At 72.1% G+C, this 57234-nt stretch carries 49 protein-coding genes (1 of these 49 only partly in view); 21 read left to right on the top strand and 28 right to left on the bottom strand.

All coding sequences use genetic code 11. The features are described 5' to 3' along the window. From DCW30_RS09430 to DCW30_RS09410, 5 genes are all read right to left on the bottom strand, one after another. On the bottom strand, nt 1-583 hold the 5' end (the start) of the coding sequence (locus tag DCW30_RS09430) for an SIS domain-containing protein (protein ID WP_076685834.1). It extends 611 nt beyond the left edge of the window; only the first 583 of its 1194 coding nucleotides appear in the window; the start codon lies at nt 581-583; its stop codon lies off the left edge, out of view. Between the two features lie 242 nt (nt 584-825). Continuing rightward, entirely contained in the window at nt 826-1002 is a 177-nt protein-coding gene (locus DCW30_RS09425; RefSeq protein ID WP_076685833.1) for a Trm112 family protein, read from the bottom strand. Between the two features lie 178 nt (nt 1003-1180). Next, entirely contained in the window at nt 1181-2545 is a 1365-nt protein-coding gene (locus DCW30_RS09420; protein ID WP_076685832.1) for a phosphomannomutase/phosphoglucomutase, read from the bottom strand. Between the two features lie 146 nt (nt 2546-2691). Then, the gene (locus tag DCW30_RS09415; RefSeq protein ID WP_076685831.1) at nt 2692-4308 is read right to left on the bottom strand and encodes an L-lactate permease; all 1617 of its coding nucleotides are present in this window, start codon (nt 4306-4308) and stop codon (nt 2692-2694) included. A 181-nt stretch (nt 4309-4489) separates the two neighbouring features. Then, the gene (locus DCW30_RS09410) at nt 4490-4861 is read right to left on the bottom strand and encodes a DUF3499 domain-containing protein (RefSeq protein ID WP_062778656.1); all 372 of its coding nucleotides are present in this window, start codon (nt 4859-4861) and stop codon (nt 4490-4492) included. Between the two features lie 310 nt (nt 4862-5171). Here DCW30_RS09410 and DCW30_RS09405 point away from each other — a divergent pair, with 310 nt between their 5' ends. Further along, nucleotides 5172-5633 carry a metallopeptidase family protein gene (locus DCW30_RS09405; RefSeq protein WP_076685830.1) on the top strand — a complete coding sequence of 154 codons (462 nt, stop codon included), beginning with the start codon at nt 5172-5174 and terminating at the stop codon, nt 5631-5633. Between the two features lie 52 nt (nt 5634-5685). Here the strand turns inward: DCW30_RS09405 and DCW30_RS09400 are convergent, their stop codons facing one another. The 3 genes from DCW30_RS09400 to DCW30_RS09390 form a co-directional block, all read right to left on the bottom strand. Continuing rightward, entirely contained in the window at nt 5686-7170 is a 1485-nt protein-coding gene (locus DCW30_RS09400; protein ID WP_076685829.1) for a DUF5719 family protein, read from the bottom strand. Further along, entirely contained in the window at nt 7167-10952 is a 3786-nt protein-coding gene (locus DCW30_RS09395) for a glycosyltransferase (RefSeq protein WP_076685828.1), read from the bottom strand. Before DCW30_RS09395 ends, DCW30_RS09400 begins: the two co-directional genes overlap by 4 nt. Nucleotides 10953-11165: 213 nt before the next feature. After that, nucleotides 11166-11429 carry a WhiB family transcriptional regulator gene (locus tag DCW30_RS09390; protein ID WP_016642094.1) on the bottom strand — a complete coding sequence of 88 codons (264 nt, stop codon included), beginning with the start codon at nt 11427-11429 and terminating at the stop codon, nt 11166-11168. A 658-nt stretch (nt 11430-12087) separates the two neighbouring features. On the opposite strand from DCW30_RS09390, the gene DCW30_RS09385 reads away from it, so the two are divergent. Genes DCW30_RS09385 through DCW30_RS09375 form a run of 3 tightly spaced genes read left to right on the top strand, consistent with a single transcriptional unit; the run spans nt 12088 to nt 14885 of the window. Beyond that, a complete protein-coding gene (locus DCW30_RS09385) occupies nt 12088-12600 on the top strand; it encodes a cysteine dioxygenase (RefSeq protein ID WP_076685827.1) in 513 nt (170 codons plus the stop codon). A 33-nt stretch (nt 12601-12633) separates the two neighbouring features. Next, nucleotides 12634-13590, top strand: coding sequence for a 2-phospho-L-lactate transferase (gene cofD / locus DCW30_RS09380; RefSeq protein WP_062778646.1), 957 nt, complete (start codon nt 12634-12636; stop codon nt 13588-13590). Beyond that, nucleotides 13587-14885, top strand: a complete 1299-nt coding sequence (locus tag DCW30_RS09375; protein WP_076685826.1) for a coenzyme F420-0:L-glutamate ligase — start codon at nt 13587-13589, stop codon at nt 14883-14885. The genes cofD and DCW30_RS09375 overlap by 4 nt, the downstream gene beginning before the upstream one ends. A 22-nt stretch (nt 14886-14907) precedes the next feature. Here the strand turns inward: DCW30_RS09375 and DCW30_RS09370 are convergent, their stop codons facing one another. The 3 genes from DCW30_RS09370 to DCW30_RS09360 all read right to left on the bottom strand — a co-directional run bounded on the left by DCW30_RS09370 (nt 14908) and on the right by DCW30_RS09360 (nt 18598). Further along, nucleotides 14908-15903, bottom strand: a complete 996-nt coding sequence (locus DCW30_RS09370) for a DNA-3-methyladenine glycosylase family protein (RefSeq protein WP_076685825.1) — start codon at nt 15901-15903, stop codon at nt 14908-14910. Nucleotides 15904-15967: 64 nt separating this feature from the next. Beyond that, complete coding sequence (manB, locus tag DCW30_RS09365; RefSeq protein WP_076685824.1) at nt 15968-17050, bottom strand: mannose-1-phosphate guanylyltransferase; 1083 nt, start codon at nt 17048-17050, stop codon at nt 15968-15970. Nucleotides 17051-17164: 114 nt separating this feature from the next. Beyond that, nucleotides 17165-18598 (bottom strand): peptidoglycan recognition protein family protein, encoded by a 1434-nt coding sequence (locus DCW30_RS09360; RefSeq protein ID WP_076685823.1) that lies wholly within the window; start codon nt 18596-18598, stop codon nt 17165-17167. A gap of 137 nt (nt 18599-18735) precedes the next feature. Between DCW30_RS09360 and DCW30_RS09355 the strand changes: the two genes are divergently transcribed. The 4 genes from DCW30_RS09355 (at nt 18736) to DCW30_RS09340 (ending at nt 24760) form a co-directional block, all read left to right on the top strand. After that, on the top strand, nt 18736-19488 hold the full coding sequence (locus tag DCW30_RS09355) for a TIGR03089 family protein (protein WP_076685822.1): 753 nt from the start codon (nt 18736-18738) through the stop codon (nt 19486-19488). 171 nt (nt 19489-19659) lie between these two features. Further along, nucleotides 19660-20904: an LCP family protein gene (locus DCW30_RS09350; RefSeq protein WP_062778685.1), complete on the top strand. Its 1245-nt coding sequence runs from the start codon at nt 19660-19662 to the stop codon at nt 20902-20904. A gap of 332 nt (nt 20905-21236) precedes the next feature. Beyond that, on the top strand, nt 21237-22910 hold the full coding sequence (locus DCW30_RS09345) for an LCP family protein (protein ID WP_079107518.1): 1674 nt from the start codon (nt 21237-21239) through the stop codon (nt 22908-22910). 86 nt (nt 22911-22996) lie between these two features. Continuing rightward, complete coding sequence (locus tag DCW30_RS09340; protein WP_076685821.1) at nt 22997-24760, top strand: LCP family protein; 1764 nt, start codon at nt 22997-22999, stop codon at nt 24758-24760. A 77-nt stretch (nt 24761-24837) separates the two neighbouring features. Here the strand turns inward: DCW30_RS09340 and DCW30_RS09335 are convergent, their stop codons facing one another. After that, nucleotides 24838-25884 (bottom strand): glycosyltransferase family 2 protein, encoded by a 1047-nt coding sequence (locus DCW30_RS09335; protein ID WP_076685820.1) that lies wholly within the window; start codon nt 25882-25884, stop codon nt 24838-24840. 151 nt (nt 25885-26035) lie between these two features. Here DCW30_RS09335 and DCW30_RS09330 point away from each other — a divergent pair, with 151 nt between their 5' ends. Then, nucleotides 26036-27535 (top strand): LCP family protein, encoded by a 1500-nt coding sequence (locus DCW30_RS09330; RefSeq protein WP_076685819.1) that lies wholly within the window; start codon nt 26036-26038, stop codon nt 27533-27535. A 12-nt stretch (nt 27536-27547) separates the two neighbouring features. Here the strand turns inward: DCW30_RS09330 and DCW30_RS09325 are convergent, their stop codons facing one another. Beyond that, the gene (locus DCW30_RS09325) at nt 27548-28129 is read right to left on the bottom strand and encodes an acyl-CoA thioesterase (RefSeq protein WP_076685818.1); all 582 of its coding nucleotides are present in this window, start codon (nt 28127-28129) and stop codon (nt 27548-27550) included. Nucleotides 28130-28258: 129 nt separating this feature from the next. On the opposite strand from DCW30_RS09325, the gene DCW30_RS09320 reads away from it, so the two are divergent. Together DCW30_RS09320 and DCW30_RS09315 are read left to right on the top strand one after the other, a co-directional pair. Continuing rightward, nucleotides 28259-29590 carry an LCP family protein gene (locus tag DCW30_RS09320; protein WP_076689246.1) on the top strand — a complete coding sequence of 444 codons (1332 nt, stop codon included), beginning with the start codon at nt 28259-28261 and terminating at the stop codon, nt 29588-29590. Between the two features lie 118 nt (nt 29591-29708). Beyond that, a complete protein-coding gene (locus DCW30_RS09315; protein WP_076685817.1) occupies nt 29709-30869 on the top strand; it encodes a dipeptidase in 1161 nt (386 codons plus the stop codon). Between the two features lie 24 nt (nt 30870-30893). Here the strand turns inward: DCW30_RS09315 and DCW30_RS09310 are convergent, their stop codons facing one another. Then, nucleotides 30894-31256: a VOC family protein gene (locus DCW30_RS09310; RefSeq protein ID WP_062778622.1), complete on the bottom strand. Its 363-nt coding sequence runs from the start codon at nt 31254-31256 to the stop codon at nt 30894-30896. 96 nt (nt 31257-31352) lie between these two features. On the opposite strand from DCW30_RS09310, the gene DCW30_RS09305 reads away from it, so the two are divergent. Then, entirely contained in the window at nt 31353-31877 is a 525-nt protein-coding gene (locus DCW30_RS09305; protein WP_076685816.1) for a CGNR zinc finger domain-containing protein, read from the top strand. 38 nt (nt 31878-31915) lie between these two features. On the opposite strand, the gene DCW30_RS09300 is transcribed toward DCW30_RS09305, so the two are convergent. Beyond that, nucleotides 31916-33259: a UDP-glucose dehydrogenase family protein gene (locus tag DCW30_RS09300; protein ID WP_062778617.1), complete on the bottom strand. Its 1344-nt coding sequence runs from the start codon at nt 33257-33259 to the stop codon at nt 31916-31918. A 199-nt stretch (nt 33260-33458) separates the two neighbouring features. Between DCW30_RS09300 and DCW30_RS09295 the strand changes: the two genes are divergently transcribed. Beyond that, a complete protein-coding gene (locus DCW30_RS09295) occupies nt 33459-34616 on the top strand; it encodes an acyl-CoA dehydrogenase (protein WP_062778615.1) in 1158 nt (385 codons plus the stop codon). Nucleotides 34617-36168: 1552 nt separating this feature from the next. On the opposite strand, the gene DCW30_RS09280 is transcribed toward DCW30_RS09295, so the two are convergent. The 3 genes from DCW30_RS09280 to DCW30_RS37390 form a co-directional block, all read right to left on the bottom strand. Continuing rightward, nucleotides 36169-36411, bottom strand: a complete 243-nt coding sequence (locus DCW30_RS09280; protein WP_076685815.1) for a hypothetical protein — start codon at nt 36409-36411, stop codon at nt 36169-36171. A 30-nt stretch (nt 36412-36441) separates the two neighbouring features. Further along, complete coding sequence (locus tag DCW30_RS09275; protein ID WP_076685814.1) at nt 36442-36930, bottom strand: glycine-rich domain-containing protein; 489 nt, start codon at nt 36928-36930, stop codon at nt 36442-36444. 322 nt (nt 36931-37252) lie between these two features. Then, nucleotides 37253-37447, bottom strand: a complete 195-nt coding sequence (locus DCW30_RS37390) for a hypothetical protein (protein ID WP_076685813.1) — start codon at nt 37445-37447, stop codon at nt 37253-37255. Nucleotides 37448-37700: 253 nt separating this feature from the next. Between DCW30_RS37390 and DCW30_RS09265 the strand changes: the two genes are divergently transcribed. The 3 genes from DCW30_RS09265 to DCW30_RS09255 are packed head-to-tail and all read left to right on the top strand — an operon-like array spanning nt 37701 to nt 39305. After that, complete coding sequence (locus tag DCW30_RS09265; protein ID WP_076685812.1) at nt 37701-37955, top strand: hypothetical protein; 255 nt, start codon at nt 37701-37703, stop codon at nt 37953-37955. After that, nucleotides 37927-38442, top strand: coding sequence for a DUF6879 family protein (locus DCW30_RS09260; protein WP_076685811.1), 516 nt, complete (start codon nt 37927-37929; stop codon nt 38440-38442). The genes DCW30_RS09265 and DCW30_RS09260 overlap by 29 nt, the downstream gene beginning before the upstream one ends. Nucleotides 38443-38456: 14 nt before the next feature. Continuing rightward, nucleotides 38457-39305, top strand: a complete 849-nt coding sequence (locus DCW30_RS09255) for a helix-turn-helix domain-containing protein (RefSeq protein WP_076685810.1) — start codon at nt 38457-38459, stop codon at nt 39303-39305. A gap of 146 nt (nt 39306-39451) precedes the next feature. Here DCW30_RS09255 and DCW30_RS09250 read toward each other — a convergent pair whose 3' ends face one another. From DCW30_RS09250 to DCW30_RS09240, 3 genes are read right to left on the bottom strand one after another with little or no spacing between them, the layout of a single operon-like run. Beyond that, nucleotides 39452-40636, bottom strand: a complete 1185-nt coding sequence (locus DCW30_RS09250; RefSeq protein ID WP_076685809.1) for a dipeptidase — start codon at nt 40634-40636, stop codon at nt 39452-39454. 4 nt (nt 40637-40640) lie between these two features. Continuing rightward, on the bottom strand, nt 40641-41204 hold the full coding sequence (gene purE / locus DCW30_RS09245) for a 5-(carboxyamino)imidazole ribonucleotide mutase (RefSeq protein WP_103557467.1): 564 nt from the start codon (nt 41202-41204) through the stop codon (nt 40641-40643). Beyond that, nucleotides 41201-42334 carry a 5-(carboxyamino)imidazole ribonucleotide synthase gene (locus DCW30_RS09240; protein ID WP_232627140.1) on the bottom strand — a complete coding sequence of 378 codons (1134 nt, stop codon included), beginning with the start codon at nt 42332-42334 and terminating at the stop codon, nt 41201-41203. Before DCW30_RS09240 ends, purE begins: the two co-directional genes overlap by 4 nt. Nucleotides 42335-42511: 177 nt before the next feature. Here DCW30_RS09240 and DCW30_RS09235 point away from each other — a divergent pair, with 177 nt between their 5' ends. Next, nucleotides 42512-43027: a GtrA family protein gene (locus tag DCW30_RS09235; RefSeq protein ID WP_076685808.1), complete on the top strand. Its 516-nt coding sequence runs from the start codon at nt 42512-42514 to the stop codon at nt 43025-43027. Between the two features lie 36 nt (nt 43028-43063). On the opposite strand, the gene DCW30_RS09230 is transcribed toward DCW30_RS09235, so the two are convergent. Both DCW30_RS09230 and DCW30_RS09225 read right to left on the bottom strand, forming a co-directional pair. Beyond that, nucleotides 43064-44332 carry an ATP-binding protein gene (locus tag DCW30_RS09230; RefSeq protein ID WP_076685807.1) on the bottom strand — a complete coding sequence of 423 codons (1269 nt, stop codon included), beginning with the start codon at nt 44330-44332 and terminating at the stop codon, nt 43064-43066. 278 nt (nt 44333-44610) lie between these two features. After that, the gene (locus tag DCW30_RS09225) at nt 44611-45288 is read right to left on the bottom strand and encodes a response regulator transcription factor (RefSeq protein ID WP_062778592.1); all 678 of its coding nucleotides are present in this window, start codon (nt 45286-45288) and stop codon (nt 44611-44613) included. A gap of 469 nt (nt 45289-45757) precedes the next feature. Here DCW30_RS09225 and DCW30_RS09220 point away from each other — a divergent pair, with 469 nt between their 5' ends. Further along, a complete protein-coding gene (locus DCW30_RS09220; RefSeq protein ID WP_076685806.1) occupies nt 45758-47254 on the top strand; it encodes a peptide MFS transporter in 1497 nt (498 codons plus the stop codon). 224 nt (nt 47255-47478) lie between these two features. Next, on the top strand, nt 47479-48324 hold the full coding sequence (locus DCW30_RS09215; RefSeq protein ID WP_076685805.1) for an alpha/beta hydrolase family protein: 846 nt from the start codon (nt 47479-47481) through the stop codon (nt 48322-48324). Nucleotides 48325-48350: 26 nt separating this feature from the next. On the opposite strand, the gene DCW30_RS09210 is transcribed toward DCW30_RS09215, so the two are convergent. The 4 genes from DCW30_RS09210 to DCW30_RS09195 all read right to left on the bottom strand — a co-directional run bounded on the left by DCW30_RS09210 (nt 48351) and on the right by DCW30_RS09195 (nt 51567). Continuing rightward, nucleotides 48351-49445 (bottom strand): hypothetical protein, encoded by a 1095-nt coding sequence (locus DCW30_RS09210; RefSeq protein ID WP_076685804.1) that lies wholly within the window; start codon nt 49443-49445, stop codon nt 48351-48353. A 50-nt stretch (nt 49446-49495) separates the two neighbouring features. Next, nucleotides 49496-50242: an LPXTG cell wall anchor domain-containing protein gene (locus DCW30_RS09205; protein WP_076685803.1), complete on the bottom strand. Its 747-nt coding sequence runs from the start codon at nt 50240-50242 to the stop codon at nt 49496-49498. A gap of 215 nt (nt 50243-50457) precedes the next feature. Continuing rightward, the gene (locus DCW30_RS09200; protein ID WP_076685802.1) at nt 50458-50967 is read right to left on the bottom strand and encodes an ATP-binding protein; all 510 of its coding nucleotides are present in this window, start codon (nt 50965-50967) and stop codon (nt 50458-50460) included. A gap of 231 nt (nt 50968-51198) precedes the next feature. Beyond that, nucleotides 51199-51567, bottom strand: coding sequence for an STAS domain-containing protein (locus DCW30_RS09195; RefSeq protein ID WP_062778581.1), 369 nt, complete (start codon nt 51565-51567; stop codon nt 51199-51201). Nucleotides 51568-51818: 251 nt separating this feature from the next. Here DCW30_RS09195 and DCW30_RS09190 point away from each other — a divergent pair, with 251 nt between their 5' ends. Both DCW30_RS09190 and DCW30_RS09185 read left to right on the top strand, forming a co-directional pair. Continuing rightward, entirely contained in the window at nt 51819-52748 is a 930-nt protein-coding gene (locus DCW30_RS09190; RefSeq protein ID WP_062778578.1) for an RNA polymerase sigma factor SigF, read from the top strand. Nucleotides 52749-52971: 223 nt separating this feature from the next. Beyond that, entirely contained in the window at nt 52972-56220 is a 3249-nt protein-coding gene (locus DCW30_RS09185) for an AAA family ATPase (protein WP_076685801.1), read from the top strand. Nucleotides 56221-56277: 57 nt separating this feature from the next. Here the strand turns inward: DCW30_RS09185 and DCW30_RS36635 are convergent. Further along, the coding region (locus DCW30_RS36635) for a PLL family lectin (RefSeq protein WP_479683387.1) at nt 56278-57234 on the bottom strand (957 nt) is incomplete at its 5' end.

Genomic DNA, 57234 nt, shown 5'->3' with positions numbered 1-57234 from the left:
CGGGGGCGGCTTCGTCCTCGACGCGGCGTGCCTCGTACGAGACGGCGGCGCGCGCGGCCTCGTCGTGCCCGCCCTCGTAGGAGCCGTAGGGCGAGGCCGCCATGGGGACGGTGAGGCCGTGGCTGCCCTCCACGCTCTCGGCGATCGGGGTGCGGGCGGGGGCGACCGCGACGACCGTGCAGCCGCGGCGGTAGGCCTGCTCGGCGAGGAGCGAGAGGCCCGGTTCGGAACCGTCCGGGGTCGCGATGAGCAGCAGGTCCACCGGGCCGACCCAGCCGGGCAGCGCCCAGCGCAGGGCGCCCGCGGCGGGGGCGACGCCGGTCGGGGCGAGGCGGATGACGGGGCAGGCGGCGCTGACCAGGCCGTCGAGGACGTTGGCCACGCAGGCGGCGGCGGTGCCGGGGCCCGCGATCAGGATGGCGCGGGGGCGGCCGTCCGGCTTGAGTTCCGTGAGCCCGGCCTCGGTGGCGTGGCGGATCGCGGTGCGCACGCGGGCGCCCGCCTCCGCGGCGCCGCGCAGCAGTCCGCGGCGGTCGGCGCGGGCCAGCGCCTCCGGGTCTTCCAGCAGCGACTCGTCGAGCATGGGTCAGGCCTCCGATCGCCGTGCGCGGCTTCCTGCACGGCGTTGTCGTGCGGGGCGCATCGCCGGTCCGTCCAGCGGCCGGCGCTTCCTGCGCGGTGCGGTGTCACGCGGCACGTGCGCCGTTCCCTTCGGGCGGGCGCTCCCCGGACCGGCGTGCGCCGCCGCGCGGGGCGCTCGCGCCGTGCGTGGGTCGTGCCGTGCGCGAGAGGGGTTCCCTGCCGTGAGGCAGGGCTCCCGTGCCGTTACGCGGGGCGGCGGGCCTCGTCGACCAGGAGGACGGGGATGCCGTCGCGGACCGGGTAGGCGAGGCCGCACTCCTTGGCGTCCGCCGTGCAGACCAGCTCGGTCTCCGTCTCGTTGAGGGGAGCGTGGCAGGCCGGGCAGGCGAGGATCTCCAGGAGGCCGGCTTCGAGCGCCATGGGGGTGGGTCCCTTCGAGCTGATGTGGTGGGTTTCCGCGGTCCCGCGGCACCGGTGGTGCGGGGCAGGACGCGGCCCGGTCAGCCTACCTCCGTGCGGGGCGCGGCGTGGGGACGGACCGAAGCCCGCCCCCACGGGACCGAAGCCCCCGCCCTCGGGCACTCTGCCCCTTGTCCGCTCAGCCGCGGATGATCGCCAGCGCCTCGTCGCGGACCTTCGCCATCGTGGCCTCGTCGCGGGCCTCGACGTTGAGCCGCAGCAGGGGCTCGGTGTTGGAGGCGCGGACGTTGAACCACCAGTCGGCCGCGGTCACCGTGAGGCCGTCCAGCTCGTCCAGGGTGACGCCGTCCCGGCCCTCGTACGCCGTCTTGATCGCGGCGAGGCGGGCGGTCTGGTCGTCGACCGTGGAGTTGATCTCCCCGGAGCCCGCGTACCGGTCGTACTGCTGGACGAGGGCGGAGAGCGTGCCCTGCTGGCCGCCGAGGGCCGCGAGGACGTGGAGGGCGGCGAGCATGCCCGTGTCCGCGTTCCAGAAGTCCTTGAAGTAGTAGTGCGCGGAGTGCTCGCCGCCGAAGATCGCGCCGGTCTTGGCCATCTCCTCCTTGATGAAGGAGTGGCCCACGCGCGTGCGCACGGGCGTGCCGCCGCTCTCCTTGACGACCTCCGGGACGGACCAGGAGGTGATCAGGTTGTGGATGACCGTGCCCTTGCCGCCGTGGCGGGCCAGCTCGCGGGAGGCGACCAGGGCGGTGATGGCCGAAGGGGAGACCGGGGCGCCGTTCTCGTCGACCACGAAGCAGCGGTCCGCGTCGCCGTCGAAGGCGATGCCGAGGTCGGCGCCCTCGGCGCGGACACGCTCCTGGAGGTCCACGATGTTCGCCGGGTCCAGGGGGTTCGCCTCGTGGTTGGGGAAGGTGCCGTCCAGCTCGAAGTACATCGGGACGAGGTCGAGCGGCAGGCCCTCGAAGACGGTGGGGACGGTGTGCCCGCCCATGCCGTTGCCCGCGTCGACCACGACCTTCAGGGGGCGGATGGCGGTCAGGTCGACGAGGCCGCGCAGGTGCGCCGCGTAGTCCGTCAACGTCTCGCGCCGCGTGAGAGTGCCCGCGTCCGCCGCGTCCTCGGGGGCGCCGGACTCCAGCCAGCCCTCCACCAGGGCGCGGATCTCGCCGAGGCCGGTGTCCTGGCCGACCGGGGCGGCGCCCGCGCGGCACATCTTGATGCCGTTGTACCGGGCGGGGTTGTGCGAGGCCGTGAACATCGCGCCCGGCAGGTTCAGCGCGCCCGAGGCGTAGTAGAGCTGGTCGGTGGAGCAGAGGCCGATCTCCGTGACGTCCACGCCGCGGGCCGCGGCGCCGCGCGCGAAGGCCCGCGAGAGGCCGGGCGAGGAGGGCCGCATGTCGTGGCCGACCACGATCGCGTCGGCGGACGTGACCTGTGCGAAAGCCGCCCCGAACAGCTCGGCCATCGACTCGTCCCACTGATCCGGGACCACCCCGCGGACGTCGTACGCCTTCACGATCTGGGACAGATCAGCAGTCACGGCCAACCCTCTCTGGAGATTCTGTGAGCTCAGTGGTCCCCGGGCCCTCGTCGGCCCCCGGGAGTCGCGTCAATCCTTCCCCACGTCGGTCACCCCACGTCGGGCACTCCAAACTACCCGCAACGGCCGACGGTGAACGGCGCCACTCACGGCAGCGTCCAGCCGAGCACCGCCGTGCTCTGGCCGACCACGACCAGGCACATCACCAGGAGCAGTCCGAGGCTCCACGGCAGGACCTTGCGGAGCAGGTCGCCCTCCCTGCCCGCGAGTCCGACGGCGGCGCAGGCGATCGTCAGGTTCTGCGGGGAGATCATCTTGCCGAGGACGCCGCCGGAGCTGTTGGCGGCGGCGAGCAGTTCCGGCGAGAGGCCCGCCTCCTTGGCCGCCGTCACCTGGAGCGCGCCGAAGAGGGCGTTGGCGGAGGTGTCGGAGCCCGTCACGGCCACGCCGAACCAGCCGAGCACCGGCGAGAGGAAGGCGAGGCCCGCGCCCGCGGCGGCCACGTAGTGCCCGATCGTGGCCGCCTGGCCCGAGAGGTTCATGACGTACGCGAGGGCGAGCACGGATGTCACGGTGAGGATCGCGAAGCGCAGTTCGTGGACGGTGGCCGCCCACTCCCGTGCCGCCACGCGCGCGTGGACGCCGATCACGGCCGCCGTGGCCGCGCCCGCGAGCAGCACGAGCGTGCCGCCGGTCGACACCAGGGGCAGTGAGAAGACGTTGCCGCCGACCGGGTGGCCCGAGGGGTCGGCGACGTCGAGGAAGGGCCAGTCGAAGGTCCGCGTCGCCCTGGCGAGAAGGTCCTTCACGGCGGGGATCTGGGCGAGCGAGAAGACGGCGACGATGAGGGCGTACGGGGCGTAGGCGCGCAGCACCTCGGGGCGCGGGTCGTCGTGGTCGAGGTCCTCGCTGCGTACGCCGGTGAGGACCGTCGCGCGGACCGGCTCGGCGGCGGGCCTGCGCGCATGCGGCACGGCCACCAGGGCGCCCGCGCCGACCAGGGCCGCCCCGATGTCGGCCAGCTGGGCGGAGACGTAGTTGGAGGCGGCGAACTGGGCGGCGGCGAACGCGAAGCCGCAGGCCAGGGCGGGCACCCAGGTCTCGCGGAGCCCGCGCCGCCCGTCCACGAGCCAGACCAGGAGCAGCGGTACGACCAGGGCGAGCAGCGGGGTCTGGCGGCCGACGACCGTGGCGACGGTGTCCAGCGGGAGGCCCGTCACCTGGGCCAGCGTCACCACGGGGGTGCCCATGGCGCCGAAGGCCACGGGCGCGGTGTTCGCGACGAGGGCGACGACGGCGGCGCGCACCGGGTCGAAGCCGAGGGCGACGAGCATGACGGCACAGATCGCGACGGGCGCCCCGAAGCCGGCGAGGGCCTCCAGGAGCGCCCCGAAGCAGAAGGCGACGACGAGCGCCTGGACGCGGGGGTCGTCGGAGAGGCGGCCGAAGGAGCGGCGCAGGATGTCGAAGTGCCGGGTGCGGACCGTCATGCGGTGGACCCACAGGGCGTTCACCACGATCCACAGGATGGGGAAGAGGCCGAAGAGGACGCCCTGGGCGGCGCTGGAGGCGGTCTGGCCGAGTGGCATCCCGTAGCCGAGCCAGGCGACGAGGACGGCGACCGCGAGCCCGATGAGTCCCGCGCGGTGGGCCTTCATGCGGACGGCGCCGAGCAGGACGAGGACGGTCAGGAGGGGCAGGGTCGCGACGAGGGCGGACAGGCCGAGCGAGTCGGCGACGGGCTCCAGTTGCTGCACGAACAAGGGACGCCTCCCGGGCTGTGGGTGGCGAAATCGTCGTGGCGGCGGTGAACGGGCGTCAACGAGCGGGACGGAGTGGATCTCGTGAAGGCCGCCCCTGGCAGGGAGCTTCGGCGGCGTCAGGAACGCGGGGCGTCAGGAGCCCGAGGCGTCAGGGTGTCCGGGACGTCAGATGCCCGAGGCGTCAGGAGTCCGGTGATCGCAGCACCCTGAGATGGCCCCTGCGGGCGACCTCCATGGGGTCCGCGGCGCGCGGCGCGCCGCCCTCGGCGGCCCGGTCCTGCGGGCGCGCGGCCTCACGCACGGCGTTGGCGAGCGCTTCGAGGTCGTCGCCGGAGGGGCGCGCCGGGCCGGAGGCGTGGGCGAGCCTGACGACCTCCCAGCCGCGGGGCGCGGTCAGGCGCTCGGAGTGCTCGGCGCACAGGTCGTAGCAATGGGGTTCGGCGTAGGTGGCGAGGGGGCCGAGGACCGCGGTCGAGTCGGCGTAGACGTACGTCAGCGTCGCGACGGCGGGACGGCCGCAAGCGGTGCGCGAACAGCGACGTACAGGGCTCACAGCGTTGGACGGTACCGCACTCTTGAGCGGGCCGCGACGACTCTCGACGACGTCACCCCACCGTGTCGCGTCGTGCCCCTGCGCCGGGAGTGACCCTGGCGCACCTCGTTGACCTGCGGTGACGCCGGTGACTACCGGGGCTGGTGGTGTTGAATCCGGTCACCACATGGCGCGAATCGAGTCATTTCGCACGGCCAGGACGGTCGCGGAGAGATACGTAATCGAGTCCAACCCGGGCATGAGCGGTCAGGAAGCGACATGCCGCGCTCCGTACGGAAAGGGCGATCTAGAGGACTACGCTGCGTCAGTGATGGACGACCCCGTAAAGCCCCCCTCCGGAGAACCGAGGCCCCGCCGTCGCGACCGCCACGGCAGGGGCATGCGCGGCCCCGTGGCGCCGCCGCAGGTACCGCTCTCGGCGAGCCGCGCCGAGGTCTTCTCGGACCTCGTGCACGACTCCGTGGAGCGTCTCGAACGGCGCTGGCCGCAGCTCGCGGACATCGACTTCCTCGTCCTGGAGGTGCCGCCCCTCGGTGGCGCCGGCGGCCAGGACGGGGAGTGGCGCGACGAGGTGGTGCCGCTCGGCGGCGCCATCACGGCGGCCGAGGGGCAGCCCGCCCGCGTGGTGATCTACCGCCGCCCGGTGGAGATCCGCACCAAGGGACGCGACGAACGCGCGGCCCTGGTGCACGAGGTCGTCGTCGAGCAGGTGGCCGACCTGCTCGGCCTCTCCCCCGAGTCGGTCGACCCGCGCTACGGCGACGAGGACTGAGAGCCCGTCTCCCGCCCCCGGCAGGCCCCGGCCGGCCGCGCCCCGCACCGGGCTACTTCTGCAGCACCCTCAGATCCCGCTCCGCCTCGGGCACCGAGACGGTCCCCCGGTCGTCCGGCAGCGTCTGGACGGTGAACATCGGGATGCCTCCCTCGGGCAGGGCCAGCATCCGCGAGCCGTGGACCGGCCCGCCGGAGACGGTCTCCACCGTGAGGGCGTACGTGCCCTTCAGGCCCTGCGGCTTCGGCGGGTCGACCGCCAGGGTCGTGCCGCCCTTGACCGTGTACGTCTTCGTGGCGGGCGAGCCGCCCTCGGTGCCCGGTGAGGCCGTCACCCTCACCTCCGCCGACTTCTCCGGCGCCACGAGGGAGAGCGTCGATCCCTTGGCGCGGTTGTCGGCGACCGTCGACCGCGCGGCGACCGGCGCGGTCGCCGGGATGAACGCCGTCTCCTGACTGCCGCCCTTCCCGCGGGTGACGCGCAGGGCGGCCACCACGGGCACCGCCTTGTCGGTCGGCGAGAGCAGCAGCGAACCGGCCTCTCCCTTGGTGAGGTCATCGAGGTCGACGGCGGCCGTCATCCCGCCCTTGACGTGCAGGGACTCATGTCCCGCCGGGGTGATCGCGCCGGTCGGCGAGGCGAGCTGGATCTTCAGGTCCGCGTCCTCGGAACCCGGCGCGAAGGCCACGAGCCGCACCGAGGTGGCGTCCTTCGGGATGCCGGGCAGGACCGCGCTGCTCGCCGGGTCCGCCGCGGCGGCCAGCCAGTCGCCGCCCAGCTTCTCGTCGGAGGACTGCACGGCCGCCGCGACCCGGCCGGTGCGCGCGGTCACGTGCATCGTGAGGTTCGGGTACGCCTTGTCGGCGAGCGTGGAGAGCAGCACGGGGACGCTGGAGTGCGGCTGGACCTGGATGTTCTCGCCGACCTCGGAGGTGACCTCGCCGTCCGGGCCGAACAGCTCGACGTCGACGACGGCCGCGGAGTCGTCCGGGTTCGTCAGGTGGATGTAGTCGCTGCGCTCCTTGGCGGAGCTGGCGCCGGGGAACCAGAAGTCGGTGTCGGGCGCGGTGCAGTTGACGCCCTGGGCGCCGCGTCCGCTGCCCGCGGCGTACGTGGTGGTCTGCTGGACGGTCCAGCCGGGGGCGAGCGGGCCGTCGGCGGTGCCGATGAGCGCGGGCGCCTCGGCTCCCGACTGCTCGCCGCCGACCGCCTCGCCCTGCTTCCGCTGGGTCAGGAAGGGCTTGGCGTCCTTGCCCTGCTTCTCGGGGGCGTCCGTGAGCTGCTTGTGGACCGGCACCATCTCCGCCTTGCCCTCGCCCTCGGCGCCGCTCGACTTCGGGGTGTACGCGGTGTACGTCGTCTCCGCGAGGTCGGAGCCGCTGGGCACCGGGCAGAGCAGGCTGGTGCGCTCGACGGGCAGCCGCGCGGCGGCCTTCGCCTCGCCGTCGTCCACGCCGCCGCCGGTCGACGCGGCGTACCCGGTGACGGCGCCGAGGGCGACGACCACGGCGATGAGGGACTGGGTGGTGCGGTTCACTGCTGGCTCCCGTCGGGGCGCTCACTGTCGGTGCCGTGGGGCGGCTGCGGCGGCGGGGGCGGCATCGGGGGCCGCCGCCGCTCGTAGGGGTCCTCGTAGGCGCCGCCGTACTGCTGCTCGCCTCCGTAGGCGCCGCTCGCCCCGCCGTAGGAGGCGTAGGGGTCGTACTGCCCGCTCTCGTGGGCCCCTTGGCCGCCTTGCTGGGCGCCCGGCAGATAGGCATCCGCCTGGTACGCGTCCGGCTGGTAGGCGCCCGGCTGGTAGGGCTGCTGTTCGTACGTCCCCGACGGGTACGGGCCGCTCTGGTAGTGCCCCGCGCCGTCGTGGCCGTCGTGCGCTCCCTGGTCGACGCCCACGGGGGCCGGCGCGTCCCAGCCCTGCTGGGGCGTGCCTTCATAGGCCTCGTTTCCGTGGGCCTCGCTCCCGTAGGGCTCTTCTCCGTAGGACCGCGTCTGCTGGTGCGGGACCGCGGCCGGGGGCGCGGGCGGTGCCTCCTGGTCCGCCTCCTGCGCCGCCTGCTCGCTCTGGGCCCGCAGCCTGCGCGCCCTGCGGCCCTCGCCCTCGGCCGCCCGGTCCGCGACGACGGGCTCCTCGGGCAGGTCGTCGTCGACGTCACGGCGGCGTCCCGGCAGGGCGAGGACGACGAGGACGACGGCGAGCGCGCCCTGCGCCCACAGCCAGGCGGTGCGGCCGATCGGCGCGTCGTAGGTGACGTCGAGGCGACCGCCCGCGGTGGGCAGCTCGAAGCCCTGGGCCCAGCCGTCCAGGGTGGTCCTGGGGAGCGGGCGGCCGTCGAGGGTCGCCGTCCAGCCGGGGGCCGCCGTGTCGGCGAGCCGCAGCACACGGCCCGACTCGCCCGAGGGGATCTTCGTGTGCAGTTCGACGGGGCCCGCGGCGACCGGCTCGGGGTCGCCCCCCTTCGGGACGATGGCGGCGCGCGACACCTGCCGGTCCACGCGCCACAGGGCGCTGCCGTCCTCCTGGCTGAGCCGGGTCAGGCCGGGCGTCGCGTCCAGGGTGCGGCTCATCTGCCGGGGCGCGCCCTCGCGTACGAGGACGTAGCGCACGGCGAAGCCGCCGAGCTGGTCGGCCTGGTCGGCGCCGGACCCCGCGACGAGGCGGGCGACGATCCTGTCGAGCCTGCCGTCGGCGCCGGCCGCCTCGGCCAGTTCGGCGTCGCCGAGCCGGGCGCCCGAGCCGCGGGCCAGCGTGTACGAGACCTGGGCGGCCGAATCGCTGTCGAGCACGAGGGTGCGGGCCTGGTCCTGGGTGCCGCTCTCCTCCGCGACGAACGCGGGCACCTGCACCGGGTCGCGCCGCTCCAGCGGTCCCTCGGCGCCGCGGATCATCCACCCGGCGGCGACGAGCAGTGGCCCGGCCGCCGCGGCGAACGCGATGAGCGCGGCCACCGGCTGGCGCCAGCCGAAGCTCTGCTCCGCGACACGCGCGCGTGCCCCGTCGGCGCCGAGCGCGGCGGCGGCGAGGAGCGCGATGCCGTAGGCCAGGGTGGCGGGTCCGGCCCACGCCGAGCCGTTCGACAGGGCGGCGAAGACCAGCGAGACCAGGGCCGCGCACCAGGCGGTGCGGACCGCGCGCTGCCGCTCGGTGCGGAGCAGGGCGCCGAGCGCGGCGAGGACGATGCCGACGAGCAGCAGTCCGTGCACGGTGCCGGGGCCGCCGGGGCTGGCGCCGAGCAGGTCGAGCGCGCTCGCGGAACCGGCGCCGAACTCCAGGCCGGCCTCGGTGAAGAAGCCGAAGGGCAGCAGCGTGAGCGACCAGGGCGCGAGGACGAGCAGCGGGGTGCCGAGTGCGGCGAGGAAGCGCGGTCCGTAGGCCGTGAGGTCGCGGCGGCGCACCACGAGGAGCGCGAGGCCGAGCACCAGGGCGATCGGCCAGACCACCGGGGTGAAGGCCGTGGCCAGGGTCAGGAGCAGGGTGTACGCCCAGGTGGCGCGCCAGGTGCCGCGCGCGTCGCCGGACGCGGCGAGGCCGCTCGCCGCGATGCCCGCGCGCGCGATGAGCGGCAGCAGGACGGCGAGGACCGCGGTGCCGATCCGCCCGCCCGCGAGCGCGCCCGTGGTGGCGGGCAGGAAGGCGTAGGCGATGGAGGCCCAGGCGCGCAGCAGCCGCGAGGTGACGAGCGGGCGCGAGGCGAAGTACGCGGCGAAGCCCGCGAGCGGCACGGAGGCGACGAGCAGCACGGTGACGGCGAGCCCGGTGGAGCCGAAGAGCAGCGAGGAGAGGGCGGCGACGAGTGCCACGTACGGCGGGGCGGACGCGGTGCCGCCCGTGCCGACGGGGTGCCAGCCGTCCAGATAGCGCGCCCACAGCTCCGCGGAGTCGGCGGGCGCGGGCAGCAGGGCGCCGCCGGCGAGGGCGCCGCCGCCGAGCAGGGCGCGGCAGGCGATGAGCGAGACGAAGAGCAGGACGACGAAGAGCACCGGGCCCGGTTTGCGGGCGACGCGCTTGAGGCGGGCGAACTGCTCGATCTCCAGGAAGTCGGCGTCGTCGCCGCCGGGTCCCGACTCGACGGCGCCGTGCCGTCCGGCGCCCGCCGGGGCCTCGGCGTCCGCGCTGCCGAAGAGGCTGCCCGCGGTCTGTTCGACCGTGGCCCGCACGGTCGCGCCCGGGGGCGGGAACAGGGCCCGCAGCTCACCGGCGTCCAGGGCCGACTTGCCGCGCTGTTTGCGGGCGGCCAGGATCCGTCCCGGCCGCAGGACCGCGGTCAGCAGGCCCGCGATCTCGTCGAGGGCCTGCCCGGGGGCCTTGCCGACGAGGTACACGAACGTGCGCAGGAGCGTGCCGAAGACGATTCTGACGAGCACCCAGGGCAGCACGGCCGACCGGGCGTTGACGAGCAGGGTGTAGACGGCGCCCGCCTTGTCCACGCGGTGCGGTGAGGTGGCGGTGCGGCCGACGCAGTCGACGGTGCGGCGCTCGCGCGAGGAGGCCTCGGCGTGCCGTACGACGGCGTCCGGGGCGACCAGGACGCGGTGGCCGGCGGCGTGGGCGCGCCAGCAGAGGTCGACGTCGTCGCGCATCAGCGGCAGGCCGCGGTCGAAGCCGCCGAGCTGTTCGTACACGTCCCTGCGGATGAGCATGCCCGCGGTGGAGACGGAGAGGACGGGCCGGACGTGGTCGTGCTGGCCCTGGTCCTGCTCGCGGCGGTCGAGGCCGGTCCAGCGGCGGCCGCTGTTGGCGATGGAGACGCCGACCTCCAGGAGCTGCCTGCGGTCGTACCAGCCGCGGAGTTTGGGGCCGACGATGGCGACGTCCTTGCCCAGCTCGCGTTCGTTCTCCACGGCGCGCAGCAGTTCGGCGAGGGCCTCGGGCTCGGGCGCGCAGTCGTCGTGCAGCAGCCAGAGCCACTGCACCGGCTCGCCGTGCGGCAGTTCGGGCAGGTCGTAGGCGTCGTCGCGCCAGGACCTGGTGGCGGGGTCCCAGCCGCTCGGCCGCTTCAGATACGGCAGCTCTTCGAGGGTCGGCACCCGGGCGGCGCGGACGGCTTCCTCGACGGCGGTGCCGAAACCGGAGCGCCGGGCGAGGTGCAGCACGTGGTCGGGGCCGAGGGCCTCGGCGACGAGGCGGGCGGAGTCGTCCGCGCTGCCGGTGTCGGCGGCCACGGCGTGCTGCACGGGCCGCTCCTGGCCGAGCAGCCCGGCCAGGGCGTCGGGCAGCCAGCGCGCGCCGTCGTGGGAGACCAGGACGGCGGTCACGACGTGCCGCGGGAACTCAGGGGCGGCAGCGTCGTGGTGGGCTGCCGGATGGCTGTGCACGGACATCGAGGTACGGGCCCCGGTTCGATGGACTGCGGTAAACGCCTGCGCCCTGCGGGGGCGTCGGGGCGTCTCGGACGGGGCCCCACACTAACGGCTGGCACCAGGACGGCCCGCCGCCTGTGGATAACCCACGGGTGACGGGCCGTTAGTCGCGGTCGGTGTGACGGTGATGTGTGCCGAATTGGTCGGCGGCACGGTCGTGTGTGTACGTTCGCGTCAGACCGCGGCCTTCTTCAGGCGGCGGCGTTCGCGCTCCGAGAGACCGCCCCAGATACCGAAGCGCTCGTCGTTGGCGAGCGCGTATTCGAGGCACTCGGAGCGGACCTCGCAGGCGAGACAGACTTTCTTGGCCTCGCGCGTGGAGCCGCCCTTCTCGGGGAAGAAGGACTCGGGGTCGGTCTGGGCGCACAGCGCGCGCTCCTGCCAGCCGAGTTCCTCGTCCGCGTCCTCGACCAGCAGTTCCTGAACCAGCTCGGTCATGTGCGCCCCTCGTCTGTCTGTGCGTCCCCGTGGTGCTGCCGCTACCGATTCCGGCTGAACGACACGAGTGAAATTACAAGTGTGCCGATCCGGGCCAGTCAAGCCGAGATCTGCTATTGGGCCCCTTATTCACTCTGCGGAACCAAGGCTATGCGGAAAGTGTTCAAATCGGCATAAACCATGACAGCCGTCAGGGACCCGCCGACACCCGCCGCGCTCATCCGGGAAGACGTGGATGTTTGAGTGCCGGTTGCTGCGCCATGTGTCCGGAGAGTCGGGTGCACAAACCTTTCACCTGACAGATGAACCGGATGAGGTGAAACATGTCTCACATAACGGACAGGAAGTTGACACCAGAGGTGTGAGCCGCTGTTCTGGTGGGCATGCTCGCGAGCCTGGCTCTTTCGACGAACCGCACCAGCGGCTCCGTCGACGCTGCCCACGCGCGCTGTTGCTGTTCCTGCTCCAGCTGTTGATCCCTTCCAGCTGTCGAGCCCTCCGCGCACAGGCCCCATAGGGCCTTTCCGCGCGGAGCCCCCTACCGGCGGGGCGTGCGAGCCCTTCGCCCGCAGAGCCGCTTCACCCGCTTCCCGTGATCCCGCGCTCCACCCATCCCCCGCGACACCCCAGCACTCTCACGTTGAGGAACCACCGCACGATGAACAGCGACAGCGACCTCCAGATCGCCGGCGACCTCCTTGAGGTCCCCCACCTCCTGCAGCCCGCCCGCGAGCACCCCGAGACCGTGGCCGAGTTCGTCGGCCTGGCCCGTGCCATCGCCGCCGACCGCTCTGACTGGGAGCATCTCGTCCGGTACGACGCCGTCACCCGCTGGTACCACCGCCTGCGGACCGGCCCCGGCTACGAGGTGTGGCTGCTCTCCTGGGTGCCCGGACAGGGCAGCGGCCCGCACGACCACGGACGCTCCTCCGGAGTGCTCACCGTCCTCGACGGGGAACTGACCGAGCGCACGCGGCGGGGCGCGAAGAAGCTCGCGGCAGGCGCGCAGCGCGTCTTCGCGCCGGGCTATGTCCACGAGGTCGTCAACGCCTCCCTCGAACCGGCCGTCAGCCTGCACGTCTACTCCCCCGGCCTGACCGAGATGCCGATGCACGCCGCGCGGTGCGCCGCCACCGCCGGGACCACCACCGCGACGGCCGTGACCGCCTGACGGACTGTCGTACCCGCCTGACATGCTGGACACATGCGCATTGTGGTTCTGGCCGGCGGCATCGGCGGCGCCCGTTTCCTCCGCGGGCTCAAGAAGGCCGCGCCCGACGCGGACATCACGGTCATCGGCAACACCGGTGACGACATCCATCTGTTCGGGCTGAAGGTCTGCCCCGACCTGGACACCGTGATGTACACGCTGGGCGGCGGCATCAACGAAGAACAGGGCTGGGGACGTACGGACGAGACGTTCAAGGTCAAGGAAGAGCTCGCGGCCTACGGCGTCGGGCCCGAGTGGTTCGGGCTCGGCGACCGCGACTTCGCCACCCACATCGTCCGTACGCAGATGCTGGGCGCCGGATATCCGCTCAGCGCCGTCACCCAGGCGCTCTGCGAGCGGTGGCGGCCCGGCGTGCGGCTCATCCCGATGTCCGACGACCGGGTCGAGACGCACGTGGCCGTCACGGTCGACGGTGAGCAGAAGGCCGTGCACTTCCAGGAGTACTGGGTGCGGATGCGCGCCTCCGTGGACGCGCACGCCGTGGTGCCCGTCGGCGCCGAGCAGGCGAAGCCCGCGCCCGGCGTCCTGGAGGCCATCGCCGAGGCCGACGTCGTGCTCTTCCCGCCGTCCAACCCCGTGGTGAGCGTCGGGACGATCCTCGCCGTGCCCGGCATCCGCGAGGCCATCGCCGACGCGGGCGTGCCAGTCGTCGGGCTCTCCCCCATCGTCGGCGACGCCCCCGTGCGGGGCATGGCCGACAAGGTCCTCGCCGCCGTCGGCGTGGAGACCAGCGCCGCCGCCGTCGCCGAGCACTACGGCAGCGGGCTGCTCGACGGCTGGCTCGTCGACACCGTGGACGCGGGCGTCGTGGAGCGGGTGGAGAGCGCCGGGATCCGCTGCCGCGCCATCCCGCTGATGATGACCGACGCCGACGCCACCGCGGAGATGGCCCGGCAGGCCCTCGCCCTCGCGTCGGAGGTGCGGGCGTGACACCGCCGTCCTACCGCGTCTGGGCCGTGCCGGGACTGCCCGAGGTGCGGCACGGCGACGACCTCGCCAAGATGATCGTCGCCGCCGAGCCCGGCCTCGCCGACGGGGACGTGCTCCTCGTCACCTCCAAGATCGTCAGCAAGGCCGAGGGGCGCGTCGTCGAGGCGGACGACCGCGAGGCGGCCATCGACGCGGAGACCGTACGGGTCGTGGCACGCCGCGGCCCCCTGCGGATCGTGGAGAACCGGCAGGGGCTCGTGATGGCCGCCGCCGGGGTCGACGCCTCGAACACACCGTCGGGGACGGTACTCCTGCTGCCGGCGGACCCCGACGCCTCGGCCCGCGCCGTGCGGGACGGGGTGCGGGACGCGCTCGGCGTGGACGTCGGGGTCGTCGTCACCGACACCTTCGGGCGGCCCTGGCGCGCCGGGCTCACCGACGTCGCCATCGGGGCGGCCGGGGTGCGGGTCCTGGACGACCTGCGGGGCGGGACCGACGCGCACGGCAATCCGCTGAGCGCCACCGTCGTCGCCACGGCCGACGAGCTGGCCGCCGCCGGTGACCTCGTCAAGGGCAAGGCCGCGGGCCTGCCCGTCGCGGTCGTACGGGGCCTGCCGCATGTCGTCGACCCCGCGGAGGCGGGGGCGCGGGCGCTGGTGCGCGACGCGCGGGACGACATGTTCCGGCTCGGGACGTCCGAAGCGGTGCGGGAGGCGGTGGCGCTCCGGCGGACCGTGCGGGAGTTCACCGACGAGCCGGTCGATCCCGGGGCCGTGCGGCGTGCCGTCGCCGCGGCGGTCACGGCGCCCGCGCCGCATCACACGACGCCGTGGCGGTTCGTGCTCCTGGAGTCCGCCGCCGCCCGGGTCGAGCTGCTCGACGCGATGCGGGACGCGTGGGTCGCGGACCTGCGGGGGGACGGCAAGTCGGAGGAGGCCATCGCCCGGCGGGTGCGGCGGGGCGACCTGCTGTGGAAGGCGCCCTGTCTGGTGGTGCCCTGCATGGTGACGGACGGCGCCCATGCGTACGGGGACGCCCGGCGCGACGCAGCCGAGCGGGAGATGTTCGTGGTCTCGGCCGGGGCCGGCGTGCAGAACCTCCTGGTCGCGCTGGCCGGCGAGCGGCTCGGCTCCGCCTGGGTCTCCTCGACGATGTTCTGCCGGGACGTCGTGCGGGAGGTGCTCGGGCTGCCCGCCTCCTGGGAGCCGATGGGGGCGGTGGCCGTGGGACACCCGGCGGCCTCGCCCCCGGCACGGGCGCCGCGGGACCCGGAGGACTTCATCACCGTCCGGTAGGCGACCCGGTCACCCCGCTCCGTCAGAGCAGCGCGATGTCCGTCCGCGGCATCTTCGGCTTCCTGCGGGCGGGGGTGCGGCCCGTCAGGAGGATCAGGCGGGCCGCCCGGTGGCGGTGGCCCTCGTAGGGGGCGAGGAGGCGGAGCATCTCCTCGTCGTCCGCGTCGCGGTCGTCCGCCAGGGCGTGGCCGATGATGCCCGGCAGGTGGAGGTCGCCGACCGTCACCGCGTCGGCGGCCCCGTTGGTGCGCTGGACGGTCTCCGAGGAGGTCCAGGGGCCGATGCCCGGGATCAGCTCCAGACGGGCGCGGGCCTGCGGCGGCTCCATCAGCGCCGCCTCCTCCAGCCGCCGCGCCACCCGTGCCGCACGCAGGATCGTCGAGGCCCGCTTGTCGTCCACGCCCGCCCTGTGCCACTCCCAGGAGGGGATCAGCGCCCAGGTGCGGGGGTCCGGCATCACGTACAGGTCGGGGTGGGGCCCGGGGGCGCGCTCCCCGTGGCCGCGGACCAGGAGGCGCCAGGCCCGGTAGGCCTCCTCCACCGTGATCTTCTGCTCCAGGACCGACGGGATCAGGGATTCGAGGACCAGGCCCGAGCGCACGAGCCGCAGGCCGGGGCGGCGGCGGGCCGAGGCCGCGACCAGGCGGTGGCGGGGCGCGAAGGACGCGGGGTCGTCCGCCTCGCCGAGGAGGGTGGGCAGCTGGGCCAGGAGCCAGTCGGCGCCCTCGCCCCAGGCCTCGGCCTCCACCGTGCCGGAGCGCATCGCCACCCGCAGCGTCCCCGGACCCTCGGGCGTGCGGCTCGCGCGCCACACCGAGCCGTCGGGGGCCGTGCGGAACGTGGGGTCGCCGGGGCCCCGCCGCAGCGGGCCCAGGGTCAGGCCGAGGTCCAGCGGGAAGGGCGGCTGCCAGGTGCGGACGCGGGACGGCATGGCCTGGCGCGGGACGCCCCCGGGAACGGCCGTCCCGCCACCGCGCACCGGGGTGCGAGGGGGGCGCGGGGCGAAACGGGACGACATTCCTTCGAGGGTAAGGGGTGGCCGCCGTTCACGGGGCGGGCACGGGGGGCGCGGATACGTTCTTTCACTGGTCCGAGGAGAAGCGGACCGCCCCCTGCGGCAGCCTGGCGTCGCACCAGACGCGGACGCCCTCGCGGAGTTCGTTGTCGGCGCCGACGGCCGCCGCGTCGCCGATGACCGCTCCCGAGAGCACCGAACGGGCGCCGATCCGCGCGCCCGCGCCGATCAGGGAGTCCGTGATCACGGCTCCCGGTTCGACGACCGCGCCCGCCAGGACCGTGCTGCCCGCGATCCGCACGCCCTCGCCGATCAGGGCGTCCGCGCCGATCACCGTGCCGCCGGTGAGCTTGGCGTCGGCGGCGACCGAGGCGCCGGGCAGGACCAGGTGCTCGCCGTGGCGGCCGGGGACCGCGGGGGACGGGGCGCGGCCGAGGACGAGGTCGGCGGAGCCGCGCACGAACGCCTGGGGCGTGCCCAGGTCGAGCCAGTACGTCGAGTCGACCATGCCCTGGAGGTGGGCGCCGGAGGAGAGCAGGTCGGGGAAGGTCTCGCGTTCGACCGAGACGGGGCGGCCCGCGGGGATCATGTCGATGACCGAGCGCCGGAAGACGTACGCGCCGGCGTTGATCTGGTCGGTGACGATCTCCTCCGGGGTCTGCGGCTTCTCCAGGAACGCCGTGACCCTGCCGGTCGGATCGGTGGGGACCAGGCCGTACGCCCTGGGGTCCGCGACCCGGGTCAGGTGGAGGGAGACGTCCGCGCCGGACGTCTCGTGGGCGCCGACGAGGGCGCGGATGTCCAGGCCCGTGAGGATGTCGCCGTTGAAGATCAGGACCGGTTCGTCGGGCCCCGAGCGCAGCCGCGACGCGACGTTGCGGATGGCGCCGCCCGTGCCGAGCGGTTCGGTCTCCGTCACGTACTCGATGTGGAGGCCGAGTGCCGAGCCGTCGCCGAAGTGGGGCTCGAAGACCTCGGCGAGGTAGGAGGTGGCGAGGACGATGTGTTCCACGCCCGCCGCGCGGGCCCGCGCGAGCTGGTGGGTGAGGAACGGGACGCCCGCCGCCGGAACCATCGGCTTGGGGGTGTGGACCGTGAGGGGTCGCAGCCGGGTTCCCTTGCCGCCGACCAGGAGGATCGCTTCTGTCACCTGTCGTCTCTGCTTCCTGCTGGGGCCGGCCGAACTTTGAGTTTCGGCCGGCCAGTGTATGCAGACGTCTGTGCAGATCGTGCAGATAGTGCGATGTGTGCCGTGCGGCCGGTCTCAGCGGCCCTGGAGGCGGGCCGAGGCCGACCGGGTCGTGCCGAGCTTCTTGTACAGACGGGACCCCGGACATGCCGTGGCGAACCCGTCCCGGTGCCCCGAGATCACGCGGAGCCGGACGTTCGCGCCCTTCTTGTACAGGTTGCCACCGCCCGACTTGAGGGTGGTAGTGCCACTCGGGTCGCGGCCGTGCAGCCCGAGCTTCCAGGCCGCGAGACGGGAGATGGCGCTCACCGCCGCCTTCGGGGGGTTGGCGGTGCTGTACGAGCCGATGACGGCGATCCCTGTGGTGTCGGTGTTGAAACCGAGAGTGTGGGCCCCGAGGACCGCCTTGGCCACACCTCCGGCACGGCCTTCGTAGATGTTTCCGCACTTGTCGATGGCGAAGTTGTAGCCGAGGTCGCGCCAGCCGCTGCTCTTGACGTGGTAGCGGTAGATGCTGCGGAGCACCGACGGCGCCTGCCGGCAGGAGTAGTTGTTGCCGGTCGCCGTGTGGTGGAGGAACGCGGCCTTCACGGTCTTGGTGTACGCGAAGTTCTTCTCGCGCAGCTTCTCGTCCGCGCCCCAGCCCTTGCGCGTGACGATGCGCGGACGCGGGCCGATGTAGGGCTTGGCCTTGCCCGCTTCCGGCTCGTCGGCCTGGGCCGTCAGGGCGGCCTCGGTCTGCTGCTTCGTCAGTTCGGGGATGACGGTGGCGCCGAGGGGGACGAGCTGTGAGTTCACGCTCGACGCGGCGGCGGCCTCGACGCTCAGACCGACGGCCTGCGACGCCTCGGACAGGGCGTTGAGCGGCAGGGTGCCCTGGATCGCGGTGCCGAGGGTCGTGGCGCCCTGGGGCTTGGCGCCCTGGGCGGAGCCTTCCGGTGGCGTCTCGTCCCCTGGGTCGACCAGTTCGAGACGCAGGCCCTCGGGCAGGTAGGCGGCCGTGGCACGGTCCGCGTCGGCCGGCTCCGGGCGGACGCGGATCTCCACGCCGTCGGAGTGACCGACCCACAGCGGCGCCGTCGAACCGCGGACCCGGCCCGCGGCACGCTCGGCGGCGTCCGGGTCGGCCGCGTGCTCGTGGTTGTGCGTCTCGACGTCCTGCCAGCCCGACCAGGCGGAGCCGCCGACCGGCCGGGTCCGGACCTGGACGGTCCCGTGCAGTTCGTCGTCCGGGTCGTCCCAGACGACGCCGACCAGGGAGTACGGGTGGACGTCGCGCCGGCTCAGGCCTTGTTCGCCGGCCTCCGCCGGGCCTGCCGAGCGCCGGTGGGTCAGCGGTCCGAGCGGAAGCGACTGGGTGGTGCCGGGTACCGCCTCCGCGGCGGGCCCGGCGGGCGGCTGCTGGGCGCCGGACGTCGCGGCCCGGGCGCCGGACGTGGGCAGGGTGAGGGGCAGGGCGAGGGCGGCCGCGCAGGTGACGCCGATTGAGGAAGCAAGGAATCCACGCATACAAGTGATGTTTGGCATAGCTGAACATATCTGTCCATTGGGGATTTGACGGGGCATCGGCCACACGTGGCCGCCGCGTGTTGCCCGCTCCCCCGCGACACCGCTCGACGCCGAGGGGCCCGCGTACCCTTGCGCCCGTGAACGCCAACGACCGCACCCCCGCCGACCTGCTGCGATCCGCGCTCGCCGCGGACCCGGGCCGCCCCCTGGTCACCTTCTACGACGACGCCACGGGCGAGCGCGTGGAATTGTCCGTGGCCACCTTCGCCAATTGGGTGGCCAAGACCGCCAATCTGCTCCAGGGCGACCTCGCCGCCGAACCCGGCGACCGGGTCGCGCTGCTGCTGCCCGCGCACTGGCAGACGGCCGTCTGGTTGCTCGCCTGTTCATCGGTGGGCGTGGTCGCGGACGTGGGCGGCGACCCGGCCGCGGCGGACCTCGTCGTCAGCGGCCCCGACACGCTGGACGTCGCGCGCGCCTGCTCGGGGGAGCGCGTCGCGCTCGCGCTGCGGCCACTCGGCGGGCGCTTCCCGCAGCCGCCCGAGGGCTTCGCCGACTACGCGGTCGAGGTGCCGGGGCAGGGCGACCAGTTCGTGCCCTTCGCCCCCGTCGACCCGGCCGGGCCCGCCCTCGCGGTCGCCGGGGAGGAGCTGACCGGCGCCGAGGTGGTGGAGCGGGCCCGCGCCGACGCCTCGGGGCAGGGGCTCGGCCCCGGGGCGCGCGTCCTGTCCGGCCTGCCGTACACCGACTGGCGCGGCCTGAGCGCCGGGCTCTACGCGGCGCTCGTGGCGGGCGGCTCCGTGGTGCTCTGCCGCCACCTCGACCGGCTCGCCCCGGAGAACCTCGCGAAGCGGGTCGAGGACGAGCGCGTGACGTCGACCGCGAGCTGACCCGCGGCGCCGGCGGGGCGGGCCCCCGCCGGCCCGGGCCCCGCGCACACCCCGCTCCGTCCCCCGTCCGGCCCACGCGGGCCCCGGGCCCAGAGGCCCCCCGTGCCGCGTCGGGTCATGGTCGTAGGTACGCACCACGCACCGACGCAGCCATGAGGGGTGGACGCACACGTGACCGACACCGCAGGCTCGCCCGCCGGGCCGGAGGGGGCGCCGGGCCACCGGGGCGCCCCACCGGAGCGGCGGGCGACCCAGGGTCCCGGCGCGGGCGCGACCCCCACCGGGGTGGGCCTGGGGCGGCGCAGACGCCGCTGGCTGCACTCCGCGGCGCTCGGCGTGTCCGTCCTGGTGCTCGCCACCGCCGGACTGGGCTGGGCCGCGTACAGGAAGCTCGACGGCAACATCACCAGGGACACCGACGCCGCCGCCGAGCTCGAACGGTACGAGAAGGAGCGCCCGACGCCCCTGGTGCACGACGCGCAGAACATCCTGGTGATCGGCTCCGACACGCGCGCGGGCGAGGGCAACCGGAAGTACGGCAAGGACCCCGGCACCCAGCGCTCGGACACCACGATCCTGCTGCACCTGGCCGCCGACCGGCGGAGCGCGACCGCCGTGTCGATCCCGCGGGACCTGATGGTGGACATCCCCGGCTGCCGCACGCCGGACGGCTCGCGGACGCGGCCCCGGTTCGCCCAGTTCAACTGGGCGTACGAGTTCGGCGGGACGGCCTGCACGATCCGTACCCTCGAGAAGCTGACGCGCATCCGCATCGACCACCACATGGTCGTGGACTTCGCGGGGTTCAAGGACATGGTCGACGCCGTGGACGGCGTCGAGGTCTGCCTCACGGCGCCGATCACCGACCCCGACGCCCAGGTGAACCTCGCCCCCGGCCTGCGGACCCTCGACGGGGAGCAGGCGCTCGGTTTCGTACGGGCCCGCAAGAGCGTCGGCGGCGGCAGCGACACCGACCGGATGGACCGTCAGCAGGAGTTCCTCGGGGCGCTCGTCAAGAAGGTCCGGAGCAACGACGTCCTGCTGAATCCGGGGAAGCTCTATCCCGTGCTCGACGCGGCCACTTCTTCCCTGACGACCGACCCGGCGCTGGCCAGCCTGCGGGGTCTGTACGAACTCGTCCGCGGCATGCGCGATATCCCCACGGAACGGGTGCAGTTCCTGACCGTTCCCAGGAAGTCGTACACCTACGACATGAACCGCGACGAGCTCGTCGAGCCCGCCGCGGAGAAACTCTTCACCCGGCTCCGCACCGACGGCCCCGTGGCGGTGGTCCCGAAGGAGACCGAGCGGCCGGCCTCGAATGTCGGCGACGACAGGCCCGACGACCCCACACCGGCGCCGTCGCCCGCACCGACATTCCAGGGCAACACGGCCGCCGAGCCGGCCTGTGAGTAAAACGATCTTCAAGGTGAGGCCGCTCCGCACAAAGAAATAGGGCGGATTGCCCAGTTGTAGGGGAGTGGAATTTGTCACCGGCGTCGTCCGGCGCTGAACTGGGCGGATAGTGTGAGCGATCCGGTGCGCCGGGCCTGTCGGCCGCGCACCGCTGAGACGAATGACCGAGCGCCTTCTTGAGGGGAAAAGGCGCCGCGTGGCCCCGACGGAGGACGCAGACAACCGTGGACGCGCAAGGCCGTGGGCCCAGCAGGGGAGAGCGCAGCGACTTCTCCGAAAGGGCGGCGACGGGAGACGGGCGGGCGGAGAACATCGACCCCGCGGACCAGTGGGTGCTCAACCCGGAAACCGGTGATTACGAATTGCGACTGAGCCCTTCCGCTGGGCAGTCGACCGTTCCCGGACCCCGTAGATCGACGTCCCGTCAGGGACGCCGCGGCCGTCCCGCGCCGAACGGCGACCGCCCGCGCGAGCGGGAGCGCGAGGAGCGCCGCGAGGTGCCGGGGCAGCGCAGGCGCCGGGTCAAGGAGCCGGAGACCGCGGGCGGCAGACGCAAGCAGAAGCCGAAGAAGTCCAAGGGCAGGAAAGTCCTGGTGTGGACCGGCGGCTCACTGGCGTTCCTGCTGGTCACAGGGTGTGTGGGCGGGTATCTCTACTACCAGCACCTCAACGACAACATCAATTCGCTCGCCGACGACGGCGCGGGCACCGGTGGCTTCAGCAAGGACCGGGCCATCAACATCCTGCTGGTGGGCACCGACAAGCGCAGCGGTGACGGCAACGAGGGCTACGGCGACGCGGGCAGCCTCGGGCACGCCGACACCACGATCCTGCTGCATGTCTCCAAGGACCGCTCCAACGCGACGGCGTTGAGTATCCCCCGCGACATGATCACCGACATCCCGGACTGCCCGACGACGCAGGAGGACGGCAGCACGAAGACCATCCCCGGCACGAAGAACGTCCGGTTCAACGAGAGCCTCGGCCAGCAGAACCGCACGCCGAGCTGCACCATGCGCACGGTCACCAAGATCACGGGGATCAAGCTCGACCACTTCATGGTGGCCGACTTCAACGCGGTCAAGACGCTCTCGTCCGCGGTCGACGGCGTGGACGTCTGCCTCGCCAAGGACATCGACGACCCCGACTCGCACCTCAAGCTGTCGGCGGGCAAGCACACCATCGAGGGCGAGGAGGCGCTGGCGTTCGTCCGCACCCGTCACTCGGTGGGCACCGGCGGCGACCTGAGCCGGATCGAGCTCCAGCAGCAGTTCCTCAGCTCGCTGATGCGCAAGCTGAAGTCGAACGACACGCTCACCAACCCGAAGAAGATGTTCAGCCTCGCCGAGGCCGGCACCAAGGCGCTCACCGTCGACTCCACGATCGCGGACATCATGAAGCTCCGCGACCTCGGCATGGAGCTCGGCAAGCTCGACGTGAAGAACCTGAGCTTCGCCACGACGCCGGTGGTCGACAACCCGGCCGAGAAGGTGCACACGACGGTCGTGCTCAACGAGGCCAAGGCCAAGCCGCTCTTCGCGATGATGCGCGCCGACCAGTCGCTGACCGAGGTGAAGAAGAAGGAGAAGGCCAAGGTGGCCGCCCGCCTCAAGGGCCCCAAGGCCGATCCTTCCGACGTCCGCGTGGACATCTACAACGGCAGCGGCAAGACCGGCGCCGCTCAGAAAACTCTCACGTGGCTGCAGAACAATGAGGGCGTGCTGAAGTCCAGTCAGTTGGGGAACGCCTCCGCCGTGATCAAGAAGACGACCCTCGAGTACGGCTCCGCCGAGGCGGACCAGGCCCGTCGGCTCGCCGACATCATGGGTCTGCCCGCCTCCGCCCTGAAGCCGGGCAAGAGCGAGAAGAACGCACAGGGGCTTCCCGCCATGAAGCTGACGCTGGGCAGCGACTTCAAGGAGGCGGGGGAGCCCATCTCCGCGCCGTCGAAGGCGCCGGAGGGGATCCAGAAGGTCGAAGCCGACAAGACTGTGTGTGCCAAGTGACCTGAAGCCGTCGTTCTGCGTCTAACAATGAGCCAAGGCGTCGCGGAGCGGACGCAGTTCGGGAACGGGGCGGGGAGGGGCTGGGGATGAGGCAGAGCAGCGTGCGTAAGGAGGGGGCGGAGAAACGCGCCCCGCACGCCAGTGATCACGGCTGGGACGGGGAACCGCACGAGGGCGAGGCGCGTCCCGGCGGTTCCCCGGAAGGCCGCCGCGGCGGCGCGCGGACGGGCGGCGGCACGAAGAGGGGCGGCGGCGCGCGGAAGAGCGCCGGTGCGAAGCAGAGCGCCGGTGCGAAGAAGAGCGGTGGCGCGCCGCCGGCCGGTGACGGCGACGGGCGTCGCGGCGGCGGGGGCGGCGGCGAGCGGCCGACGCGGCGCAAGCGCGGTGTGCTGCGCTGGTCGGCGACGGTCCTCTCGGTGCTGATACTGGGCACGGCGGGCGCCGGATACCTCTACTACCAGCACCTCAACGGCAACCTGGAGACCGACGCGCTGAACCTCGGCGAGCACCGGGCCCCCGAGCCCACGCCCAACGCCGCGGGCCAGACGCCGCTGAACATCCTGCTCATCGGTTCCGACGCCCGGGACTCCAAGGAGAACCAGAAGCTCGGCGGCGCGAAGGACACGTTCGGCTCCCCGCCGCTCGCCGACGTCCAGATGCTGCTGCACCTCTCGGCCGACCGCACCAACATGTCGGTGGTCAGCATGCCGCGCGACACCCTGCTCCAGATCCCCAAGTGCACGGACCCCGACGACGGCAAGGTCTACGAGCAGACCGGCCCGCGCACCATGACGAACGAGTCGCTCGGCCGCGGCGGCCCCGGCTGCACCGTCGCCACCTGGGAGAAGCTCACCAACATCCACATCAACCACTTCATGATGGTCGACTTCGCGGGTGTGGTCTCCATGGCCGACGCCATCGGCGGCGTGCCGGTCTGCGTGGACAAGAACATCCACTCGCGCGACAACCAGGGCCACGGCTCGGGACTGAAGCTGAAGAAGGGCACCACGGAGATCCAGGGCGAGCAGGCGCTCCAGTGGCTGCGCACCCGCTACGGCTTCGAGGACGGCAGCGACATCGGCCGCGCCAAGGCGCAGCACATGTACATGAACGCCCTGGTCCGCAAGCTCCGCGAGAACACCAGCCTGACCAGCCCGAACCAGCTCCGCAGGCTCGCCGAGGAGGCCACGAGCGCGCTGAAGGTCGACGACGGGCTCGGCAGCATCAAGAAGCTCTACGACCTCGGCAACGAGCTGAAGAAGGTCGCGCCGGAGCGCACGACGATGACGACCATGCCGTACGAGTACGTCGGCGCGCGCGTCATCCCCAAGCCGGGCGACGCCGAGCAGCTCTTCCGGCTGGTCCGCGACGACGTCCCGCTGGACGGCAAGGGCGGGAAGAAGACCAAGGAGAAGCCGTCGGACGACCCGGCGGCGGCGGACGACCGGATCGCGATCCAGGTCCAGAACGGCACGGGGACCGCGGCCGAGCCCGCGGTCAGCGGCCGGGCGACCACGGTGGCGCAACTGCTCGCCGCCAAGGGTTTCGCGAAGGCGACGCCGGACACCGCCTCGGCCCTGACCCAGGCGAGGACCGTCGTGCGCTACCCCAGCGTCGACCTGGAGGGCGACGCCCAGCGGGTCGCCAAGTCCCTCGGCCTGCCGCTCAGTTCGGCGAAGAAGTCCACGGACGTCTCCGGTGTCACGCTGGTCGTCGGCGCCGACTGGCGCGAGGGGAAGGCGCCGGCCAAGGCGAAGAAGAAGGACGACTCCACGCCGGAGTCGGCGGACGCGCTCAGCGGCTCCGACAAGAAGGCGTGCATGAAGGTGGACCCGAACTTCACCTGGTGAGGGCCCGAGTCGCCGTCGGCCGCGGCCCGGCTCCTCCCTCGTGGGCGGAGCCGGGCCGCGGCCGACGGCGCGGGTGCTCAGGCCTGCTGCGTCTCCTGCGGGCCGCCGAGGACCGCCGGGCGGCGCGAGGCGATGACCTTCCTGGCCAGCGCGCGCGGGCTGGTGAGGAAGCCCCAGCCCCACGACATGTGCATCGTCGCGAGCGCCACCGGGATCTGCAGGCGCGCCTTCAGCGGCAGCCCCTTGCCCGCGGGGACCGAGCCCGCCACGATCGCCGCGAGGTAGCCGCCGGGGATCACGAAGCCCCACGGCGTGAGGGCCGCGCCCACGACGACGCCCGCCGCGATGGCGCAGACGGCGGTCGGCGGCGCGAGGTAGCGCAGGTTGATGGAGCCCTCGTGGTAGCGCGCGACGACGTGGCGCCAGCGGCCGTAGTCCTTGTACTGCTTGGCGAGGGCCTTCACGCTCGGCCGCGGGCGGTAGGAGACCTTCAGCTCGGGCGAGAACCAGATGAGGCCGCCGGCCTCGCGGATGCGGAAGTTCAGCTCCCAGTCCTGGGCGCGGATGAACTCCTCGTTGTATCCGCCCTGCTGCTCCAGGGCCTCGCGGCGGAAGACGCCGAGGTAGACCGTCTCGGCCCGCTGGGCCTCGCCGCCGGTGTGGAAGGCGGCGTTGCCCACGCCGATCTTCGACGTCATGGCGGCGGCGACCGCGTGCTCCCAGTCGTTCTGGCCCTCGGCGTGCATGATGCCGCCGACGTTCATCGCGCCGGTCTCATCGAGGAGACGCACGGCGGTCGTGATGTAGCCCGGCGAGAGCGCGGCGTGGCCGTCCACACGCACCACGACCGGGTGCCGGGAGGCCTTGATGGCGGCGTTCAGCGCCGCGGGGGTGCGCCCCGTCGGGTTCGGCACCGTGTGCACCCGGGGGTCTTCCCTGACCAGCTCGGCGGCGATCTCGTCCGTGCGGTCGGTGGAGGGGCCGAGCGCGACGACGACCTCCATCTCGCCCGCGTACTCCTGACGCAGGATCGCGCGGACTGCCTCGCGCAGGTGCCGTTCCTCGTTGAGGACGGGCATGATCACGGATACGGCTGGAGGCTGCGCCTCGGACTTCGCGTTCATCACGCGTCACGTTACCGCGAATGGGGGACACGGGCGCGCGCCGTCCGGGTCGCTACCGCGGGCCGCATTTCGTATGGCATTACGTTTCTCGGGTCCCCCGGCCGTCGACCACTCCCGGCCCAGGTCCGTTCTCCGCGGAGGTGTCACCCACGTGCCCGCACCGCCCCGCCGCCCCGCCTTCCCGCCGCGCCGCCCCCGGCCGCGGCAGCAGGCGCAGCCGCAGGCGCGCCAGCCTGCCCCCCGGCAGCACGCGGGGCGGCGGAAGCGGCCGCGGTGGGGGCTGCGGGCGGCGGTGACGAGTTCCGTCCTCGTGCTCGCCGCGGCGGGGATCGGGCACTCCGTGGTCACCACGCTGGACACCGGGATCAAGCGGATCGACGCCTTCAAGGACATGAAGAACCGGCCGCCGGCGGGCAACGGCATGAACGTCCTGCTGGTCGGCACCGACGGCCGCGACAAGATCACGGCAGAGGAGAAGGCGAAGTACCGCCTCGGGGGCGCGCCCTGCCACTGCACGGACACGGTCATGATCGTGCACATCTCGGAGAACAGGGACCGCGCGAGCGTCGTCAGCCTGCCCAGGGACTCGTACGCCGAACTGCCCGCGCACACCGACCGGAACACCGGCAAGCAGCACGAGCCGCATCCCAACAAGCTGAACGCGGCGTTCGCCGAGGGCGGGCCGAACCTGACGGTGCGGACCGTCGAGAGCATGACGAAAGTGAAGATCGACCACTATCTGGAGGTCGACTTCCTCAGCTTCATGAAGACCGTGGACGTCCTCGGCGGGGTGGACATCTGCACGGCCAAGCCCCTGAAGGACTCCCACACGGGCCTCGACCTGCCGGTCGGCACGCACGCGCTGAACGGCGGCCAGGCCCTTCAGTACGTGCGGTCGCGGTACGTCGACGGGGCCTCCGACCTCGGCCGCATGCAGCGCCAGCAGAGGTTCCTCGCAGCGCTCATCGCGAAGGCGACCAGCAGCGGCGTACTGCTGAATCCGGTCAAGTTCCGCGACGTCACGCGGACCCTGCTGGGCTCGGTCCGCGCGGACAAGGGCTTCGGCACGAGCGAGATGCTGGACCTCGGGCGGGCGATGCGGGGCTTCTCGCCGTCGTCGTCGGAGTTCACGACCGTGCCGCTCTCCCCCGAGGAGGTGACGCTGCCGGGCATCGGCTCGACGCTGAAGTGGGACCCGGCGAAGGCCGAGAAGCTGTTCGACGCGCTGCGTGAGGACAGGCCGCTGGCCGCGCGCGACAAGAAGGCCAAGGCCACGCTGGTCAGCGTCTCGCCGCAGCAGATCCGGGTGCAGGTGGAGAACGGGACGGCGAAGCCCGGACTCGGCAAGCGCGTCGACGAGGCGCTGCGGGACACCGGGTTCCTGACCACGGGGACGCCGGCCGACGCGCCGAACGCCGCCACGGCTCCGGCCCCGCGGACCGTCGTCGCCTTCGACCCGCGCTGGGACCGCTCGGCCAAGACCCTCGCGACGGCCCTGCCGGGCTGCGAGATGCGGACGGTCGCGGGCCAGGGCCCGGTCCTGAAGGTGATCGCGGGCGCGGACTTCAAGGCGGTGCGTGCGGTGCGGGCGGAGGACACGCTGCAGGGCGAGTTCGGCGCGGTCACCGGGGATCAGGTCACCTGCCCCTGACCGGGGCCCGCCTCAGTCGTCGAAGCCCTCGGCGGCGCGGGCCTCCCGCAGCTCCTTGATGGCCCGGCGGCGCGCGAGGCGGTGCGTCCGGCGGATCTGGGCCTCCTGGTAGCGGCGGCGGTCGCGGTCGGTCTCGGGGATGACCGGAGGCACCGTGCGCGGCTTGCCGTCCGCGTCGACGGCGGCGAAGACGAGGTAGGCGGAGCCGACCTGCTGGGCGGGCGTCGACTCGTTCCAGCGCTCGGCGAGCACCCGGACGCCGACCTCCATGGAGCTGCGTCCGGTCCAGTTGACCTGCGCCTTCACATGCACCAGGTCACCGACGCGGACCGGTTCGAGGAAGGCCATCTCGTCCATGGACGCGGTGACCGCGGGGCCGCCGGAGTGCCGTCCCGCGACGGCTCCCGCCGCGTCGTCCACCAGCTTCATGATCACACCGCCGTGCACCGTGCCGAGGAGGTTGGTGTCGTTGTGGGTCATGATGTGGCTGAGCGTGGTGCGGGACGCCGAGGTCGGCTTGCCGGGAACCGTCTCGGGGTCCCGGGCGTTTTCGCCCGGAACGGACGCTCCCGAACCGGTGGCCTGATCTGTCATGCCCTCCACCCTATGCCGGACCCGCCGCGGCCCACGCGGGGGCCGCTTTGCATCAGCTCTGCAACAGCCCTGGCCCGAAATCCCGACCGCCCTGTGAGCCGCGCGGTCGCGCACTGCACACTGGGCCACATGAGCGATTGGCCAGACGATCAGGCGGGCGGCCGCGGGTACGGCCGCGGCAGCGGGAACCCCCGGCCCGATGGTGCCCGCGTGATGCGGCACGTCCAGCGCGGCCGGCCCTCGCAGCCCGCGGGCCCGCCGCCGGGCGGAGTCCCGCAGCAGTCCGGATACGACGAGTCGCACGGCGCCGGCGGCCCGTACGGCGACGCCCGCGACGACGTCTTCGAGCCGCGCACCCCGAACCAGCGGGAGTACGGCCAGGGCTACGACAGCGGCTACAACACCGGCCAGGTCTACGGCGGCGCGCAGGGCGGCCAGGGCGGCGGTGGCGGACGCCCGCCGCGCGCCCCGCGCCCCGCGCCGAACTGGCGCCGCCGCATCAAGATCGGCTCCATCACCGTGGTCTCGGTGCTCCTCGTGACGACGGTCGCCACGTACTTCTGGGCGGACGGCAAGCTCAAGCGCGAGGTCGACCTCTCCAAGGTCATCGAGCGGCCCGACGGCGGCGACGGCACGAACTACCTGATCGTGGGCTCCGACAGCCGCGAGGGCATGTCCGACGAGGAGAAGAAGAAGCTCCACACGGGCTCGGCCGACGGCAAGCGCACGGACTCGATGATGATCCTGCACGTCGCGGACGACGGCGGGAACACGATGATCTCGCTGCCCCGCGACTCGAACGTCACGATCCCCTCGTTCAAGGGCGCCGAGTCCGGCAAGTTCTACCCGAACCAGGGCCGCCAGACGAAGCTCAACGCGGCGTACGCGGAGGACGGCCCCGAACTCCTGGTGCGGACCGTGGAGTACAACACCGGCCTGCGGATCGACCACTACGCCGAGATCGGCTTCGGCGGCTTCGCCGAGATCGTGGACGCGGTCGGCGGCGTCGAGATGGACATCCCCGAGGGCTTCAAGGACAAGAAGTCCGGCGCCGACTTCGAGGCGGGCAAGCAGACGCTCAACGGCGAGGAGGCGCTCGCCTTCGTCCGCACCCGGTACGCGCTCAAGGGCAGCGACCTGGACCGCACCAAGAACCAGCAGAAGTTCCTCGCGGCCCTCGCCAACCAGGCGGCGACGCCCGGCACGGTCATGAACCCGTTCAAGCTCTACCCGACGATGAGCGCGGGCCTTGACACCCTGATCGTCGACAAGGACATGGACCTGATGGACGTGGCGTCCATGTTCTGGGCGATGAAGGGCGTCACCGGCGGCGACGGCAAGTCCATGAACATGCCGCTCGCGGGCACGGCCGGCGGCAACCTCCTGTGGGACAAGGCGAAGGTCAAGCAGCTCGTCGAGCAGCTCAACAACGACGAGAAGGTGACCGTCTCGGGCGACTGAGGCAACTGCGGGCGCTCCGGGGGCCGGTGTACCCCGAACGCCCCGCCCGCCGAGAACCCCCGGCTCCGGCGTGTCACGGTGGTGCAGACCTGCCACCGCGATCTCCGGAGCCCCTGTCATGGCGGATCTACAGGACGACCTCGACCCCACCGCCGAGGCCGGAGTGGTCGAGCCGCTCCCCGACCCGGCCGGCCTCCTCCCCGACCCGGCCGGCCTCCTCCCCGAGATCCCCGAGCCGCTTCCCGTGCCGCATCTCGAAGGGGCGCCCGCCTCCGCACCGGAGTCACGCGCGCGTGCCCTCCTCGACGCGCACCCCGTCGCCGACGGCTACAGCGGGCTGCCGTGGACGCTGCGCGAGCTGCCCTGGCACGACTTCGAGACGGGCGACAGCGGCCTGGAGAGCGACATCCCCCGGCTGCGCGCGGGCGGCGTCGGCGCGCAGCTCTGGTCGGTGCACGTGCCCGAGGTGCTCAGCGGCGACCGGGCCGTCGCGGAGACCCTGGAGCAGATCGACTTCGTCCAGCGCCTCGTGCGCGCCCATCCCGAGGGGCTGCGGCTCGCCCGCGACGCCTCGGAGGCCGCCGACGCGCGCAACTGCGGGCGCGTCGCGACACTGATCGGCCCGGCCCGCGCCGCCGCGCTCGGCGACTCGCTCGGCACGCTGCGCGCGCTGCGCACCCTCGGCCTGTGCGCGCTCACGCTCTCCGGCACGTCGTGGGCGGGGCCCGGCGGCCTCACCGCCTTCGGCGAGGAGGTCGTACGGGAGATGAACCGGCTCGGGGTGCTCGCGGACCTCTCCGGCGCCTCCGAGGCGACGGCGCGGCGGGCGCTCGCGGTGTCCAAGGCCCCGGTGCTCTTCACCCGCTCCGGCGCGCGAGCCGTGCGCGAGCACCCGGTCAACCTCCCGGACGACCTGCTCGCGGCGGTGGGCGGCGCCAAGGGGCTGTGCCTGGTGCCGCTCGCGGTCGAGCAGACGGGCGGCTCGGTCGGTGACGTCGCGGACCACCTCGACCATGTGCGCCGCGTGGCGGGCCCTCAGTGCGTGGGCCTCTCCGGCACGTACGACACCCCGCATCCGCACCCGGAGGGCCTCGCCGACACCGCAGGGTATCCGCGGCTGATCGCCGAACTGCTCGAACGCGGCTGGCCCGAGGCCGATATCGCGCTGCTGACCTGGGGCAACATGCAACGCGCCCTGCGCGAGGCGGACTTCACGGCACGTGCCACGCGGCTGCGCAGGGCGGCGTCGACGGCGCGCAGGGAGCAGCTGGACGGCTGAGATCCGCCCCCGGGGCGCGGCCCCTCAGCAGGCGCAGAGGCAGAACGGGTGGCCCGCCGGGTCGGCGTACACCCGCCAGGTGCGGGCGCGGTCGTCGGCTTCGAGGACCGTGGCGCCGAGCTTGAGGACCTCCTTCTCCGCGGCGTCGAGGTCGTCCACCGTGAGGTCCAGGTGGAACTGCTGGGACCGGTCGGGCCGGGGCCACGCGGGCGGTACGAAGTCGGGGGCCTCCTGGAAGGCCAGGGGCGTGCCGCCGTGGCCTTCGAGGTCGTACCAGCCCTCGTCGCCCTTGCTGGGGGCGCCGCCGACGACGGCCGCGTAGAACTCCGCGAGGGCCAGGGGGTCCGGACAGTCCAGGACGACGGCGCCGAGCTTGGCGAGAGCCATGATTCCTCCAGGGAGAACAGTCGAGCATTACCACTTGCCCGGCATCAGCCGGTAACCGTTACTCAATGGTCCCGCAGTGGCGGTAACGTCGCAACCATGAATGCCAGAACGCCCGCGCCGGGCGGGCTCGCGCTGGTCCAGGACCTGGTCAACACGCTGGACGTGGAGTCGGGCGTGGACTCGCTGGACACCGATGCGGGACGGAGCGCCTTCGGACTGGCCCCGGGCGACGTGGCGGCGGCGCGGGAGCTGCGGGAGTCCCTGCGGGCGGCCTGCCTCGCCCACGCCGGGCATCCGCCGCACCGGCCGGTGCGGGACCTGACCGCGCTCCTCGCGGCGGGGCCGCTGGTCGTGCGGGTCGAGGACGGGACGGGCGTCGCGTCGCTCGCCCCGGCGGACGCGTCCGCGCTCACGGCACGGGTGGCGGCGGCGATCGCCGAGGGCGTCGCCGACGGCGCCTGGCAGCGCCTCAAGGCCTGCGAGGCGACGGACTGCCTCTGGGCGTACTACGACCGCAGCCCCGGGGGCCGCGGCCGGTGGTGCGACATGGGGGTCTGCGGCTCCCGCGCGAAGATGCGGGCGTACCGGGCGAGGAAGTCGGCGCCGAAGCGCGGTGGCTAGCCGCCTTCGGCCGCGTCAGGCCGTCGGCGTCGGCCGCGTCAGGCCGTCGGCCTGCCCATCGCCCGGTAGGTCCAGCCCGCGGCGCGCCAGGCCTCGGGGTCCAGGGCGTTGCGGCCGTCCAGGATGAGCGGCGTCGTCGCCACCGAGGCGAGCTCCGCCGGGTCGAGCTCGCGGAACTCGCGCCACTCCGTGAGGTGCAGGACGACGTCGGCGCCGCGTACCGCCTCCATCGCCGTGTCCGCGTAGCCCAGGGTGGGGAAGATGCGGCGGGCGTTGGCCATGCCCTTGGGGTCGTAGACCGTGACCTGGCCGCCCTGGAGGTGGATCTGCCCGGCGACGTTCAGCGCCGGGGAGTCGCGGACGTCGTCGGAGTCGGGCTTGAACGTGGCGCCGAGCACCGCGACCCGCTTGCCGAGGAACGGACCGCCGCCGAGCGCCTCGCGCGCCATCTCGACCATCTGGCCGCGCCGCCGCATGTTGATGGAGTCGATCTCGCGGAGGAAGGTCAGCGCCTGGTCGGCGCCCAGCTCACCGGCGCGCGCCATGAACGCCCGGATGTCCTTGGGCAGACAGCCGCCGCCGAAGCCGATGCCGGCCCGCAGGAACTTCTTGCCGATCCGGTCGTCGTGCCCGAGCGCCTCGGCCAGCTTCACGACGTCGCCGCCCGCGGCCTCGCAGACCTCGGCCATGGCGTTGATGAAGGAGATCTTGGTGGCGAGGAAGGAGTTCGCCGAGGTCTTCACCAGCTCCGAGGTCGGGAAGTCCGTGACGACGAAGGGCGAGCCCTCCGCGATCGGCGTGGCGTACACCTCGCGGAGGACCCGTTCGGCGTGCTCGCTGCGCACGCCGACGACGATGCGGTCGGGGTGCAGCGTGTCCTTGACGGCGAAGCCCTCCCGCAGGAACTCCGGGTTCCAGGCCAGCTCGACCTGGTCGCCTGCCGGGGCCAGCTCCGTCAGGCGCGCCGCGAGCCGGTCGGCGCTGCCCACCGGCACGGTGGACTTGCCGACGACGAGCGCGGGCCGGGTGAGGTGCTTGGCGAGGGACTCCAGGGCGCTGTCCACGTACGACATGTCGCAGGCGTACTCGCCGTGCTTCTGCGGGGTGTTCACGCAGATGAAGTGGACGTCGCCGAAGTCCGCGGCCTCCGCGGGGTCCATCGTGAAGCGCAGCCGTCCGCTGGCGCCCTCGATCCCGGCGACGTGCTTGCGCAGCAGCTCCTCGAGGCCGGGCTCGTACATCGGGACCTCGCCCCGCTGGAGCATCTCGATCTTGTCGGGGACGACGTCAAGACCGAGCACCTCGAAGCCCAGTTCGGCCATGGCCGCGGCGTGCGTGGCGCCGAGATAGCCGGTGCCGATCACGGTGATCTTGAGGGCCATGCGGTGCTCCAGAGGTCTGCGGGCTGCGGTGCGCGACCGAGCATATCCGCGCGTGGTCCGGCGCCTCACGGGGCATGTTTCCCGGTGCTTCACCAGGCGGGTCTCCGGCTGTCACCAAGCTCACGTATCCGTTGCGCGGGCTCGCCACTAAAATTCGGGTTACTTAACGGTAATTAGCATCCTTGGAGCGTGAGAGACCTTGGCCGGATCGGCTGATTTCGACCTGTACCGCCCGTCCGAGGAGCACGACATGCTCCGCGACGCGATCCGCTCGCTGGCCGACGCGAAGATCGCGCCGTTCGCCGCCGCCGTGGACGAGGAGGCCCGCTTCCCGCAGGAGGCCCTCGACGCGCTGGTCGCCAACGACCTCCACGCGGTGCACGTGCCGGAGAGCTACGGCGGCGCGGGCGCCGACGCGCTGGCCACCGTCATCGTGATCGAGGAGGTCGCGCGCGCCTGCGCCAGCTCCTCGCTCATCCCGGCCGTGAACAAGCTCGGCTCGCTGCCGGTCATCCTCTCCGGCTCCGAGGAGCTGAAGAAGAAGTACATGACGCCGCTCGCCAAGGGCGAGGGCATGTTCTCGTACTGCCTCTCCGAGCCCGACGCCGGTTCGGACGCCGCGGGCATGAAGACCAAGGCGGTCCGCGACGGCGACAGCTACGTCCTGAACGGCGTGAAGCGCTGGATCACCAACGCCGGCGTCTCCGAGTACTACACGGTCATGGCCGTCACCGACCCGGCCAAGCGCTCGAAGGGCATCTCCGCCTTCGTCGTGGAGAAGGGCGACGAGGGCGTCTCCTTCGGCGCGCCGGAGAAGAAGCTCGGCATCAAGGGCTCCCCCACGCGCGAGGTCTACCTCGACAACGTCCGCATCCCCGCCGACCGCATGATCGGTGAGGAGGGCACGGGCTTCGCGACCGCCATGAAGACGCTCGACCACACCCGCATCACCATCGCGGCGCAGGCCCTCGGCATCGCGCAGGGCGCGCTCGACTACGCCAAGGGGTACGTCCAGGAGCGCAAGCAGTTCGGGAAGCCGATCGCGGACTTCCAGGGCATCCAGTTCATGCTGGCCGACATGGCGATGAAGATCGAGGCCGCGCGCCAGCTCACGTACGCCGCCGCGGCCAAGTCCGAGCGCGGCGACAAGGACCTCACCTTCCAGGGCGCCGCCGCCAAGTGCTTCGCCTCGGACGTCGCCATGGAGGTCACGACGGACGCCGTCCAGCTCCTCGGCGGCTACGGCTACACCCGTGACTACCCCGTCGAGCGGATGATGCGCGACGCGAAGATCACGCAGATCTACGAGGGCACGAACCAGGTCCAGCGCATCGTCATGGCGCGGAACCTGCCGTAGCGGGTTCTAGCAGTTCAGCGGCCATGCCTGATGGCTCGTGGGCTGTGATCGGCTTCCGGTCCGTTCGGATCCGTTTCGGGTCGACCATGGGCGTCATGCTGGGGGAATCCTGGACTGACACTGGGCGGGAAACTGCCTCTCACCTGCACAAACACAACGGCCCCCAGCACTCTGCCGGGGGCCGTTCGCATGGGCTCTGTCAGGTGGCTTCTGTCTGCCCTTCGGTGGGGCGTCCGCGCCGGGCGTCACCATCGATGCGATGGCTGCCCGCCCCCGCTGTTCGGCTCCCTCGAAGATGTGGTGGTAGTGCTCGCGCAGCACGTCCGTACTGCTGTGGCCCATCCAGTCGGCCACGTCGTTCTCGGAAACGCCTGCGTACAGGAGCCGCGATCCGTAGTAGTGCCGCATGGAGTGGGGCTTGCAGTACGCCACCTCCTCCTTGGACAGCGCCACGAGCCAGATTTGCCGGTATAAGTACGAGGCGTACAGGTACCCGTGCGCCACACGTCGGGGAACAGCAAGCAGGCGCTCAGGCCCCACACACCGTGGTTCTTGACGTGCCGCCGCAGCTCGCACGCGACATCGGGAGGCAGGGCACGGCCCGCCCCGGCGCCTCCTCGTCACGGGCCTTGATGTGCCGACGCTGCAGCGCGCTGTCCTTGCCGGATTCCGTTGCGCCGTCCTCCGCGATCTGGAAGCTCCCGCATTTCCTTGGCACGGCTCCCGGCGTGCTTGATCTTCTTGCACGGGCTGCGCCCGATGATGTCGTTGACGACGGCCCAGTCCATCATTTCGGAGAAGGGCCGAATCCCGATGCACGTGCGCCATGCCTGGGACCACCGGGACATGTCGGAGGAACCGAAGCCTACGGGTGGGCCACCGCCTGTTCCCGCGTGATCCCCCTCTCCGAGGACGCTCGGCCGCTGTGGCGGATCGTGCGCCGATACGCCGCATCCTGGGTGAGACCCTGCCCGAGGGACAGGCGGTGTTCATCGAACGAACGGCGGAACAGACCATCCGCGTAGCGGCCTGCCTGGCAGCTTCCGAGCGCTCCGAGACGATCACGGAAGAGGCCCTGTCGGCCGCCTTCACGCTGGTTCGCCGCTCAGCCTCGCGGGCAAGGTCCGGGCCCGGATCGACCTGCACGGAGGACGGGCCACGTCCTCCCCGGTGCTTCCGTACGTCGGAGCGACGGCCGCTGAGGTCAGGGAACTTCCGGAAATCACGGTCCCGTCGAACGGTCGGGGAAGACCGGCCGTCCGGCCACCGTTTTCGCACTCCGCGGTGACGATTCCGGAAACGCACAGCCGAGGGAAACTGTCACGGAGCCGATGCCGGCTGCGGCGGAGCGTCACGTGAACCGTGCCGTGGTCGTACAGATGGACGCCTACCGCCCGGCACCCGCGCAGGCTTCTGCGCCCGCCCCCGAACCGAAGCGACCGGCTCGCCACCAACCCGTTCCGCGCGCTGCTCTGAACCGCTCGAACAAACCAAAGAACGCCCCTGCCCTTCGCGGCAGGGGCGTTCGTTTGTTGGTCAACGTCGCAGAGGCTCAGTCGTCCTTGGGCGGAATGACGAATCCTCGCATCGGTCCTGAACCCGGTTCCTCCTCCGGAAACCTGGCGGCCACAGTTGCGAGCACATCAGCGGTCACGTCCCGGCGCGTGGCAGGGTCGGCCGTGTCGTACACGCGCCAGGGCCCCGCCGGGTTCTCCGCATCCTCCGGTGCGACCACACCGGGGATGTCCAACCGCCCCAGCACTGTTTCAACTTGCCGGGCTTGCTCAGCGTCCACGCTTCCGCCTTCCCTCTGCTCGCGGCCAGCCTAGCTACCGCTACCGCCCGAGCAGTGCGAAGCGCACTTGCCCGGATTGATCGGGCCGCAACCGCCGGGCTTGGGTGTGTGGGAGCAGTTCGCCGCCACCGCCACCAGGGCTATGGTCGGGCCCGTCCACAGTTCGTTGTCCACGGTGTGCCCGGCCTGCTCGATGATGGCCACCGTACGTGTGAGCGCGTGCTCGTCGTGCCGCTCGGCGTCGGGGCGCTCGGGCCAGTGATGCACGAACCGTCCCAAACGCCTGCACAGCTTCTCGTACAGGTTCGTATGCAGGATCAGTGCGTGCCATCCCTCGTCCACCACGTTCGAGGGCGTGATCTTGACGGTGGGGAACTGCGCTGCGGCATCCATGAACTTGAGCGCTTCCACCACGATCCGCTCGGCCGTAACCTGCTCCATGCCGGGGTTGTTGTCGATGACGGTTGCGACGACACCCCCGAACGCGGCAGGGGTGAGTAATGCGCGTACATCGTGCATGTGCGTTCCTCCCTGTTATGGCATTCACAGCCCACCCCGGTAGCTCGACCAGCCAAGGTTTCCGCTACCGGGGTGGGATGACCCGGTGGTCCGTCACGGGGACAACGGACGCAGCGGAGCCTTCTCAACCCGTTGCACGGAATCCGGAGAGACCAGCCACTCCACGCCGCCGGACTTCGGCCACAGAAATGCTGCGGGCGCTTCCGGCGGTCCTCCGGCAGGTCGGACGGGGTCCTCGAAGTCCGTGATCACGTCATGCAGAGTTCCGACCCTGCCCAACCCATCCGTGACCACCAGGACCCCGATGCTCGGGCCGTGACCATCAGTGGCCCTCCGGATGCCGCCGCAGGAAGACGTTGCAGTCCGACACTGTGGTCATGTCGCCCACCACCCTCGCGCGGTCTCGCGCGTTGGCCAGCTCTGCACATCCAGCGCATCCCGGCACGGGGGTGGGCTCCAGGTCCGCAGTCAGCGGAAGCTCTACCGGCCCGTTCGGATAGGTTCTCGGCTCACTCATGCCGACACCCCTTCGAGCGTGCACGTCGCGAACTCCTCAGCTCCTTCTGCCGTTTTCATCCCGCTCGCCATGCTGGCCTCCCGATCGATTCCGCGTCGATGTGGCGACCGTAGGAAGAGGGCAGGGTCGGGCTCCACACACTTGCATGAGCTTGCACGTCAATTTCCCTGGCCCGTTGCGGTGTTGACGCTCTCTTCCCAGTTCAAAGATGCTGATGCAAGCCCGAGCAAGTACCTAGACCAGGGAGCGTGCCATGGCCGTAGAGTTCGTTGGGATCGACCCCAACACCGACCGGGACCACTGCCCCACCGTGTGGGCGGACGCGGACGCTCAGGAGATCTTGTTGCAGGGGTGGAAGCCGACCCCCGAGACTCAGGCGGAGTGCGAGGGAACCAGCCCCGCGAACGGTTCGGTGCCCGAGACCGAGGCCATCGTCAGGATTCCGGCCCGGATGATCCCGATGATTAGGGAGGCATGTGATGCCGTCGAGCGTGCCCAGCTTCGCTGAGCTGCTTGGCCAGTGCGAGCGATCCGCCGTCCATCTGGAGATGCGCGACTCATACGCCGCCACGGACCGGTTCGAGGCGTGGAAGCGCGGGGAGCGGATCGACTGGGAGGACCGCGAGTCCTGGTGGCATCCCTATGACCAGTTGATCGCTGACACCGTAGACAGGGGCGTGGTGATCCGAAGGGCGCGGGTGGTCTCCGAGCCGGTTTCGGAGTACATCCGCTGGGAGCACTACGTCACCCACGCCAACGTCTCGGCAGGGGAGCAAGTCCGCTGGCTGCCCCGGCGACAAGCCACAACCATCCCTCTGCCCGGCAACGACTTCTGGTTGTTCGATGACGCGCTGCTCCGGGTCCACCACTTCTCAGGTGACGGCGCGGTGGTGGAAGACGAGATCACGGCCCATCCGGAAGCAGTGAAGCTGTGCTCCGCCGCCTTCGAAGCGGTCTGGGAGCGAGCGATCCCGCACCACCAGTACAAGATCTGACGAAAGCCAGCTCCATGCCCCCGCACCCCTCTTCACGCGTTCAGAAGGCCCGCGAAGTCCTGGCCGGCCGACTGCGCGAGATCCGGAAAGACGCGGGGATCAGCGGGCGGGAGCTGGCCGTCAGGTGCGGTTGGTCCGAGTCGAAGTCGTCCCGGATCGAGAACGCCAAGACGCCCCCGTCCGATACCGATATCCGGGCGTGGTGCCGGGCCTGTGCTGCCGGGGACCAGGTACAGGACCTGATCGCGGCCAACCGGCAGTCTGCCGAAGCGCATGTGGAGTGGAAGCGACTCCAGCGGACCGGCCTCCGGCGGCTCCAAGAGAGCACCGGTCACCTATACCTCCACACTAAGACGTTCCGTGTGTACGTATCCGACGTGATTCCTGGCTTCCTTCAGACGCCGGGGTACGCCTCCGCCTTGCTGTCCTCCATCGCGGACTTCCGAGGAACACCGGACGACGTGACCGAGGCTGTGGCCGCTCGGATACGGCGTAACGAGGTGCTGAAAATGGGCGGGCGCCGGTTCTCCTTCGTGTTGGAGGAGTCGGTCCTGCGGTACCGACTGTGCACAGCTGAAACTATGGCGGCGCAGCTCGGCCACCTGCTCGGGGTCATGGACCTTCAGAACGTCGCCGTGGGCATCGTCCCGTTCTCGGAGCAACGGGCCGTGTGGCCCATGCCCACCTTCACGATCTTCGATGACAGCCGGGTGCACGCAGACACGTTGGACGCTGCGTCCACTCTCACACAACCCAGTCAGGTCGAGCTGTACACCCGCGCCTTTGAACGTCTCTCGCAGGGGGCGGCGCGAGGCGCGGCAGCGCGCTCCCTCATCGCGGACGCGGTGGCATCTCTGGGTTGACCAGCAACGCAGACCCCAGCACATCTACGAGGGCATGAACCGGTCCAGCGCCTCGTCATGGCGCGGAACCTGCCGCAGCCGGCAGCCGACCACACGCCGATGGGGCGCCGTCCGGTCGGGCGGCGCCCCATCGGTGTGAGCGGTGGCTAGCCGTCGAGCTGTTCCAGCGTCGCGATCGACGGGCCCCTGCGGGACTGCTCCTCGCGGGCCACGTCCTCGGCCGCGCCCAGGACGCGGACCGCGTTCCGCCACGTCAGCTTCGCGAGGTCCGGCTTCGACCAGCCGCGGTCGAGGAGTTCCGCGATCAGGTTCGGGTAGCCCGCCACGTCGTCGAGGCCGTCCGGGGTGAAGGCCGTGCCGTCGTAGTCGCCGCCGATGCCGATGTGGTCGATGCCCGCCACCTCGCGCATGTGGTCCAGGTGGTCGGCGACCGTGGCCGCCGTGGCGACCGGACGGGGGTGCGACTCCTCGAAGGCCGCGTGGACCTTCATGGCCTCGGGGGTGGTGTCGAGGTGGTGGAAGCCGTGGGCGCGCATGTTCTCGTCGGCGGCCACGGTCCAGTCGACCGCCGCCTGGAGGACGAACTTCGGGACGAAGGTCGCCATCGCCACGCCGCCGTTGGCGGGCAGCCGCTCCAGGACGTCGTCCGGGATGTTGCGCGGGTGGTCGCAGACCGCGCGCGAGGACGAGTGGGAGAAGATCACCGGCGCCACGGACGTGTCCAGGGCCGCCCGCATCGTCGTGGCCGCCACATGGGAGAGGTCGACCAGCATGCCGGTGCGGTTCATCTCCCGCACGACCTCGTGGCCGAAGGGCGAGAGGCCACCGACGCCGGGCTCGTCCGTCGCCGAGTCCGCCCACGCGATGTTGTCGTTGTGCGTGAGCGTCATGTAGCGCACGCCGAGCGTGTGCAGCGCCCGCAGCGTGGCCAGCGAGTTGTTGATGGAGTGACCGCCCTCGGCGCCCATCAGCGAGGCGATGCGGCCCTGGGAGCGGGCCTCCTCCATGTCCGCCGCCGTCAGCGCGCGGACCAGGTCGGCGGGGTAGCGGGTGAGCAGCCGCTCGACGCAGTCGATCTGTTCGAGGGTGGCGCTCACCGCCGCGTCGCCGGTCAGGTCGGTGCGCACGTACACCGACCAGAACTGCGCGCCGACGCCGCCCGCGCGCAGCCGGGCGATGTCCGTGTGCAGGGCGCCCGTCTGGTCGGCGGCGATGTCGAGGCGGTCGATGTCGTAGCCCGCCTTCTCGCGCAGGGCCCACGGCAGGTCGTTGTGCCCGTCGACCACGGGGTGGTCGGCGAGGAGCGCCCGCGCTTCGTCGAGGGAGGTCATGCGCTCACCGCCCCGAGCCGAAGCCGGAACCGGAGCCGGAACCCGAACCGAAGCCGAAGCCGGAGCCCGCGCCCTCGACCTTGGTCCGCAGCCGCTTGCCCTTCTCCGTGGCCTGTTCGTTCAGCTCCTGCTGGAACTCCCGCATGCGGCCGAGGAGTTCGGAGTCGTGCGCGGCGAGCATGCGGGCCGCGAGCAGGCCCGCGTTGCGCGCGCCGCCGACCGAGACGGTCGCCACGGGGACGCCCGCCGGCATCTGCACGATGGACAGGAGGCTGTCCATGCCGTCGAGGTACTTCAGCGGCACGGGCACGCCGATCACCGGCAGCGGGGTCACCGACGCCAGCATGCCGGGCAGGTGGGCGGCGCCGCCGGCGCCCGCGATGATCGCCTTCAGGCCGCGGTCCGCCGCCTGCTCGCCGTACGCGATCATCTCGTGCGGCATGCGGTGGGCGGAGACGACGTCGACCTCGTAGGGGATCTCGAACTCGTCGAGGGCCTTGGCAGCGGCCTCCATGACGGGCCAGTCCGAGTCGGAGCCCATCACGATGCCAATGACAGGGGAGCTCATTCGGTGATCGTTCCTCTGAGGTAGCCGGCTGCGTGACGGGCGCGGTCGAGGACCTCGTCCAGGTCGTCGCCGTAGGTGTTGACGTGTCCGACCTTGCGGCCGGGCTTCACGTCCTTGCCGTACATGTGGATCTTGAGCTGCGGGTCGCGGGCCATGCAGTGCAGGTACGCGGAGTACATGTCGGGGTAGTCCCCGCCGAGGACGTTGACCATGACGGTCCACTCGGCGCGCGGGCGCGGGTCGCCGAGCGGCAGGTCGAGCACCGCGCGTACGTGGTTGGCGAACTGCGAGGTGATGGCGCCGTCCTGCGTCCAGTGGCCGGAGTTGTGCGGACGCATCGCCAGTTCGTTGACGAGGATGCGTCCGTCCGGCGTCTCGAACAGCTCGACCGCGAGGTGGCCGACCACGCCCAGCTCCTTGGCGACGCGCAGCGCCAACTCCTGCGCCTGGCCCGCGAGATCCTCGCCGAGACCGGGCGCCGGGGCGATCACCGTGTCGCACACACCGTCGACCTGCCGGGACTCGACGACGGGGTAGGCGACGGCCTGGCCGTGCGGGGAGCGGACGACGTTCGCCGCCAGTTCGCGCACGAAGTCGACCTTCTCCTCGGCGAGCACCGGGACACCGGCCCGGAAGGGCTCCTCGGCGTCCTCGACGCCGCGGACGAACCACACCCCCTTCCCGTCGTATCCGCCACGCACCGTCTTGAGGATCACGGGGAACCCGTCGCCGCCGTCCGTCGCGCCCTCGGCCGCGAAGGCGGCCACGTCGGCCGGGTCCTCCACGATCCGGTGGCGCGGACACGGCACGCCGAGCGCCGTGAGCCGCTCGCGCATCACGCCCTTGTCCTGGGCGTGCACCAACGCGTCGGGCCCCGGGCGGACGGGGATGCCGTCCGCCTCCAGGGCCCGGAGATGCTCGGTGGGTACGTGTTCGTGATCGAAGGTGATCACGTCGCAGCCCCGCGCGAAGTCACGCAGCGTGTCGAGGTCGCGATAGTCGCCGATGACGACTTCGCCGACGACCTGCGCCGCGGAATCCTGCGGGGTGTCACTGAGGAGCTTGAATTTCAGGCCGAGGGGGATGCCCGCCTCGTGGGTCATGCGGGCGAGCTGACCGCCGCCGACCATGCCGACTACCGGGAACGTCACACCCCCAGGGTATCGGCCGGTCTCGGCCACCCCGCGCGCCGGGATCGGGCGCTGGTTAGCATGGCTGGGTCGACACGACCGAAACACCAATCCGTCGGCGCGTACGAGACCGGCACGGAACGTGCGGTACGACCGACGGGGGCTGGGGCGACGACCATGACGGACCGGGGCATACTGCGGGAGCGCGTGGACCGGCTCACGCGCGAGATCGCCAAGTTCGGGGCCGTGGGAGCGGTCGGCACGCTGGTCAACTTCGGCGTCTTCAACCTCGTGCGGCACGTCACCGACCTGCACGTGGTCCGGGCGAGCGTGATCGCCACGCTCGTCGCGATCGTCTTCAACTACGTGGGGTTCCGTTACTTCACGTACAGGGACCGTGACAAGACCGGTCGCACCAAGGAGATGACGCTGTTCCTGCTGTTCAGCGCGGTCGGCCTGGTCATCGAGAACGGCGTGCTCTACGCCGCGACGTACTGGTTCGGCTGGGACGGCAGGCTCCAGGCCAACTTCTTCAAGTTCCTCGGCATGGGCATCGCGACCCTCTTCCGCTTCTGGTCCTACCGCACCTGGGTCTTCAAGGCGCTGCCCGTGCGCGACCCCGTGGCCCACGCTGAATCGTTCCTGGAGGAGCCGCGGCAGGACGAACGGCCCGTGGTGCGCCGCGCGAGCTGAGGCCTTCCCCCTCGGCCGTGCGGCCGCCCCCGGCCCTCACCTGACGGTGTCGGCCGACGCCTCCTTGCTCGACGCCGGCGTACGCGACAGGAACAGGCCGAACACCGGCGGCTTCGTCTGGAGCATCTCCAGGCGGCCCCCGTCCGCCTCGGCCAGGTCCCTGGCCACGGCGAGGCCGATGCCCGTCGAGTTGCGGCCGCTGATGGTCCGCTCGAAGATCCGCGCCCCGAGGTCGTGCGGCACGCCGGGGCCCTCGTCCGTGACCTCGATGACCGCCTGGTTGCCGGTGACGCGGGTGCGCAGGGCGACCGTGCCGCCACCGTGCATCAGGGAGTTCTCGATCAGCGCCGCGAGGACCTGGGCGACCGCGCCCGGCGTGCCCACGGCCTCCAGGTGCCGCTTGCCGGAGCTGACGATGGCGCGGCCCGCGCTGCGGTAGGCCGGGCGCCACTCCTCCAGCTGCTGCTTGATCACCTCGTCCAGGTCGAAGGCGACGGCGGAGCCGGTGCGGGGGTCGCGGCTGTTGGTGAGCAGCCGCTCCACGACGTCGGTGAGCCGCTCGACCTGGGCCAGCGCGATCGTCGCCTCCTCCTTGACCGTGTCCAGCTCGTCGGTGACGGTGATCTCCTCCAGGCGCATGGACAGCGCCGTGAGCGGGGTGCGCAGCTGGTGCGAGGCGTCGGCGGCCAGCCGCCGCTCGGCGGTCAGCATCCGGCCGATCCGCTCGGCGGAGGAGTCCAGCACGTCGGCCACGCGGTCCAGCTCGGGCACGCCGTACCGCTTGTGGCGCGGCCGGGAGTCGCCGGAGCCGAGGCGCTCGGCGGTCTCGGCGAGGTCGGTGAGCGGGGAGGCCAGGCGGTTGGCCTGGCGCACGGCGAGCAGCACCGCCGCGACGATGGCGAGCAGCGCCACGGCGGCGATGATCAGCAGGGTGCGGCCGACCTCGCGGGTGATGGCGGCGCGGGGCTCCTGGACGGTGACCTTCTCGCCCTGCTCGCCGGGGGCGCTCGAACTGATCACGTCGCCCTTGGGGCGGGTGCCGATCTCGATCGGCTCGCGGCCGGGGATGTCGATGCGGGCGTAGCGCTCGGTGGCGATCTGGTCGCGGAGGATCGCGGCGGTGATGCGCTCATCGCTGATGAGGCGGCTGTCCACGATCCCGGCCAGCCGGAGCGCCTCGGAGTCGACCCGCTCCTGGGCGCTGCTGCTGATCGTGCGGGTCTCCACGATGACCAGGCTGACGCCGAACACCGCGATGACCACGAGGACGACGGCGAGGGTGCTGTTGATCAGTCGGCGACGCATCCCCCCAGTGTCCCGGATCGAAGCCCCACAGGGGCGCGGGGAACGACGCGCACAACCCGAGACGCCCCGCAGACGCGGACGACGGCTAACCCACCAGGGGCGCGGGGAACTGCGCGCACAACCCGAACCGACCCGCAGGCGCGAACGGCGGGTCGATGGCAGACGCGCCTGCGGGGCCGCGGGGCCGCAGGGTCGCCGCCACCGGCCCCGCAGGCGCACGCCGACCGCTCGCGCAGCCCCGCGCCCCGGGGGGCACGTTCCGACGCCCCCGGCGAGACTCAGCTCTTCTCGAAGCGGAAGCCCACACCGCGCACGGTGGCGATGTACCGCGGGTTCGCCGCGTCGTCGCCCAGCTTCTTGCGGAGCCAGGAGATGTGCATGTCCAGGGTCTTCGTGGAGGACCACCACGTCGTGTCCCAGACCTCCCGCATCAGCTGGTCCCGCGTGACGACGCGCCCGGCGTCGCGCACGAGGACCCGCAGCAGGTCGAACTCCTTCGCCGTGAGCTGGAGTTCGTCCTCGCCCATCCAGGCGCGGTGCGACTCGACGTCGATGCGCACGCCGTGCGTGGCCGGCGTCTCCTTCAGCTCGCTCGCGCCGCGCCGGAGCAGGGCCCGGACCCGGGCGAGCAGCTCGGCGAGGCGGAAGGGCTTGGTCACGTAGTCGTCGGCGCCCGCGTCGAGGCCGACGACGGTGTCCACCTCGTCGGCGCGCGCCGTCAGGATGAGGACCGGCACCGTGAGCCCGTCGGCGCGCAGGCGGCGGGCGACCTCCAGGCCATCCATGCCGGGCAGCCCCAGGTCCAGTACGACCAGATCGACGCTTCCCTGGAGCCCGGCGTCGAGGGCGGTCGGGCCGTCCTCGCGCACTTCGACCTCGTAACCCTCCCTGCGCAGGGCGCGGGCCAGCGGCTCCGAGATGGACGCGTCGTCCTCGGCGAGCAGTACACGGGTCATGGGGTGATGGTAGTCCGCGGTGGACAACGGCTGTGTGGTGATCGCACAGTGGGGATCGGACCCTGCGGCTATGCGGCGCGATCCTGAGAATCACCTTTGAATGTGTGCCGTTGGTTGCAGTGAAACCTGTGATCCATCTCTCAAGTCCTTCCATATGCACCCCTGGCGTGTCGTAAGGTGACTCAACGCCTGATGCACTACTCAAGGACCTTTGGCCCACTGTGCGGCCTTGGGTCCTTTTGTGTGCGGGCCGGCTCTGGCCGGCCTCGAAAGGAATGACCTGTGGTCGGGCCCTGCGCGTGACGAAGCGCCAGGGTGTGGATCCCGGAGTCTGCCCATCCCCTCCCCCGTGCATGGGGGTGAACCCTCCCCCGGGCGTGGGGACGGGGTGTGCGGAACCGGTGCCGACCGCCCCCCACCGGGCGCGCTCACGCTCTGTCGCGCGTCCCGAACCCACGAGGATCGACCCATGGCGTCCAGCCTGACGAAGGACTCCGCCAGCACCCCTGGCTCCGAGAAGACCTTCTTCGGCCACCCCCGCGGACTGGCCACACTCTTCATGACCGAGATGTGGGAGCGTTACAGCTTCTACGGCATGAAGGCACTGCTCCCGCTGTACCTGATCGCGCCCGGCGGCATGGACATGAGTGCCACCACCGCGACCGCGATCTACTCCGTCTACATGTCGATGGTCTACCTGCTCGCCATGCCCGGCGGCTGGATGGCGGACCGCTTCTGGGGTCCCCGCAAGACGGTCGTCATCGGCGCCTCCGTCGTCATCCTCGGCCACATCACGCTCGCGCTGCCGAGCTCGGCCTCCTTCTTCGCCGGCCTCGCGCTCGTCGCGCTCGGCTCGGGTCTGCTGAAGGCCAACATCTCCGTGATGGTCGGCCACCTCTACAAGGGCCCGCAGGACCCGCGCCGTGACGGCGGCTTCACGCTCTTCTACATCGGCATCAACCTCGGCGCCTTCCTCGCCCCGCTGACCATCGGCACCGTCGGCGAGAACGTGAACTGGCACTTCGGCTTCGCGCTCGCCGCGGTCGGCATGGCGCTGGGCCTCGCCCAGTTCCTGCTCGGCTCGCGCCACCTGAGCGAGCAGTCCAGCGTGATCTCCCAGCCCGCCACGGACGAGCAGCGCCGCTCGGCCCTGCGCACCGGTCTGATCTGGCTGATCGTCGCCGCCGCGCTCTACACGCTGATGGGCGTCACCGGGAACTTCGCCGACTGGGCGCTGATGCCGCTGATCATCGCCGGTCTGGTCATCCCCGTCGCGGTCCTCGCCCGCATGAAGCGCGACAAGGAGCTCTCGACGCTGGAGCAGTCGAAGCTGTCGGGCTACATCTGGTTCTTCGTGGTCGCCGCCGTCTTCTGGATGATCTACGACCAGAACGGCTCCACCCTGTCGATCTTCGGCAAGGGCTCGACGACGAACAACCTGCTCGGGTTCGACTTCCCGACCTCGTGGTACCAGTCGCTGAACCCGATCTTCATCATGGCGCTCGCCCCCGTGGTCGCCTCGGCGTGGCTGTGGCTGAACAAGCGGGGCAAGGAGCCGAGCACGGCCGTCAAGTTCGCCTCCAGCCTCACGCTGATCGGCATCTCCTTCGCCGTCTTCCTCATCCCGCTGATCGACACCGCCAACAACGGCGGCAAGGTCAGCCCGATGTGGCTGGTCGCGATCTACTTCATCCAGACCGTCGGCGAGCTGTGCCTCTCCCCGGTCGGCCTGTCGCTCACCACGAAGATGGCCCCGGAGAAGTACAGCGCCCAGATGATGGGTGTCTGGTTCCTCGCGGTCACCGCGGGCGACTCGGTGACGGGTCTGCTGACGTCCCCGCAGCTCAACGTGGATCTCAACAACAGCGGCGCGGTCGCCGTCGAGGCGATCATCGCGGTCATCGCGGGCTTCGGCATCTGGACGTCCCGCAAGAAGGTCAAGGAACTGATGGGCTCGGTCAACTGACCTCGTCCGCCGCGGCCTCCTAGCGCCGCGGGAACAGTGAGAGAGGGCCGCCGCACCGCCGGGTGCGGCGGCCCTCTTGCCATACCCGCTCCCGCTCTCCGCGCCGCGCCGTCGGCCTCCAGAAGGTCCATTCGCACGAACAACAGCCCACCCGCTCACCCAGGGCGGTGACGCGGAGGCGTTTCCCTGCCCATGGCCGCCGTCCCGGGTGGAACATCTGGCCCATGCGCCGCACCCTGCCCGTCGTCGCCCTCTGCGCGGCCCTGCTGTCGCCCGGCGTCACCGCCGAAGCGGCCCCGGGCCCTGCCCCCGCCCCGCCCTCCGGCCGCGTCTTCTCGTACGGCCAGCACGCCCGCCAGACCATCACCGTGTACGGGGGCGAGCCCTCTCGGCGCCCCGCCCTGGTGATCCTGCACGGCGGCTCATGGGCGCGGGACACCGACTGGAGCGGCTGGGCGCGGTGGTTCGCCGCCCGGGGCTTCGCCGTCTACGACACCGACTACCGGCTGACCTCCGACGCGGCCTGGCCCGCGCAGCGCCAGGACGTCCTCGCCGCCCTGCGGTGGGTCCGCGCCAGGGAGGGCGGCGAGCGCCCCCTCGTGCTCGGCTCGTCGGCGGGCGGCCACCTGGCCGTGCAGGCGGCCACGTACGGGACGGGCGGCTCACGGGTCCGCGCGGTCGCCGCGCTCTCCCCCGTGGCCTCCCCCTACCGCGCGTGGCGGGACGGCGGCGTCCCCGGGGCCCCCGCGGACCGCCGGGCGCTCCGCGGGGCCGCACAGCGCCTCGCGGGCTGCCGTCCCGACCCTGACGCGCGCCGCTGCTGGGCTCGCTGGACGGACCTCACGGCGGCCTCCCACGCCTCGCGCGGCGACGCGCCGCAGCTCCTGGTCCACTCGGCCGGGGACTTCGTGCCGCGGGCCCACTCCACCGACCTGGCAGGGGCCCTGCGAAGGGCGGGGCAGCGGGACGTGCTGGCCCGCACGGTCCCGGGCTCCGCCCACGGGGGGCGGCTGCTCAAGGCACCGGGCGTGGCCAAGAACGTCCTGGAATGGCTGCGGGGACGGGCCTAGCTCCCGTACCCGGTTCCCGGCCGTGCCTAGTTCTCGTCGGGCGTCCGCCGCGCGTCGTGGGGGCTCGGCGCGCGGCTGCCCGCGGGGGCCGGCGGGGCCGCGTCGGGCGTGAACCAGGGCAGGGCGGCTCCCAGGCCCCTGCCGCCCGCGCCGTGCCTGCCCCTGCTCACCCCCGACGGGGGCCTGCGCCGCCGCCGGGCCGACGCCTCCCGGCGCGGCGGCCTGAGCCGGTCGACGATCACCATGCCGACCCGGAACAGGGCCGCCGGCACGACCACGCACAGCAGCAGCCAGAACACGGTGACGCCCCAGGGCCGGCCCACGTCCCACGGCTGCTCGGCGAGGACCTCGCCGCCGAAGCGCAGGGAGACCAGGTAGTCGCCGTGCGCACCCCCCGTGAGCTCCACCGGCAGCTCGATCCGCGCCTTCCCGCCCGGCGCCACGGTCCCCTGCCAGCGCTGTTCCTCCCACTCCGGGGCGAAGACGCCGTGGGAGGCACCGATCCGGAAGACCGGGTCCTCGACGGGCTCCGAGCCGGTGTTGCCGACCGTGAGGACGAGCTTGCGCTGCGGCGGGGCGCCGAACCAGGTCAGCAGCCCACTGGAGCCTTCGAGCCGGGTGCCGCCGAGGACCGCGAGCCGGCCGCCCGTGGCTCCCTTCGGCAGCGGCTTCACCGGGTGGCCCGCGACCCTGAACGCGGCGTCCGCCCGCTCCTTCGCGCCCGTCACCGTGGCGACGCGGACGACACAGGGGCAGGGCACGGGCGGCTCGGCCACCGGGAGCTTCTTGCTGAAGGCCCCGTCCTTGCCGGTGGTCACGGCGCGCCCTTCGGCGTTGGCGCAGGAGTCGGTGCCGCCGACCACCCCCCTGCCGGGTTTCGACCGCCCGCAGATCAGCACCATCAGCAGGGCGCCGGGCCGCCACCCGGCGCCCTTGACGGTGACCGAGCCGCCCTGGCCCGCCTGCGCCGCCGAGAGCCGCACGGTCGGCCCGTCGGCCGCCGAGGCGACGGAGCCCGGCAGCAGCGCACAGCCGAGGCCGAGCAGCGCGAGGACGACGAGGGCCGCGACGGCGCGTGGCGCGGTCCGCGCGAGGGGCGGCGTGGACGGCTTCGGCGGCATCGGCGGCTCCTGGTCTGCTCGCGAGGTCCTTGCGGCGGTGCGCGCCGGGGCTAGCGCGAGCGCGCCGCCTGGTTCCTGCGGGTCAGCCAGAGCGCGCCGGCCGCGCCCGCGAGCAGCACGGTGCCGCCGAGGGTGCCGAGCGCGACGGCGGAGTCCGCGGGTCCGGTCTGCGGCAGCTCTCCGCCGCCGGAGGGGGCGCTCTCGGAGCCGCCGGAGGCGTCGGCGCCGCCGTTCGCGCCGGCGTCGGAGCCCGGGTCGGGGCCGGGGTCCGCGCCGTCGGAACCGCCGCCGCCCTTGACGGTGAGTTCGAGGGACGGCTTCGGGCTGTTGGACGGCGTGCACGTGGTCGTCGTCCCGAGGGCCTTGATCGTGAGGACCCCGGCCGTGAAGGTGACCTTGCCGCTCTTCTTCGGCGTGTACGTGCCCGAGAGGTCACTGATCTTGATCGGGGTGTTCGCGGGGATCGCCTCGGTGTTCGTCGGCCCCGACACCTTCACCGTGCCGCTCTCCGCGCCGCCCAGCCTGATCACCGCGCTCGGCTCCATCGCGCCCTTGCCCAACTCGACGGGGCTGGAGGAGACGCCCTTCTGGAAGGTCATCGTGAGCTTGTGGGCGCTGCCGCTCTTGACGCTCTTGATGTCGATCGGCGACACGGCGCTCTTGTCGCCGATCGGCGTCTTGCACTGGTAGTCGACGTCCCTCACGGTGGCCTGCGCGGCGGGGGCGGCCATCAGCACCGCTGAGCCGCCGGCCAGGGCGGTGGCGAGCGCGAGCGCGGCCGTTTTCTTGTACGACACCTCGAATACCCCTCATGCCGGTCGTCGTGGCGTGCCGCGGTGCGGAGTGACGCTGAATTACTGACGGCACATCAGATTGGGCGCTCAAGGTACGCCGGTGACCTTGCCGAGGGAAGACAAAGGACACGCCGGATCCAGGTGATCCGGCGCGCGAACGAACCGTGGGTAACAGCCGTGGCCCCGGGCGGCACGGCGGGCACTCGCGGGCCCGCGGTTCAGGCGGGGGCGCCCATCTCCGCCCAGACCTTCTTGCCCGAGGCCCCGGGCGTGCGGACCACGCCCCAGTCGAGGCAGAGCCGCTGGACGATGAACATGCCGTGCCCGCCGGGCCGCCCCGCCCGGTGCGGGGTGCGGGGCGCGGGCTGCCCCGCGCCGCGGTCGGAGACCTCGATGCGCAGCACTTTGCCGTCGGTGGAGAGCCAGAGCTCGTCGGGGCCCTCGGCGTGCAGGCAGGCGTTGGTGACCAACTCGGAGACGACGAGGAGCACGTCCTCGGCGGCGGCGCGCCGCTCGGCGCTCTCCGCGGGCAGCCAGCCCCAGGCATGCAGCGCCTCGCGCGTGTAGTCACGGGCCAGCGGGACGATGCCGCTCGCCCCGTTCAGACTCAAACTGCGGACCTGGCGAGCGCCGGGCTCCCCGGAGGCACGGTCCGCGGAAGCGTCCGCGACAGCGGCCTCGGACTCCGGGCCACGGTCGCCCGGCGAGTAAGGCCGGGTGGTGCTCATCAGCGCTTCACCTCACCGACAAGAGGACTGAGGACTCTGGCCACGCAGAGGACTCTGGACGAGTAGGGACATCGGCTGCTTGCCGTTCTGACAGATGACGGATTCAGGTCTCTCCTGCCCGGCCGGACCGTGAGAACACCCACTTATTCCGGACGGTCCATGTGACACCTATAACGCGTTGATCACATGGGGGCAACTGGTGCGTAACTTTCACGCGGGACCGCTGCGGACTCAGTCCGCCAGTGCCGCGTCGAGCGTTTCGTGGACCGTGAAGACGGCCTCCGCGCCGGTGATCTCGAAGACCCGCGCCACCACTGGCAGCATCCCGGCCAGGTGGATTCCACCCCCTGCGGCCTCGGCCTTGAGCCGGGCCCCGAGCAGCACGTTGAGTCCCGTGGAATCGCAGAACTCAAGACGCGAGCAGTCCACCACGAGCTTGGTGACACCGTCGTCGAGGCAGCTTTCCAGCGGCTCCCGCAGGACGTCGGCGGTGTGGTGGTCCAGCTCACCCGCCGGAGTCACGACGGCACTCGCCCCCGTCTTCTTCACTTCGACCAGAAGCCGGCCCATGTGCGCACTGCCGACCGTGCCGCGGTCCATCCGAAACTCTCTTCCGCCCCGTCGTACCTGGTTGATGACGTCCCCGAACATTACGCCCTCACCGCGCTTTGGGGTACCCGAACATCCTCCAGAATTCGGACATTTCACCTCAGAACGCACTTGCGACCGGAGAGTGGAAGCGGGTAGGGGTAGAAGAGACAGCAATCGACACGGACGGCTTTGGAGGCGCCGCACACCGCAGTGCACGTATTGGCATCGGCAGCCATATGCCGAGAACGATGGAGGACACCATGTCACCCCGGCTCGACGAATCGCATACTGACCAAGCGACGTCGACAACCCTGCCGCACCACTCCGCCACCGTGATCCCGGGCCCCGCCCATGAGTCCGCCCAGGCTCAGGACGCCCTCGGAGGTCTGCGCGACCTCCCCGAGATCCCGCCGTTCGACGAAGTGGCGCCGCTGGACGCGAGGGCCCTGTCCAAGACCCTCTTCGAGCGTCTGGAGACGCTTGAGGAAGGCACGCACGAACACGCTTACGTCCGCAACACCCTGGTCGAACTCAACCTCGCCCTGGTGAAGTTCGCGGCCTCCCGGTTCCGCTCCCGCAGCGAGCCGATGGAGGACATCATCCAGGTCGGCACGATCGGCCTCATCAAGGCCATCGACCGCTTCGAGCTCAGCCGTGGTGTGGAGTTCCCCACGTTCGCGATGCCGACGATCGTCGGTGAGGTCAAGCGCTTCTTCCGCGACACCAGCTGGTCGGTACGCGTCCCGCGCCGCCTGCAGGAGCTCCGGCTCGACCTGGCCAAGGCGGGCGACGAGCTCGCCCAGCAGCTCGACCGCGCCCCCACGGTGAGCGAACTCGCCACCCGCCTCGGCATCACCAACGACGAGGTCATCGAGGGCATGGCCGCGTCCAACGCCTACACGGCGAGCTCCCTGGACGCCCAGCCCGAGGAGGACGACTCCGAGGGCGCGCTCACGGACCGCATCGGCTACGAGGACCACGGCCTCGAAGGCATCGAGTACGTCGAGTCGCTGAAGCCGCTGATCGCCGAACTGCCGCCGCGCGAGCGGAAGATCCTCTCCCTCCGCTTCGTCGCCAACATGACGCAGTCCGAGATCGGCGAGGAGCTGGGCATATCGCAGATGCACGTCTCGCGCCTGCTCTCGCGCACGCTCGTCAAGCTTCGCAAGGGCCTGACGGTGGAGGAGTAGTCCGCACTCCCCCTCGCCCGGCTCCGCAGGGCCCGCCCGTGATCGACCACTGACCACGGGCGGGCCCTGCGGCTGTCGCCCACGCCCGTGACGCCCGCCGCCCACGTCCACCGGTCACCCCTTTGGCCGAATTGATCCGGTTTTCGAACACGCCCTACGCTTTTCGGTGAGGCAACGGCTGCCGCCGGATGGGGGCGTTGCGAGGGCTGGGGCGGGGGCGGTCATGGGCGTGGCGCCGGGGGAGGACGGGGACGGGCAGGGGCTGCTCGGGCGGGGGGAGTTCCTGCGGGGGCTGCGTGCCGAGTTGGAGCGGGCCCGCGGGGGGCGTGGCGGGCTGCTGCTGGTCACCGGTGAGGCGGGGATCGGCAAGACGGCTCTCGTCGGTCGCGCGGTGCACGAGGCGCGGCGTGCGGACATGGCCGTGCTGCTCGGGTCGTGCTGGGGGGCCGACGGCACTCCGGGGTACTGGCCCTGGACGCAGGTCATACGCGGTCTGCGCAGGTCCCTGCGGGCAGAGGCGTGGGAGGCCGCGTCGGAGGCCGCCGGTGTGGTGTGGCAGGTGCTGCTGGACGGCGGGGGCGGCGGGGCGGAGGAGCCGGGGCGGTTCGAGCTGTTCGACGCGGTCACGACCATGCTGGTCACCGCGGCGCAGCACCGCCCCGTCCTGGTGGTCCTGGAGGACGTGCACTGGGCCGACCCGGCGTCGGTCGCCCTCCTGGAGTTCGCGGCCCAGCACGTGTCGCTGGAACGGGTGCTGATCGTGGCCACGTGCCGGCTCGCCGAGGTCGAGCGGCCCGACCACTGCCTGCGCGACCGGTTCCGGTCCCTGACGGCCCGGTCGACGACCCTCACGCTCACCGGCCTCGGCGCCGACGACGTCGCCGAACTGATGCGCCGTACGGCGGGCGGCGCACCGGACGGCGAGCTCGTCGCCGACGTGCTGCACCGGACGGGCGGCAACCCCTTCTTCGTACAGGAGACAGCGCGCCTGTGGGCCGGCGGTCACGAGGTGAGCGGGATGTCACCGGGCCTGCACGCCTCGCTGCGGCGGCGGTTGCGTCTGCTGGACGGTGCCGTCGCCGGCTGTCTGGGGGCCGCGTCCGTGCTCGGGCGGCGGTTCCGCGTCGACACCCTGGCGAGCGTCATGGGCGCCCCGCTCGAAGAGGTGCGCCGGTGGCTGGACCGGGCCGCGGGCGCGCGGCTCGTGGTGGGCGAGACCTCCGGGGAGGGGTCCGCCCAGAGCGTGCTCTTCGCGCACGACCTCGTGCGCGAGACCCTGTACGGCGGTCTGGACTCCCGGCGCGTACGCCGACTGCACGCGGCCGCCGTGCGCGCGCTGCGCGGCACCGCGGACGCGCGGGACGTGACCCTTCCGGTGGAACTGGCCCGCCACGCCCACCTCGCCTTCGAGGAGCTGGACCGCGACGAGGCCGTGGACCTCCTGCTGGCCGCCGCGCGGCACGCGGAGAACCGCATGGCGCACGAGGAAGCGGCCGGGCACTACGAGCGCGCCCTCGACCGCCTCGGGGACGCGGCCCCCGCCCGCCGGGTGCTGCTCGGCCTGCACTTCGGGACGGCGCTCCAGATGCTCGGGGAGCATGAGCGCTCCTGGCGGGTGTACGCCGACACCGCCACCCTGGCGCGGGGTCTGGACGATCCCCTGCTGATGGGGTGGACGGCGCTGACCCTGTACGGATCCGACGGGCGCGGTGACACGGCCCTGCTGAAGCCGCGCGCCCTGCGGTGGGCCCACGAACAGCAACGCGCCGCTGCCGGGCAACCGGCGCCGGCGGGGGACGGCGGCGGACCGACCCTGTCGCAGTCCTCCCTGGCCCGGCACGTGGCAGCCGGTGTGATCGCCGGGGCCCGCGCGGCGGGCGACGACGACACGCTGCACATCGGCCTCTGGGCACGGCTGCAGTCGGAGTGGGGTCCTAGGACGGTGGGCGACCGGCGGGCCCTGGCGGACGAGCTCGTCGCGGTGTCCCGGCGCCGGGGCGACCGGTGGACGGAGCACGTGGCGATGTCCATGCGCTGGGTCGCCGCGCTGGAGGCGGGAGACCCGCGGTTCATGGAGGACTTCCACGCCATGGTGGCCCTGGGCGCCGCCGACGGCTCGGCCCGCCTGCGGCTGCACTCCGTGATCGACCACAGCATCGTCCACGCCCTGACCGGCAGGTTCGCCGAGGCGGCCGAACTCCTCGAAGCCTCGGAGTCGATGAGCACCCCGGGCGCCAACTACTACCACTACTTCGTCTCCCACCACCGCTGGAGCCTGCTCGTCCTGCGCGGCAGGTTCACCGAGGCGCGGCAGCTCCTCGGCACGCTGCGGGCCCAGCAGCATCCGTACGTCGACCTCGTCGAGGCCCTCGCCGAACTGGAAGCGGGCGAGTGCCGGGGCGTGCCCGTCCCCCGCCCCGGCGCGGGGGCGGGCGGTGACACGGTGCTCCACCGCAGCGTCACCCCGCTGTGGCTGCGCTACCAGGCGCAGGCGGCCGCCGCGTCGGGCGACCCGGCGTGGTGCGACAACGCCCACGCCGCGCTCGTCCCGCACACCGGCCAGTGGCTGGTCTCCCTCTTCGGGTGGGACATCAGCGGTCCGGCCACGCTCTGGCTGGGCATCCTCGACGCCGCGCGGCAGCGCTGGGACGCGGCCGTACGCCATCTCACCGAGGCGTGCCGGTCGGCCGAGCGCTTGCACGCCCTGCCCTGGTCGCTGCGGTCCCGCCTCGAACTGGCGGCCGCGATCGTGGCGCGGGGCGCTCACGACGAGCGGCACGTGGCGGGCCTGCTCGGCGAGGCGGAGTCACAGGCGCACGAGCTCGGCATGACGCATCTCCTCGCCCGCGTCGAGCACCTGGTCGGCGGGCGTGCGGCCGGCGCCGGTCATGCGGACGCCGGTCACCCCGCCCCGGACGACGCGCCCGCCGCGTACGAGTTCCGGCGCGTCGGCGAGGTGTGGCGGCTGACGTACGAGGGCCGCACCGTCCACATGCCCGACGCGAAGGGCCTGCGCGACCTGCACTGCCTGCTGGGCCTGCCCGGCCGGGACATCGCGGCGGTCCGGCTGCTGAACCCGGACGACGACACCGTCGCCACCGTGCACGGCATGGGGGCCGACGACGTGCTCGACGACGAGGCCCGCACCCGCTACCGACGTCATCTGGAGCGGCTGGACGAGGAGATCGACCGGGCGGTCGAGCAGGGCGACGAGCGCCGCGCGGCCGCCTACGACCAGGAGCGCGCGGACCTGCTGGAGGAGCTCCGCCGCTGCGCGGGCCTCGGAGGCCGCCCCCGCCGCCTGGGCGACTCGCGCGAGCGCGCCCGCAAGAACGTCACCGGCCGCATCCGTGACACCTTGCGCAAGCTGGACCAGCGGCACCCCGGCCTCGCGGCCCACCTGCGCCGCACCCTCTCCACCGGGACGATGTGCCGTTACACCCCCGACCGGGACCTCCGCTGGAAACTGTGACCGGCCGTCGCGGACACCGGTGCGGTGTCCGCGACGGCCTGCCGTGCGGAGGCAGGATCACAGCGGTTGCCAGTCGAGCCAGGTGCTGCCCGGCTGGTGCTGCCAGCGGTGGTGGACACCGCCGGGGTTGTTCGCGAAGATCTCCAGCCGGCCGTCCCGATTGCGCAGCCCCCGGATGAAATAGCCTCCGCCGCCGAAGTCCTGCCAGGTGCGCCACGCCCCCGACGCGTCCACCTGGTAGTTGTGCTGCAGGACGTCGTCATTCATGGCGAACACCTCGATCCGCTCGTCATGCGACTCCACCACCGCAAGCCGCGCACTCACCGGACCACCCAGCGGCTGCCAGTCGTGCCAGTCACCGGCCGGAACGTTCTGCCACCGGTGATGCACCCCCGAGTCATTGCTCGCGAAGACCTCCAACCGACCATCACGGTTCCTCGCCACCGCCAGATGCTCACCCCCCAGACCGAAGTCCACCCACTCCCGCCACGTCCCCACCAGATCCGTCTGACAGGTGTGACGGAAGATGTCATCGTTCATCGCGAACACCTCGATCCGCCCGTCCGACGCCGGAGCCGCCGCAAGCCGCGCACCCGCAGGACCACCCAACGGCCGCCAGTCATGCCACGTCCCACCCGGCGTGTCATGCCAACGGTGATGCACACCACCGCCGTTGGAAGCGAACACCTCAAGGCGACCGTCATGGTTCCTGGACACCGCCAGATGGTCCCCGCCCCCGCCGAACGCATACCAATCGGCCCACTCCCCCGACACCTTCGCCTGATACCGGTGCATGAACGTCCCACCGTTCATGGCGAACAACTCCAACCTGCCGTCCGGTGACGCCGCCAGCGCGACCGTCGCCGACGCCGGGCCGCCGAACGCCCGCCAACCCGACCACGCACCCCCCGGCTCATGCTGATACGTGTGATAGATCTGGTCGACCGCCGCATGGAACACCTCCACACGGCCGTCCACCGACATCCCCACCGCGAGCCGCTGCCGCCGGTCCGG

The organism is Streptomyces alfalfae, from assembly GCF_004127445.1.
Taxonomy (GTDB): Bacteria; Actinomycetota; Actinomycetes; order Streptomycetales; family Streptomycetaceae; genus Streptomyces; species Streptomyces alfalfae.
The sequence above is the reverse complement of the archived record's forward strand: the minus strand, read 5'-3'. Positions and strand labels throughout refer to the sequence as shown.

Excerpts from the sequence above, each read along its gene's own strand:
- DCW30_RS09230 (WP_076685807.1), bottom strand. The coding sequence starts at position 44,332 with ATGCGTCGCCGACTGATCAACAGCACCCTCGCCGTCGTCCTCGTGGTC.
- DCW30_RS09335 (WP_076685820.1), bottom strand. The coding sequence starts at position 25,884 with ATGAACGCGAAGTCCGAGGCGCAGCCTCCAGCCGTATCCGTGATCATG.
- DCW30_RS09260 (WP_076685811.1), top strand. The coding sequence starts at position 37,927 with ATGCCGTCGAGCGTGCCCAGCTTCGCTGAGCTGCTTGGCCAGTGCGAG.
- DCW30_RS09255 (WP_076685810.1), top strand. The coding sequence starts at position 38,457 with ATGCCCCCGCACCCCTCTTCACGCGTTCAGAAGGCCCGCGAAGTCCTG.
- DCW30_RS09370 (WP_076685825.1), bottom strand. The coding sequence starts at position 15,903 with ATGTCGTCCCGTTTCGCCCCGCGCCCCCCTCGCACCCCGGTGCGCGGT.
- DCW30_RS09235 (WP_076685808.1), top strand. The coding sequence starts at position 42,512 with ATGACGGACCGGGGCATACTGCGGGAGCGCGTGGACCGGCTCACGCGC.
- DCW30_RS09305 (WP_076685816.1), top strand. The coding sequence starts at position 31,353 with ATGAATGCCAGAACGCCCGCGCCGGGCGGGCTCGCGCTGGTCCAGGAC.
- DCW30_RS09215 (WP_076685805.1), top strand. The coding sequence starts at position 47,479 with ATGCGCCGCACCCTGCCCGTCGTCGCCCTCTGCGCGGCCCTGCTGTCG.
- DCW30_RS09265 (WP_076685812.1), top strand. The coding sequence starts at position 37,701 with ATGGCCGTAGAGTTCGTTGGGATCGACCCCAACACCGACCGGGACCAC.
- DCW30_RS09210 (WP_076685804.1), bottom strand. The coding sequence starts at position 49,445 with ATGCCGCCGAAGCCGTCCACGCCGCCCCTCGCGCGGACCGCGCCACGC.
- DCW30_RS09300 (WP_062778617.1), bottom strand. The coding sequence starts at position 33,259 with ATGGCCCTCAAGATCACCGTGATCGGCACCGGCTATCTCGGCGCCACG.
- DCW30_RS09390 (WP_016642094.1), bottom strand. The coding sequence starts at position 11,429 with ATGACCGAGCTGGTTCAGGAACTGCTGGTCGAGGACGCGGACGAGGAA.
- DCW30_RS09425 (WP_076685833.1), bottom strand. The coding sequence starts at position 1,002 with ATGGCGCTCGAAGCCGGCCTCCTGGAGATCCTCGCCTGCCCGGCCTGC.
- DCW30_RS09185 (WP_076685801.1), top strand. The coding sequence starts at position 52,972 with ATGGGCGTGGCGCCGGGGGAGGACGGGGACGGGCAGGGGCTGCTCGGG.
- DCW30_RS09200 (WP_076685802.1), bottom strand. The coding sequence starts at position 50,967 with ATGAGCACCACCCGGCCTTACTCGCCGGGCGACCGTGGCCCGGAGTCC.
- DCW30_RS09310 (WP_062778622.1), bottom strand. The coding sequence starts at position 31,256 with ATGGCTCTCGCCAAGCTCGGCGCCGTCGTCCTGGACTGTCCGGACCCC.
- DCW30_RS09325 (WP_076685818.1), bottom strand. The coding sequence starts at position 28,129 with ATGACAGATCAGGCCACCGGTTCGGGAGCGTCCGTTCCGGGCGAAAAC.
- DCW30_RS09275 (WP_076685814.1), bottom strand. The coding sequence starts at position 36,930 with ATGCACGATGTACGCGCATTACTCACCCCTGCCGCGTTCGGGGGTGTC.
- DCW30_RS09240 (WP_232627140.1), bottom strand. The coding sequence starts at position 42,334 with ATGGTCGGCGGCGGTCAGCTCGCCCGCATGACCCACGAGGCGGGCATC.
- purE (WP_103557467.1), bottom strand. The coding sequence starts at position 41,204 with ATGAGCTCCCCTGTCATTGGCATCGTGATGGGCTCCGACTCGGACTGG.
- DCW30_RS09395 (WP_076685828.1), bottom strand. The coding sequence starts at position 10,952 with ATGTCCGTGCACAGCCATCCGGCAGCCCACCACGACGCTGCCGCCCCT.
- DCW30_RS09190 (WP_062778578.1), top strand. The coding sequence starts at position 51,819 with ATGTCACCCCGGCTCGACGAATCGCATACTGACCAAGCGACGTCGACA.
- DCW30_RS09385 (WP_076685827.1), top strand. The coding sequence starts at position 12,088 with ATGAACAGCGACAGCGACCTCCAGATCGCCGGCGACCTCCTTGAGGTC.
- DCW30_RS09340 (WP_076685821.1), top strand. The coding sequence starts at position 22,997 with ATGAGGCAGAGCAGCGTGCGTAAGGAGGGGGCGGAGAAACGCGCCCCG.
- DCW30_RS09225 (WP_062778592.1), bottom strand. The coding sequence starts at position 45,288 with ATGACCCGTGTACTGCTCGCCGAGGACGACGCGTCCATCTCGGAGCCG.
- DCW30_RS09320 (WP_076689246.1), top strand. The coding sequence starts at position 28,259 with ATGAGCGATTGGCCAGACGATCAGGCGGGCGGCCGCGGGTACGGCCGC.
- DCW30_RS09315 (WP_076685817.1), top strand. The coding sequence starts at position 29,709 with ATGGCGGATCTACAGGACGACCTCGACCCCACCGCCGAGGCCGGAGTG.
- DCW30_RS09250 (WP_076685809.1), bottom strand. The coding sequence starts at position 40,636 with ATGACCTCCCTCGACGAAGCGCGGGCGCTCCTCGCCGACCACCCCGTG.
- DCW30_RS09195 (WP_062778581.1), bottom strand. The coding sequence starts at position 51,567 with ATGGACCGCGGCACGGTCGGCAGTGCGCACATGGGCCGGCTTCTGGTC.
- DCW30_RS09220 (WP_076685806.1), top strand. The coding sequence starts at position 45,758 with ATGGCGTCCAGCCTGACGAAGGACTCCGCCAGCACCCCTGGCTCCGAG.
- DCW30_RS37390 (WP_076685813.1), bottom strand. The coding sequence starts at position 37,447 with ATGAGTGAGCCGAGAACCTATCCGAACGGGCCGGTAGAGCTTCCGCTG.
- cofD (WP_062778646.1), top strand. The coding sequence starts at position 12,634 with ATGCGCATTGTGGTTCTGGCCGGCGGCATCGGCGGCGCCCGTTTCCTC.
- DCW30_RS09360 (WP_076685823.1), bottom strand. The coding sequence starts at position 18,598 with ATGCGTGGATTCCTTGCTTCCTCAATCGGCGTCACCTGCGCGGCCGCC.
- DCW30_RS09405 (WP_076685830.1), top strand. The coding sequence starts at position 5,172 with ATGGACGACCCCGTAAAGCCCCCCTCCGGAGAACCGAGGCCCCGCCGT.